The following is a 57523-nucleotide window of genomic DNA, read 5'->3' as shown; positions in this document are numbered from 1 at the left end:
TGGAGATTTAATTCATGAACAGAACCTACATTCTCGACGGCGGCATGAGCCGCGAACTCCTGCGCCTCGGGGCGGAATTGAAGCAGCCGGAATGGTCGGCGCTGGCGCTGATCAATTCGCCCGGCATCGTCAGGCAGGTCCATGACGAGTTCATTGCCGCCGGTTCGGATGTCATTACCACCAACAGCTATGCGCTCGTCCCGTTCCATATCGGCGAGGAGCGGTTCTGGCAGCAAGGCCCTGCCCTTATCGCACGATCTGGGCAACTGGCTCGCGATGCCGCAGATGCCTGCCAGGATCGCAAAATTCTGGTTGCAGGCTCTCTGCCCCCCATCTTTGGCTCGTACGAGCCGCAGAATTTCGACCCGTCTCGGGTGCAGGACTATCTCAAGGTTCTGGTTGAAAACCTCAATCCCTATGTCGACGTGTGGCTGGGAGAGACGCTGAGCTTGCTCGCCGAAGGGCAGGCCGTGCGCACGGCAGTCGCGGAAACGGGCAAGCCATTCTGGATCTCGTTCACGCTAGCCGATGACGCCGCGCAAGGGAACGGCGCTGCTCCAAGATTGCGCTCGGGCGAGACGGTCAAGGATGCGGCGCGATGGGCGGTAACCTCCGGCGCCGAGGCGTTGTTGTTCAACTGCAGCAAACCGGAAGTCATGGGTGCAGCCGTCGAGACGACTGCCGCGATCATCGAGCATGCCGGCTCCGATCTTCAGATCGGCGTCTATGCCAATGCCTTCGAAGGCGAACAAGGCGAGTCCGCGGCCAACGAGGGCCTTCATATGACCCGTGACGATCTGAACGATGACGCCTATTCACGCTTTGCCTGCTCCTGGGTGGATGCTGGTGCAACAATCGTCGGCGGCTGCTGCGGGATTGGCGCAAGTCATATTCATCGGCTGAAACGGACGCTCTTGCGCGGCGTCGATGGGTGACCTGGCACCGCAGTCCAGCCCATTCCGCTATCTCGATCTGCTTTGCATAAATATGAGTTATATTCTCTTGTTTTTGTGCGCCTGACCGGGCTATACGACCGCAGGCGCCTTCGCACGAGAATGCTCATCGCAACCACCGGGATTTTTCCGTGACTATATTGAAATCACTTTTAACCATCTCCGGTCTCTGGGCCGGTTTGGGCCTGGCAACAATAGCGGCGTCTGCCGCCTCCACCACCTATCCCCTGACAATCGATAATTGCGGCGCCAAGGTCACATTCCAAAAAGCTCCCGAGCGCGCCATCGGGCTTGGGCAAAATAGCGCTGAAATCCTTCTTCTGCTTGGCCTTAAGGACAAGATGGTCGGTACCGCATTCTGGCCGAGCAAGGTGCTTCCTGAACTCGCCGAGGCCAACGCCAAGGTCAAGCTCCTGACTGTTGAATTCCCGACCTTTGAATCGCTCCTCTCGCAGAGCCCCGATTTCGTCGCCGCCGCCTTGCCGAGCCTGATGGGGCCGAGCAGCAAGGTCGCAAAGCGCGAGGATTTCGAAAAGGTCGGCGTCCCGACCTATCTATCGCCAAGCACATGCCTCAGCACAGCCGCAGTCAAGGATCAATATGGCAGCCGCGGAGAGCTTTGGAGCATGGATCTGCTCTACAGAGAGATCGATGAACTCTCGCAGATCTTCAATATCTCCGATCGCGGCCAGGCTCTGATTGCCGATTTCAAGGCCCGCGAGGCGGCTCTTCGTTCCTCCGTGTCTAGAGATGGCAAGCCGCTCTCCTTTGTTTTCTGGTTTTCCAGCCAGTCGCCGTCCTCCGACGCCTATCTCGGCGGCAAGAACAGCGCTTCAGGCTTTATCGCCGATCTGCTTGGCGGCCGCAACGCCATTACGGCAGAGGCGGAATGGCCGACGCTCGGCTGGGAGAGCGTCATCGCCACCAATCCTGACGTCATCGTCGTCGCCAACCTCGACCGTAATCGCTGGGAACTCGACAAGCCTGAAGCAAAGATCAGGTTTCTGACCACCGATCCCGCCGTCAGCCAGCTTGCGGCGGTCAAGAACAAGGCCATCGTCGTCATGGACGGCCAGGCCATGAACCCCACCATCCGGACGATTTATGGCGCCGAGCAGATCGCCGGGCAACTCAAGGCGCTTGGCCTGCTGAAGTGACCGGCACATATCGAACTCTCCAGCAGCTGGCCGTCCTGTGCCTGCTGCTTTTTGCCTCTTTTGCGGCCATCGGCCTGATCATTGCTACAAGCGTCGGTATCGGCGATCTGCCGATACCGCTATCGACAACGTTCTATGCCGTCACCAACAAGCTCGGTTGGACGGAGATCGAACTTAACCGCATCCACGAAACGGTGATCTTTGACTATCGCCTGAGCCGGGCATTAGTGGCCGCCTTCTGTGGAGCGGGCCTTGCCCTTTCGGGTGCCATCATGCAGTCGCTTCTTCGAAATCCGCTTGCCGAACCCTACGTGCTCGGCATTTCGGCAGGCGCCTCGACCGGCGCCGTGGCAATTGTCATCTTGGGTGTCGGTGCAGGTACGGTATCGCTCTCGGCAGGAGCCTTTGCCGGCGCATTTTCGGCCTTTCTTTTCGTCGCTCTCTTGTCGAACGGCACGCGAGGCGGTGCTGATCGCACGATCCTTGCCGGCGTTGCCGCCTCTCAGCTGTTCAATGCGGCAACATCCTATATCGTGACGACATCCGGAAATGCGCAGCAGGCACGCGATGTGATGTTCTGGCTGCTTGGCAGTTTCGGCGGCGTCCGCTGGCCGGAATTCGTACTTGTATCGATCGTCGTGGCCTTCGGGCTTACTGCCTGTCTGCTTTGTGCGCGGATCCTCGATGCGTTCGCCTTTGGCGACGAGGCGGCCTCATCCCTTGGCGTCAATGTCGGACGCGCACGATTGGGGTTCTTCGCGCTGACTGCGATGATGACGGCAACGATCGTGAGCATGGTCGGTTCGATCGGATTTGTCGGACTGGTCGTGCCGCATGTAGCACGTTTCATTGTCGGGCCACTCCATGTCCGCCTGCTCCCGGTCTGCGCCATCATCGGAGCGATGTTCATGGTGTTGGCTGACATCGCCTCGCGCATTCTCATTCCCCAACAGGTTCTGCCAATCGGGGTGGTCACAGCCCTGGTGGGCGTTCCATTCTTCTCGGTCATTCTCTACCGGTTTCAGCGCGCATCATGAGCATCAAGGCCGACAACATCACCTGGAAGATCGGCGCGAAGATCGTGCTTGACGGCGTTTCGTTTGAAGCACCCGCCGGCAAGTTGCTGGGCCTACTTGGCCCGAACGGCTCCGGCAAAACATCGCTCCTGCGCCTCCTTGCCGGATTAAAACGACCGAACTCCGGCCGCATCACGCTCGAACAGCAGGATCTGCAGCGAATGTCGCGCCGCTCGATTGCGAGGCGCGTCGCCTTCGTCGAACAGCACGCCACCACCAACGCCAATCTCAAGGTTATCGATGTCGTAAAACTCGGCCGCTTTCCGCATCGGTCGATGTTTTCAGGCTGGACGCCTGCAGATGACGACGCAGTCGAAGACGCACTTGAGCGCACCGGCATGATGGGGAAACGCGCAGACAGTTGGCAAAGCCTGTCGGGCGGGGAAAAGCAGCGTACGCATATCGCGAGGGCCTTGGCGCAGGCGCCGAAAGAACTCATTCTCGACGAGCCGACCAACCATCTCGATGTCCAACATCAGATTGGTCTTATGCGGTTGATTGCCGGATTGCCCGTCACCAGCATCATCGCCCTCCACGATCTCAACCATGCCGCCATGTTCTGTGACCAGCTGATCGTCATGCAGCGCGGCGCGGTTGTCATTTCGGGGCCACCTGAAGACGTGCTAACGGAAGATTTGCTGAGGGATGTCTTTACCATCGAGGCACGAGTGGAACTCTCGCCTTACCATGGCCGACCCCATATCCACTACCTGCGATGACGAAGCCGACTGTTGCGGAACTGTTTGTCCCGCAGGACGCCGGCCGGTACCTGCAACCCGGCGGCGATGCCAGCGTGAAGGGAACGACACCTCGGGGGGGGGGGGGCGCCCACCAAGCAAATGCTGCCCCAAGGGCGCAACGGGACTTTTTCAACGCCATCGGCCAGGAGCGGACCCAATCATTTGCTCAGATAGGACTATTGCTGTCACCCCAGACCTCCGGCAATGCCGAAAAATCACATTGATCTCTCCGTCAATATCATGTATCGCTTTTTGATGTACGTACCTCAGTTCTCATAGTAAGGAGATCAATCGAGATCTGAGATGTTCCGTACCGGCAAGGAGACAAACGGGAGCAATCGGGGGAGACAAATCATGGCAGCGTTAGAACTCAATCCCAATTTCGCAATTGAAGATGAGCAATCACTTCGGGCGCTTTTCGAGCCAACCCACTCTCTGGCTACACTGAAGTGTCAGAATACTCTGGGAGCGCATGCGCGAGAATTCATCCGGCGCTCGCCGTTCCTGTGCATCGGTTCGCAGCATCTGGACGGAAAGGCTGACGTCAGTCCGCGCGGCGATCCTCCAGGTTTCGTGAAGGTCCTTGATGAGCGTACTATTGCGATCCCCGATCGCCCGGGCAACAACCGTCTCGATACGCTGGCCAACATCGTTGCCAACCCGAACGTCGGACTGCTCTTTCTAATTCCCGGCTTTGACGAAACGTTGCGCATAAACGGGTCGGCTGCTCTAGCCCGTGACCCGCAACTTCTGAAAGATATGGCGGTCGCCGGCCGCGCACCGAAACTTGCGATCATCGTAACTGTCAGCGAAATCTTCTTGCACTGCGCCAAGGCTTTCCGACGCTCCAGATTATGGAGCGCAGATCATTTCCAGAATCGCAGCGAGATGCCCTCGCTCATAAACATGATCCTGGACGAGACGACAGGAGCCCCGACGGACCGCGATGAAATGCGAACGATGGACGAAGGGCTCGAGGAAGATTATCGCAGGACAATGTACTAGATTCGGCTGCGAGGTCACGAAACTGAGCGATAACTACCGTCTGTGCGCTCGCCAGGCTCAGGCTCGAAACAGGCCGCAGCTTTTGACCTACTTGCTCTTGGAGGGATGCGAACCGTTGGCCCTCTTAGGAACTATCAAAGCTCCAAGGAAATCAGCAAGTTTCGCGCAGTACCGTTCTGCGCGCCCGGCCTTGATGAGCCTGCACGCCATGAGTGCCGCTGACGAAATTACTCTACCTATGCAGCCTGAAGTAGCTTCATTCGCAATTGGCACGCGAACGCGACCCCCTGATCAAATGTGGCCAATGATTCCTCCGCCATTCGAAGAATTATTCCTTGGCCACGTGATCAGCCGATGCAACTATCCTTGGCTACTTCTGCCAGTTTGATCACTCGATCCTCCAGATTCTGTCACTGGGGTGGAACTCTTCGAAGATGGTTGTCGAAGGGTTCGAGGATGTTGACCTGACGGAAAATCACCAGTCGCTGTTCATCCAGTGCAAGTAATATAGAGGCTTGGACTACAACCACTCAATAATCAAAGATGCCGTCATAGCGATGCTGAAGCATTTCGCAGCAAAGGGCTGCCCGGCCGATGGTTCCCTGGAGTACTGCCTCTATGGCTACTATAGGTCAGGTCAGGACAGGCTGCCAACCGCTTATGACGTCGACTTCCTGAAGAGGCATTTTCTTACATTCACGAAGACGGGCAAGGACGATGTCAAGGCGGGGATGTAAATCTTCGCCAATCTCGCTCTCACAGATGCCCAACTTGAGACCTTCCGATAGCATCTGCAGATCGATCTTTATGCCAAGTCCTACGAGAGCCATCAGGAGGACATCAGGGAAGAGCGCCAAGCAGATTCCGCTATTGATAACACGCAAAGCAGGAGCATCCCGATGAGCGATCTTCTATCTGATGCTGTGATACGAGCGGCACCTGCATTCAACGAAGCAGAAGTCCGGTTTCACATCATTGACCCAATCGTTCGCACGCTCGGATAGCCACATTTGAGCCCAGGGGTATATCTGCAGTTCTCGCCAAGTACGCTCTCCTTCGCAAATCCTTAACAGAACACCTTCAATTTCTTGACATAAGCAAGCCACTATTCTGTTTTGAAATCTCGGCATCCCTCACGTGTCGAACACCCCGGACGGCATAGTATCCGGTGGGCTGGTGCGTCGACGTATCATATTGGAAAGCAAGAAAGATTACATGAACTCGGTAGTTGGTTTGAACTCTAGCGACATCGTCAGAATATTCGATTGCATACCTCATCGTTATCCATTTCTTCTCGTCGACATGATTCTTTCAATGAACGGTGAGGATCAGTGCATTGGTCGCAAAAACGTCTCGATCAATGAGCCCTATTTTCAAGGACATTTCTCTGGAAGTCCGATCTTTCCAGGGACGCTTATCATTGAAGGTATGGCGCAAACAGCTGGGATCGCATGCGCTGCTTCAAAGCGGATACAAGGGTTGGCGCCAAAGGTCATCTACATGCTTTCCGTGGAAAACGCGAAATTTCGGATTCCCGTGCGCCCAAGCGATGTGGTCGAGTATCACCTCACAAAGCTTGCATATCGTCGCAATATTTGGCGTTATCGGGGCGAAGCGCGTGTTCATGACGAACTCGTCGCGGAAGCTGAGATTGCTGTCTATTGTGAGTTCGGATGAGATGCCTCGATTCCGAACGAAGAACCAGGAGTCGTTTTTCGTTTAACCGGCGTCGTCCTCACTTTGTGGGGAGATCGGTCAGTTTGATCGCGAGAATTTCCCCGGATATCAAATTCGGTTTTTCCATCGTGAAGAAAGCCGTCGGATGTTGCGCCTCCAACAGGCGTGTCGGCTTCGCATACGCAAGGTTTTGAGCTGATCTGCGTGGCTTTCTTGAGCCAGCAAGTCGTGCTCTCATTCGCGGAACCGCCACCCCATGATCAACATTTGATGGTATCCGCCGCGGCGTGCCTGCAGTTTCGATACGATGTGCATGAGGAACTGGTAGAAGCCATCATCGCGGGCGACACGCATCGAGCACACCAGGCGGTCATGTTGTAAATCAGCAAGGGGTCTCGACGCCGATATGCACTGTAGCTCTTTGTAATTCCTCATGCTGATAGGGTCATTTGCCGGTGTCGAATGACAATCTGACTCGGCTTGTCCGTTGCTCCAGGAGTTCGATAGCATTTTAAACGGCATCGATATCCCGGCGCAAAATATCTTCAAAACCAATGATTGCGATAAGATTGGTTTCAATGGCATCAGCTGCGACGGATCCTAGGGTGAGACTCCAGTATTCGGCTACTTCGTCGGTTGTTCTATCTTGGCCAAAAGGAGATTGGCGAATTCCATCGGGAAGGGAAACAGGATCGTCGACGTCTTTTCGTTAGCGATAACGTTTAGCGTGCTCAAATAGCGAAGCTGCATTGCCTCCGGTAGCCTGGCCAGGATTTCGGCCGCTTCGACCAGTTTGGCAGCCGCCTGCTGCTCGCCCTCGGCATTGATGACCTTGGCGCGACGCTCGCGTTCGGCTTCAGCCTGGCGCGCGATTGCGCGGATCATGGATTCGTTGATGTCGACATCCTTGATCTCAACATTGGCGACCTTGATGCCCCAGGCGTCTGTTTGGATGTCGAGGATTTTTTGGATATCTTCATTGAGCCTGTCCCGCTCCGCCAACATCTCGTCGAGGTCGTGCTTGCCAAGCACCGAACGCAACGTCGTTTGGGCAAGCTGACTTGTCGCCATCATGAAGTCTGCGACCTGGATCGTCGACTTTTCAGGATCCATGACCCTGAAATAGATGACAGCACTGACACGGACCGAGACGTTGTCATGCGAGATGACATCCTGGCTGGGTACGTCGAGTACCCGCGTGCGCAGGTCGACCCGTATCATCTGCTGGACGTAAGGAATGAGCAGGATCAATCCTGGTCCCTTGATACCAGTGAAGCGGCCAAGCGTGAAAACGACGCCGCGCTCGTATTCTCTCAGGATCTTGATCGCCGCGGCAATGATGATCAACAAAACAATGATGGCCACAAGATATGAGGCTAGATCTGCAAACATACCCATGACTTTTCCTCCTGTTTCCGAAGACCGTTAGGCCGCCTATGAGCGCCGCGTGACTTCCAGCGTCAGCCCGCTTCGCCCGATTACCTTGACATCGTCGCCCGGGCTGAACGTCTCGGTAGACGCCGCCTTCCAGCGCTCGCCGTGCGCGATGACGTAACCCGACGTGTCTGTCCAGCTTTCAACCGTGCCCGAGATACCGATCATCTGCTCCGAGCCGGTGACGACTTGCCGCCAGCGCGAAATGAACGCGACACGGGCAACGAGCAGGCTGAAAAGAAGGCTGGCAACGGCAAGGCTGCCCAATGCGGTCCAGGACACTTGCAGGCCGGGTATTTCAGTATCGAACAGAACGGCCGCACCGAGCACCAGCGCGACCCCGCCGCCAATGCCGAGTGCGCCGAAGGTTGGAGAGTGTGCCTCAGCCACGGTTAGTCCGATGCCGAGGATGAGCAGTCCGATACCGGTGTAGCTCACCGGCAGCAATGCCAGGGCATAGAGACCAAGCAGTAGGCAGATGCCGCCGACGGTCCCGGGAACGAATGTCCCCGGGACGAGAAATTCGAAGATCAGCCCGTAGATGCCGACCATCATGAGGATGAGTGCAATGTTCGGATCGGTGATCACGGAAAGTAGACGCGTCCGCCAGTCCGGCTCGAATTCCTCGACGGCAAGACCCACGGTATCGAGCTGGACATCCGTCTGGCCGACCCGAACCGTGCGCCCCTGCGCCTGTTTGAGAAGATCCTCGATCGTCACTGCCGTGAAATCGACTACGTGCTCGCGCACGGCAGCGCTCGATGAAAGGCTTGCAGCTTCGCGCACGGCCCGTTCTGCCCAGTCAGCGTTGCGATTGCGCAACTCGGCAAGGCCGCGAATATAGGCCACCGCATCGTTGACAACCTTCGCTTCGCCGGGATCGTGGGGAGACTGCCCCCGCGTGCTATCCGGAGCATTCGAGGTGCCTTTGTCGGGTTGCGCGCCGCCACCGAAAGGTCCGCCGTTGATGGCAATCGGAGTTGCCGCGCCGAGATTGGTGCCAGGCGCCATGGCCGCGATGTGGCTGGCGTAAAGAATGTAGGTGCCGGCGCTGGCAGCCCTTGCCCCGCTCGGCGCGACAAATCCGGCCACAGGCACGCGTGAGGCGAGGATTGCCTGGATAATGCCTCGCATCGACGTGTCGAGACCGCCCGGTGTATCGATCTGCAGCACAACCAGGCCCGCGCCGCGTTCGCCGGCCCGTTCAAGGCCGCGTTTCACATAATCGGCCATTGCCGGGCCGATGGCGCCGTTGATCTTCACGACGATGGCCACGCGCTCCGCCGCCGGGGTCGCCAAGGCGGTAAGGCCTAATGCGGATACCAAAGCCAGCATCAAAGCGAGAACGGACGACATGCGACGCCAAGCTCTCAAGTGCGGCGCTATAGATCGCTGAATATCCATGTTCTGTAATATATGGCGTCGTAGCCAAAGAGTAAGGAGAGAAACCCTCCTGCATTCACGCAACATCGAAAATAGTGCCAGCAACGGCGGTTTGACGAAACAAAACGCGCCCTGATTCCCGAACCAATCCAGCAAATCTCGGGTTTCACAACGCTCTGACCCGTAGGGGGTGCGGACGAAAACTTGGACCACCGGGAGGTAGTTCATGTATTCCTACGCAGACAGACTTCGCGCAGTGGAGCTTTATCTCAAGCTCGGCAAGCGGGTTAAGGCGACTATCCGGCACTTGGGTTATCCCACAAAGAACGCCCTGAAGAGTTGGTACCGTGAGTACGAGCCGCATCTCGACGTGCGGGTTCGCAGCGTGGCTCGAGCGCCGAAATATTCTGAGGCTGGGAAGCAGGCGGCGCTTGAGCATTCGCTCGTACTTGGGAGAAATCAGTCCTGCGCCTAAGAACCTGATCACCCGCGACTTCCATGCAAAGGCACCGAACGAGAAATGGCTCACGTACATCACGGAGTTCCAGATCCCAGCCGGCAAGGTGTATCTCTCGCCCATTATAGATTGCTTTGATGGCATGGTGATCAGTTAGTCGATTGGAACGCAACGAAATGCGGGGCTGTTCGCGCGAGCGAATATGGAGGCGTGCGCCTTGTTCATTTCTTTTTCGGAGGATGTGAATCCGACCAAACCCGACCCGAGCACCCTCAAGAGAGGGCGTTGGTGCAGCGATCGCAGTGTAAGCGGATCTCTGTCTTTGATGGCTTTGCTACTCTGTAGCTTGTCCCTAGCGGACAGAATTTGGGCGTGCACATTCCAGCATTCGATTGAGAACGGCGCGGCCGGGGGCGACCTCCGTCTGCTGGGCGCTGAAGGAGCGTACCCGCAGCCGGCGGCCGATGATCGATTTGTACCGACCGATCGCGGCCTCGACCAGCGATCGCTTGCCATATCCGGTAGCGACCTGACACTCCAGCCGGCCATCGGCGCTTATCGCCGCAATGTGGAGGTCTCTTTGACGGGAGGGACCGGCGTCTGGCCGTTCTATCGCATTGGCGCGCGGCGGAATGACGACTGCTGCGTGAGGACTGTGTCCGGCGACGGCCTCGTAGGTCGGGTTTCCGTCATAGGCGCCATCGGCCGTGAATTGATGGATCGGCATGTCGATCTGGTCGAGCAGCGGCTCAGCTTGAGAGGCGTCGCCGGCATCCTGATCGGTCATGACCTGTGCGATAATGTCGCCGCTGTCGGCATCCAGCGCCAGGTGCAGCTTGCGCCAGCCCCGACGAGATTTGGTTGCATACTTTTCTTCCAGCCATTGGCTTGCACCGTAGATCTGCAAGCCTGTGCTGTCGACGACGACGTGGACGGACCCCGTTTCCGGGAGATGAAACACCTGCAGCTTCTTTGGCGCTCTCGGTTTGCTTGCCCTCCGGCTCAGCGTCGTGTGATCGGGAACAGCGAGGTCCAGGCCGATCAGCTTCAGCACCGACGGCACAAAGCCTTCGGTCTGACGCAGACGCAGGCCAAAAACTAATCCCAGCGTCAAAGCAGTCTCGATCGCCAGATCGGAATAGCGTGGCTCGCCACCGCGTGTCGTGCGCTTCGGCGCCTGCCAGCACGACAGGGCCTCCGCCGTGATCCACAGCGTCAGACTACCGCGTCGAAGAAGACCGGGCTGATATTCCGTCCAGTTCGTCAGCGTAAACTTCATCTTGCCGATGCGATGGCGTGGCGGCGGGAGGCGTTGTGTTTGAAAGGCATCGTTGCGAAAGACCGGTTATTGCGATTGCCGACCACCTACCCCAATGCCATTAATGGTCCGCGCACCAACGCCCCAAGAATTCGCTTCTTTTGATGCGCGAGCTTCCAAGACAGCCACAGATTTTCGATGGTCGACAGAGCTGAACTCATGTGGCCCCATCTCTTAGTCGATCAGGTCGGGGCGCGGTTAGTGAAAGTCAAAGAGATCACTGTAAGCTTCATTACAACCACCTGGAAACAACAATACGTCTTGCGCGAACATTTAAATATGGTTTAATTCTATCCGTGATTGGAAAAATTCAATAGAAATACGAGCTGTATTGCGGCGCTTGACCAACGCCTCAGTATTGGTTGGTGTCTGTCTAAATTAACGCATGCCAGAACTACGCAAGGGGCGCGGAACTAACCGTTTCGCGTCGGCGCGAATTTGTGCTGTTTCATTTCCTACCGTCAAGCTGGCAAATCTATTGGGGGAAGTCGGATGTCTGCCATGTGGGAACTTCGGCTCGAAAGACAATCCGTTCAACAACACGACGGTCTCCAAAGAACTTATGGCGACTATCAGGTCTTCATTGACGGAAACGCGATTGCGGGCCTCTCAGGGCATATGTGCGAGTGCATTGGACCAAGCGACAACAAGACGAAGAAAAGCGGCAAACGTATCCAGGCGGGCACATATAATCTGTCGACCCAGTTCGGTAGATATGTGACGATCGGATATTCAACCGATCAAAGCCATCCCGGCGCGCTTCCCATGCCCGCCGTGCTCCTCGAACAAACGGGAAATAGGGACGGGATTCTCATCCATCCGGCACATCCGCCGAATTTGTATCTCTCAAGCATCGGATGTCTCAACCCGACAAAGCAACTGGCAGCTTCCGATGAAATCGACTTCTGGGATTCACGCCAAAGGGTCATAGCGCTTATCGATAGCCTCCATGATTTCTGTCCGGCAGCATTCCAACAAGACACCGATACCGAGATTTCAAATGCAAGGATCGTTATCAGCGGTGAGCCTATGGCCCAGCAGACACACACGCCTCTTGCGATGACGCATGTCCTTGCCACACCGCCAGGCTTGGCGCTGGATTTGCCTATAACGCCTGCGCAGGCGGTGAAATGCGCTCAGTGGATGATGGATAATTTCGCGTCCAAGCTGGCAGCCGCCGTTCAGGGCAAGGCGTATAGGATGAAGCATCTTTGTGCACTCGTATGCCAGGAGTCTGCATGCTACTGGCTGGCCTGGGTCGGCAGCCATTCGGTCGACGAGATCGTGGCACGATGCGTGTTCGATGCAAGCGGCGACGACCCCACTTCCCCCCGCTCGGTTTTTCCACAAAATACTGCACAGTTCCGTCAGCGGTTCGGCGACGGATTCACTGACATGCTTATCGAGGAAGCCAACAAGACCAGGCGCCTGCGAGGCTTCCATGACAAGCAATGGGTCTACAAGGGATATGGGCTTTTTCAATATGACCTTCAAAACTCGATAACCGGCGACGAGGCGTTCTTCCGACAGAAGCAATGGTACGACTTCGATACTTGCCTCTCACGATGCTGCCTTGAACTTGATGCCAAGCTTCAGAGCACGAATGGCGATCTCTGGCAGGCCATTAAAAGCTACAATGGCAGCGGACCACGCGCTCAGAAATACCTGCAAAGGGTCAAGGCATTCACCGACTACTGCGCCCCCGTTACCGGTGATTGACCCCTAGTGCCAACGGCTTACCCTTGAATCGGAGCATACTATCATGGCGGAAGAGGAATTTCAGCAGCAGCAATTGAATGATCGCATCGAAAGCGACATCGCGCAGCGGACGCTTGTCCATCAGGCCAATGTCGCGCGAATAGCGTCAGCGTCCGACGCAGCCAAAACTCTTGCCCGGACGGCGCCACTGGCGCGCCCGCTGATCATGCTTGCCAACGGCGATTCCTGGTACGACTATCCCTTGACCGGCAATGGACTGCCCTTGCAGGACACCGATATCATCGCCCAGCTTCGGCACTATGGAACCGTTCCACCTACCGTCTTGAATCTCGCTCATCGCGGAGATGCCGCCGTCGATGAGATGTCACTGCCAAAACAGGAGCGAATGATCACGGCGCTCAGGGACAAATCGAACTGGATCGGAGGAAAGCCCGATGCCATCTTAATTTCGGCGGGCGGCAACGACATAGCCGGCGACCAGTTCTGCATTTTCCTCGACTTCAATGATGGTAAGGCGACGGGGCTTAACGATGATCGCTTTTCCAAGGCTCTCGGAGCCGTGGAGGGATGCTATCTGGCGCTGTTCGAACTCAGGAACCGTTATGCGCCAGGCGTACCGATCTATGGGCACTGCTATGACTTCCCGATACCAAATGGCGTTCACCCATCATGTGCGGGGCCGTGGCTCAAACCGTCGCTTGATTTCTGCGGCTGGTCTGTCGCTGACGGCACACGCATCGCAAAGCAAGCGCTGACAGAATTCCGGACGATGTTGAAGAGGCTGGAGGCTGACAAGAAAAACAATTTCCACGTGATGGAAACGCAGGGCGTGCTCAAGCCTGAGGATTGGGCAAATGAACTGCACCCGGGCTACCTCGGCTTCCGGAAGATGACGAGGATCTTCTACGACAAGCTGACCGCTGACCTCACGCCAGGCGTAGCCGCGACCAGCTGATCCGATGCCTTTTCAACGATGTTAATCGCCATTAGGGGGACGGTACGATGGCTGCCAAATCGAAGGTACTTTGGGTTGTCAACTACGACAGGCTGGACGACTTTTATGCAAAAGCGATAGACGTCGGAGCCACGGCCGTGGCTATCCGGAGCGACAATAACCTTGCGACTGCAATTGCGAAATTCCATGGAGCCGGCCTAAAGGTTTACGGGTGGCGATGGCCTTCGTCACAAACGGACGCCTGCATGAAAGAGGCAGCAAAGATAGCCGATCTGTTCGGCAATTACGGCTTGGACGGCTATTTCGTGGACCCGGAAGGCGCGCCGGGAAAACCCTATGACTGGGATCGCCCGGGGCTTGCCGGCCTTGCTGCAGACTTTATGAACACGCTTCGGGCCGCCGGTCCCGATCTGCGCCTGGGTGTAACCTCGCATTATCTGGCCAAGTTCTGCTTTCCGAACATCCCCTGGTCCGCCTTCTTCGAGCGGGCCGATGTCTACTTGCCCCAATCGTACTGGCGCTCCACTGAGGGAATTATCGGTCATGGCGACCCGGCCGATAACTACAACGTCGGGATCGATCGATGGAAGAAGACGGGTGCCGCAGTCGCGAAAATCGTTCCCATGGGTGGTGAACTCGGCTCCACGACCGCGAAGGATCTCAACGCGTATGTAGCCGCAGCAAACGCACAAAGTATCGGTGAACTTCACTTTTACGCGAGTGAGTCAGCGGTCAAGCAAACTGTATGGGATGCGGTAAAGTCCGCTTAGGAGAACCCCGAAGGTCCAGGCAAAGAACCAAGTCCGTCATTTGCGACGGAATTTCCGATCGGTTGGCGTTCTGCTGGCCGTGACTGTTTCGATTTTTCGGAAAAGGCTGGCGACATAGCGGTGAAAGCCGCAGAGGTTGACGCCGCTTTTGTGCGTGCATGCTCACACTGCTCATAAATGGCTAAGGGCTCAGCCCCTCGGCACGCTCGTTGATGTACAACCACCGTTCCGGCTCTGTCCTATTTTGGTCTCATCGACTGGGCGCTGGCTTCGGAGCTCTTGCCCTTGTCGCTATCGTCAGCATTGCCGCCAATTTGCGGATTATCACTTGGTGTAAATCGATATGCGAAGTATCGCGATGCCTGACTTTTTTGAAGGTCAACTAAATTCTGACGAATGTCGGCAATTGCTGAAGAAAATTCCGCCTTCGAGATAGGTAACATCTCCGTTCTCGCCAGCAGGTCCTCTGCTGCAATCCTGCCATTTTCTCTCAACTCCCAGGATTCCTGGAAATGAAATTGGCTCATCGTCGTGGCAACAGCGGTAGACAATAGGGGCAAGGACAACGTTAAGATACGCCATTTCTCTGATTTTTTTGACGCCTCTGCCGCGATGAGGAGTGCCGTAAAAAACGATAGAAAAATTATCGACAAGGTCCCACTCGAGTAGAGTATCTGATTGATCTTCGCATTTTGGTAATACCATTGGTTCGCTCTTTTTATCGCACAAATAAGTTGTAGCCGTGCAAGCGCGTCCTCACTTTGAGCGGCAAAGTCTTTCGCTTCTGAGATGACTCTCTCAGCCTGTTTACATTCATGCGGTTCAGGCGTGGTTGGAACCCATGCGCCGTACACAAATAAGCAGAATGAACTCCACAACACGATGAAAACTACAATGGCAGCTACAGCCAGCCCTACTCGGCGTAAAGTTATTTTCATTTTGCTGCCCCTCGGTTACCGGTTGTGCATTGCTGGCTGAAATTTCGGTCGGATACCATCGTGCGAAAGCCCTCGCCCTCACTTACGATCGGCCCAAGGCTCATCAAGTACGCGGCGGCAATGGAAGTACACTTGGGTCGCTCCTAAAGCACAAAATAGAGAAATCATAATTCAGGTTATTTTCAAGTTATAATTGATCAAAACGAAATATTGCACAGTGATGTGTTCGGGTTTCACTGCACCTCTTCTTGCCAGACGGTTATGGGTCTAAATTACCCGATGCATCCAGAAACAACCATCGCCAGCGCTAGCTCCCCATTTGAGGATCTTCGACCAGCGGCATCGAGCGCTCGTCGATAGGTCTCACTTGCGTATTGGCATCCCGCGATCCGTGGGATGAATGCAGCCTGGCGGAAGCTTTCTGTTCTCGACGGCCGAATGCAACGCTGCCAACGCCAACGATGATGGACTTTAGTGTTGCTTTAAAGAAACTGTGTGACTGTGCAGGCTTGTCCCTATACCGGCAATCTGATGACGTTTCGACGAAAACCAAAAATATTGCGCGGCTTCGCGAGTCCTGCAGCAAGCTATATTAGCGCATTTGCACCGGCAATATTTGCGGCAACTATTGCGGTCGTTGTCGTGTATGTCGCAACGAACTGGCGGCTGGAGCAATCACTAGCCGACGAACGCTCCGTAGCGGCCGGTGAGCTCGCCACCATATCGTCTCGGCTTCAGACGAACCTCAACAGCAATGTGAAGTTGCTGCAAGGCCTGTCAGCGGGTATCGCAGTCAACCCGGCGATGGACCAGAATGCATTTTCCAAACTCGCCGCGGAGATTTTGCAGCCGGATTCACAGTTGCAAAGCTTCGCCGCAGCCCCCGGCATGGTGGTCAAGTGGGTTTATCCAGAGAAAGAAAACGAAAAGGCGATCGGACTCGACTATCGAACGAACGAAAAGCAACGGGGTAGTGCAATGCTGGCGCGGAATACCCACAACATCGTCCTGGCAGGCCCCGTGGACCTCGCCCAGGGCGGAACGGCTTTCGTGGCCAGGTGCCCGGTTTATATCAAAGATGGAACGAGCCAGATCTTTTGGGGTCTTGTTTCTGGAGTCATAGACATACCGAGGCTCTACCAGGATAGCGGCCTTGGATCAACCGACCTTGAGATCGCCATCAGCGATGTACCGGAACCGAGGTTGGCCAAACAAGTTTTTTTCGGCGACCTGGAAAGTTTTTCGAAGAATCCGGTCGTGGCATCCGTTGATATGGCTTATGGCCGATGGACCCTTGTTGCAGTGCCTAAGGGCGGATGGGGCCAAAACAGCGACATTGCCACTTTTGAGCTCTATGCTTGCCTATTGTCTTTGTGTGTCGTTGCGCCGATCGTCTGGGTAGGCTTTCTGACCAAATCACGGCAAAAAACCATTGAAAAACTTCGGCTTCACAAGAAAAAGCTCGTTCGAGCACGGCAAAGGCTCGAATACCTGTCATTGCATGACGCATTAACGGGGCTTCCCAATCGCCGATTCATTGACCGGATGATCTCGCTATCGCCGAGGCCCGGTCCAGAAAGCTACCTGATACTGCTTCATATCGACCTGGATCGATTTAAGGAGATCAACGACACGAAAGGGCATGCCGGAGGTGATACGGTTTTGCAGGCGGCGGCTTCACGCCTTGTCAAATTGGCCGGCCCCAACGACGTAGCGGCCCGGATCGGTGGAGACGAGTTCATTTTCGCTAGCTGGAGCGCCCATCCCGTGCCTAAGGCAACCGAATTGGCCCAACAGATTGTCGATACACTCAAGCAGCCTATATTCGTTGATGGCTCAGAATGTGTGGTTGGAGCAAGCGTCGGCGTCGCATGGGAGACTGAACCTGCACAGGACCTCAGTCACCTGCGTCTCAATGCCGACTTGGCTCTATACGAAGCGAAGAAGACGGGCCGCGGCCGGACGGCCATTTTCACCGAGGGGCTTCGCAGCGCCGCAATCCATACGAAGGAATTAGCGGACGAATTCAATCATGCGCTCGACCGCGATGAACTGGTCGCATTCTTTCAGCCACAGTTTCATGCAGACACATTGGATATCGCCGGCGTCGAGACACTTGCCCGTTGGGACCATCCACAAAAAGGTCTGCTTACACCGGATAACTTTCTCACTGTCGCGGAAAATTTGGGACGTTCCGGCGATATGGATAGGCTGATCCTGCAAAAGGCCCTGTTCGAGCTTACAAGATGGGACAGTCTGGGAATGCGCATCCCGCGCGTCTCGGTCAATATTTCAACGCGTCGACTGGCGCACGCAAATCTGCTTGCCGAACTGTCTGAGCTTCATGTGGCCAAGGGTCGCCTGTGTTTTGAGCTGCTTGAAACAATCTCCTTCGACGATCTTCAACCCGTTCTCAATGAGGTAATTCCGGCCGTCAAAGAGCTCGGAATTGAAATCGAGATCGATGATTTCGGCACCGGACATGCCAGTATCGTTAGTTTGCTTAGATTCGAGCCACGAAGGCTTAAAATCGATCGGGAGATTATCAACCCGATCATCACATCTCCATCTCAGCGCCGCTTGGTCTCGTCGATTATCGAAATCGGCCGATCACAGAACATCGACATCGTCGCCGAAGGCGTGGAGACGATGGAGCATGCAAAGATCTTGAAAGAGCTCGGTTGCCATTTGCTGCAGGGCTACGCTCTGGCACGACCAATGTCCTCAAAGCAGTTGATCGAATTTTGCCGCACGAAGCATAAGGACCTTAAAATGGCGGGATAAGAGCTTGACGCGACCTCACCGCCCGGGGCAAGTTTCAACCAGAATGGGCTCCGTAAAGGTCTCGCCGAACATATTCTCGAGCGGATAAAAAACACAACGAGACCGCTATCGTTGAACTGAGACTACTTACGGAAGCTGCAATTGACTGCTCTTGAGCGGAATCGAACCGGCGCTCCGTAAACTATTTTGGCGCAGCGTATAAATTCGCGATGTAAGGCGTACCGGACGCAGATTCGGGATTGTTAACGTTCTAAGCCACCGCCTGTGCTCCGGTGATCTCGACCAGCGATCCACACATGAATGCGGCTTCGTCTGACGCCAGGAATGCGACCAGCGCGGCAACCTCGTCCGGCTTGCCGATACGACCATAGGGCACCAACCTATCGAGATCGGCGATGGTGCGGCCCGATCGCCTGACGCCCGCCTCCAGCATCGGCGTATGAATTTCCCCCGGGCAGACGGCATTTACCCTTACCTTGTCTGGCGCGTAGTCTCGAGCCAGGTTTTGCGTGAAAGCCGCAACCGCCGCCTTCGTGGTGTTGTAGGCGATGTGGTTGGGAGCCGGATAAAGTCCCCATTGGGACGCCGTGTTGACGATCGCCCCGCCGCCGGCTGCAATCATATGCGGCAGGGCCGCGCGGCAGAGATGGAACATGGAATCGAGGTTGACGGTGAAGCTGTCTTCCCAGTCCTCGTCGGAAAGAGACAGAAGGCTTCCGCGCCGATTGATGCCGGCATTGTTGACGAGGACGTCGACGCGGCCACGAAGAGCGAATGCCTGCTCGACAAGCGCGTAGCAGGGGTCTTTCTTCGAAATGTCGGCGGCAATCATGGTCGCGGCACCGCCTTCGGCCTCGATATCCCTAACGACCTGTGCGGCAGCCTCGGCATTCACGTCGGTGACGACGACGAGCGCTCCTTCTGCGGACAGGCGACGGGCGATTGCCGATCCGATACCGCCGCCCGCACCGGTGACGACAGCGACCTTTTCTTCAAAACGCTTCATGAGAGGCTCCCCTTGTTTACCTGATATAGCTGCCGCCGTTGACGTCGAGCGTCGCTCCGTTGAGCGAGGCCTGCGTGGGACGCAGAACGAAGGCGACAAGTTCGGCGACCTCCGACGGCTCCGCCATTTCACCGATCGGTATGTCAGCGACCGCAGCGCTCTTCCCGTGCTTCGCGACGAAGTCTTCGGCCATGTCGGTTCTCACCCAGCCGGGCGCGACCGCCACCGCCGTCACGCCGTTGGCGCCAAAACTTCTGGCGATCGATTTCGTCAGATTGACAAGAGCAGCCTTCGTCGCGCCATAGGGCATGGCATCGGCGGCATAGCCACGCTGGCCGGCACGGCTTGCCATGTTGACGATGCGGCCTCCGCCGTTTGCCTTGAAATGCCGGATGGCCTCCTTGGAAAGATCTGCCGCCGCGAAGAAGTTGACCTGGAACTCTTTCTGCCATGCAGCCCGCCAGTCATCAGCCGTAGCGTCGATCGTTATCTCCGTGCGGATGCCGGCGTTGTTTACCAGCGCATGCACGCGCCCCGCCGCATCTATCGCCCTCGCCCACAGTTCGAATGGGCCTTCGGGCCTCGACAAATCCGCCTGGATGATCCAGCCCCGTCCACCGATGCGATCGAGAAGGTCGCGTGCTTTTTCCCTGTCCCGTCCATAGTGAATGGCCACGCGGGCGCCTTCGGCGGCGAGGCGCTCGACAATGGCAGCGCCGATCCCACCTGATGCACCGGTGACAAGGATCGATTGACCCTCAAGCGGCTTGCTCATGTGCTCCTCCTCATTTCAGCAGATCGACCTGCGGTCCCCAGGTGTCGGATAGGGCGAACCCCGTGGCAAACGGCTCGTCGTCCGCGATGCGAAGTTCGGTACGGCCATAGACATACCCACGGCCCGTGATACGCGGCAGCACTGCTCGCCGCCCGCCGATTTCGGTCTCGCCGATCGCTTGCGCCTGGAACTCGCCACCGATGATGGAGCGCGACGTGCGGCTGTCGCCCACGGATACGGTCCCGCGTGCATGCAAGCTCGCCAGATTGGCGGAGCTGCCCGTTCCGCAGGGCGAGCGGTCCACCCTGCCCGGCTGCAGCGTCGTGCAGGTACGGATGGCACCGTCCGCTTCGCTGTCGCGAAACATGACATAGGCAATTTCGTCGATCCCCGGCAGCGTTGGATGCCTGACCTCGACCTGATCCACAAGAAGCCGCTTGAGCTCGATACCGGCCTCGGCAAGAGCGCGGGCATTGCCGGGTTCGATGGCAAGCCCGATCTGACGGACGTCAACGAGCGCATAATAGACGCCGCCGAAAGCGATATCGAGCTTGATCCGCCCCCATGCCGGCGTATCGATCTCATGATCGAGCAGCTCTGCGAAGCTTGGCACATTGTCGAGACTGACGCTCAGGCAGCGGCCACCCTTACACCTCGCGCGAGCGACGACCAGCCCGGCGGGCGTGTCGAGGCGAACGGTGGTTTCCGGCTCCTGCATCTGCACCCTGCCGCTTTCAAGCAACGCCGTAACGACACAGATGCAGTTGCTCCCCGACATGGGATGTGCCCGATCTGCCTGGAGCACGATGAAGCCAGCATCGGCGTCAGATCGGATCGGCGGCAGCAGGAGATTGACTGACATCGCGACGTTGGCACGCGGTTCGAAAGTGACGAAGCGCCGGAGGCTGTCATCGACCGTGTTGATATGGTTCATCTTGTCCAGCATGGTTGCGCCGGGGATCTCCGGCGCGCCGCCGACAAGCACATGGCCGAGTTCGCCTTGGCAATGGACGAGCAGCAGCTCAAGCGATTTCTCGAAACGCATCGACGCAATCTCCTACTTGATGTACCAGCCCCATGGCTTGTCGGTGACGTATTTGGTGATCTGCTTGGTCTCCAGGTAGTTATCCAGGCCCCAGCGACCGAGTTCGCGACCGATGCCGGATTCCTTGTAGCCTCCCCAGGGTGCCTCGGTGAATGTCGGCTGCGAGCAGTTGATCCAGACGATGCCGGCCCGGAAAGCTGCGGCCACCCGCTCGGCGCGGACGTCATCCTTGGACATGACGGCGGCGGCGAGACCGAAACGGGAGCTGTTGGCAAGTTCGATCGCCTCCTCCTCCGTCTTGAAGGACCGCATGCAGACGACGGGGCCGAAGATCTCCTCGACCCATGCATCGCTGTCGAGCGGAACATCGGTCAGGACGGTCGGCCGGAGAAAGTAGCCCTTGTCGAACCCTTCCGGACGGATACCTCCGCAGGCGACGGTCGCGCCTGCGTTGCGGGCGGCTTCGATTGCGGCAATGACCTGCTCGTATTGGCGCTTGGAGACCAGCGGGCCGAGCAGCACGCCTTCATCGAGGCCATTGCCGATCGTGATCCTGCCCGTTTCCTCTATCAGACGGGCGAGCAGGCGCTGATAGATTGCCTCGTGAACGAGAACGCGCGAGGTCGCGGAGCAGACCTGCCCCTGGTTCCAGAAGATGCCGAACATGATCCATTCGACGGCCTGATCTATGTCGGCATCCTCGAAGACGACGAAGGGCGACTTGCCGCCGAGCTCAAGGCTGACGCGTTTGATGTCGCGGGCGGCTGCGGCCATGATCTTCGAGCCGACGGGGCCGGAGCCGGTAAAGGCCAGCTTGTCGACCCCCTTGTGATCGATGATCGCCTGACCAGCCACCGATCCGGCGCCGGTGACGATATTGAGGACGCCCGGCGGCAATCCGGCCTCGTCGGCAATGGCGGCGAGTTCGAGAGCGGTAAGGGATGTCAGCTCGGCAGGCTTGAGGACGACGGTGCATCCGGCCGCCAGCGCCGGAGCGACCTTCCAAGCCGCCATCAGCAGCGGATAGTTCCAGGGAATGATGGCGCCTGCAACGCCAATAGCCTCCCTGACCGCTTTCGACGTGAAGCGATCGTCGGCCAAGGCGATCGGTTCTTCAGGATTGTTGTCGAGTTGTTCGGCAAGTCCGGCATAAAAATCGAAGCAGCCCGCCGCGTCGGCGACATCCCAGTCCGCTTCGGGGAAAGGCTTGCCATTGTCCAGGACTTCCAGGCGGGCAATTTCGGATTGCCGGGCACGAATGCCCTCTGCGATGGCGCGAAGATATTTCGCGCGCTCGGCACCGGTCAGCTTTGGCCAACCGTCCCGGTCGAAGGCACGGCGAGCCGCCTTCACCGCCGCGTCGACGTCTTCGGCCGTCGCAGCCGCGATCGTCTGGATCGTCTCCTCTGTGGCAGGATTGATCACGAGGCAGGTCCCGCCCCCGACCGGCTTCACCCATTTGCCGTCGATGTACAATTCTGTGCGCATGTCAAATTCCTTGCTTTCGGAATGGCGGCCGGCTCAAAAGCGGTCGACGCGATAGGGTTTCATGTCCACGGGCGGCTGGACGCCCGTGACGAGATCGGCCATCAGCCGGCCTGTTGTCGCCGCGTAAGTCAGCCCGAGATGGCCGTGGCCGGTAGCATACCAAAGGTTTTTTCGCCTCGAGGACGGCCCGATCATGGGCACGGTATCCGGCAAGGCGGGGCGGTGGCCCATCCATTCCGACGCTCGGTGGGCCTGCAGCTCCGGCAACGCCTCCCTCGCCCGTTTCACCAGCACCTTGGCGCGACGATAGTCCGGCGGTGCATCAAGGCCCGCCATCTCCACGGTCCCGCCGACCCGGATCCCGCCGGCTGTGGGTGTTACCATGAAGGCTCTCGCCGGCCAGATGACGGAGTGGCGCATGGCGATCCCCGGCTCCGTGATCTGGGTGTGATAACCGCGCTCGGTTTCAAGCGGTATGGGCTCACCGACCGCCCTCGAAAGACGTCCCGTGAAAGCGCCCGCAGCCAGAACGACCTCATCCGCGACGATCTTTCGTCCATCTCGAAGCACCACGGCGGATATATCGCTTTCGCCATGCTCGAATCCAACCGCTTCACCCTGGTCCACGGAGCCGCCGAGCGCCTGAAACTTATCCGCGATGGCGACCACGAGTTTGTGAGGGTCGGCTATCGAGCGGTTGTCGGGAAAGAGGACGGCCTTTCCGATTTTCGTCGTCAGGGCGGGTTCCAGATCGCGTATCGCGTTGGCGCCAATTACCTCATAGCGGAAACCGAAGCGATCCAGGATCTCGATATGCTCCCGATCGGCGCGGAATTCCGCATCGTCAGTGTAAAGACTGAGGCAGCCTTCCTTGCTCAACATGTGCCTTAACGCGGTCTCCGCAAGCAGAGCGTCCAGATCCTCGTGGACGCGCCTGCAGAGCGCTGCCCCCGCGGCTTCCAGGGCGCGGAGCTTCGATGGCCGGCTTGCCGCCAGAAAACGAACGAACCACGGCATCAGCCTCGGCATATAGGATGGCCGGATGCGCACCGGCCCTTCCGGATCGAGCATCCACTTCGGCATCTGCGCCCAAATGCCCGGCCGCGAGGCCGGCATGAATTCGGTGACGGCGATACTTGCCATGTTGCCGAAGGAAGCACCGGTGCCCGGCGCATTCCTGTCCAGAAGCGTGACGACCCTGCCGCGACGCTGAAGCTCGTATGCGATGGCGACGCCGATGATTCCGGCTCCCACGACCACGGTAGATGTCATGACGACCTCATGCTTGCTTAAGGGGCGGAGCGGTCTTGCCGCCCTCATCCTTTACCAGTTCAGGATCGGCTGCATGGCAGTCTTGAACTCAGCCTTCTCATCGGCCGTCAGTTCGCCGAGCGGCGCACGGCTGTTGCCGACCGGCAGGCCCTGAAGCTCGCAGCCATACTTGACCTTCTGCACGAACTTGCCGCTCTCGAGGATGTTCATCGCGCGATAGAGCACGATCATCTTCTCGCGCGCACTTGCGAGATCGCCCGAGCGGAAGGTTCGATCGAGATCGACGCAGGCCTTTGCCATGCAGTTGGCAGGCCCGCAGATCCAGGCATCGGCGCCCCAGAACATGAAGTCGAGAGCAATGTCGTCAGAGCCGGAGATCAAGTCGATACGCCCATTGTAGCGGGAGTGGATATCGACCGCGCGCTGCAGGGAACCAGAGCTTTCCTTGATACCGAGAACGCGAGGGTCGTCGGCGAGCGCATCGAGGATGTCGAATCCTATCTCGATGCCATCCTTATAGGGATAGCTGTAGAGAACGAGGTTGATATCGGTCGCCTGGAGCACCCGGCGAAAATGCGCGAGCAGTTCGTCCTGTGTTGGGCGCGTGTAGAAAGGCGTCGCCAACAAGACGGTGTCGTAGCCGATCTCCTTGGCCCGAAGCGTATTCTCGATGACTTCGCGGGTTGCCGGCGCATTCGTGCCGGCAATCAGGGCCTCGCCTTCTCTGGCGAAGTCCTTGACGAAGCGCAGCACATCGTCACGTTCCGGGTTCGACATTGCGGAATATTCACCTGTCGACCCCATGGGCACCCATCCGGTCACACCGGCGGCGCGCAGCGCAGTCAGATGCTTTTCGAAGGCCTTGAAATCGACCCTGCCGTTCGCGTCGAAGGGGGTGATGAGCGCGGGCATGACGCCGGACAGTTTCATGGAAGTCTCCTGTATGTGAGGCAATTGCGTTTAGAGGGCGAGTTTCTTCAGTATGCGCGCCTCGGTGAGCGAGACGGCTCGCGTCAGCGGAAATGCGATGACGAAATAGATCAGCGCGACAACGGTCAGCACCTCGACGGGGCGCGCTGTATTGTTCGAGATGTTCTGGCCGACGAACATCAGATCGGCCATGCCGACGGCCGAAACCAGGGCGCTTTCCTTGAACAGGCTGACGCAGTTCGAAAGCAGCGTCGGGATCGCGCGCAGGACGGCCTGTGGAAGCACGACGTTGACGATCTGGATATTCCGCGGGAGTCCGAGCGCAACACAGGCGTCCAGCTGCTCCGATCCAATCGACCTCAGACTTGCGCGAAAAGTCTCGCTGGTGATCGCACCCATATACAGGGTCAGCGCAATCACACCCGATGCGAGGTTCGACAGCTCGACACCGAGCAGCAGAGGCAGGCAGAAGAAGATCCAGAAGAGCTGGATGAGCACCGGCGTCCCGCGAAAGAACTCGACATAGATGCTGGAAACAGCCCGCATCGCGACGTTGCCGGAGGTTCTGGCGAGACCCACCAGAAAGCCGAGGGAGCATCCGAGCACAATGCAGATGAGCGTCAATTTGATCGTCATCCAAAGGCCGAGCAAAAGCGCATGCTCGAAGCGGAGAAGGATCGAGAAATCGAGTGTCATCGTGGCCTCCTAGCTGACGAGAAGTTGCCGGCGGCGTTCAAGGAAGCCGACGATCTGCGTGATCGGGAAGGATACGGCGAAATAGATGAGCGCGACGACCGTGAATGTCTCGATCGGTCGGTACGTTTCCGTCGCAAGCGTCTTTCCCTGGTACATGAGATCCTGGATCGCGACGATCGCGACCAACGCACTCTGCTGGAAGATAACGATGCCGTTCGTCAGCAGGATGGGGATCGAGGCACGGAATGCGGTCGGGAAGACGATGTAGAGCACGCGCTGCAACGGCGACAAACCGAGCGCGATGCCCGCATCGAGCTGTTCGCGCGGAACCGCCTGTATCGCTGCTCGATAGGCTTCGGCGTTGAACGCCATGAGGTTCAATCCGAGCGCCAGAACCCCCATGGTGATCGGATCTAGGAAGACGTCGAAGATCATCGGGACGCAGTAGAAGATCCAGACGATCTGAACGATGGCCGGCGTACAGCGGAAGAATTCGACGAACAGCACGAATGGCAGGCGGACCGGCCTGGGGGGACTCATGATCAGAAGAGCCAATCCAAAGCCAAAAACGATACCGATGACATTGGCCGCGGCCGTCAATTCCAGGGAAACCCAGAGGCCTTGCAGGAGCGGCGCGATCGATACGGCGTTGAAGTCGAAGGCGTAGCTCACGCAACCGCCCCCTGCTGTTTGATATGGAAAACGCGGTCGATGAATTCCTTGGTGCGTTCCTCCCGGGGAGAACCGAGCACCTGCTCGGGAGGACCGTCCTCAACGACAACGCCGCCGGCACAGAAGATCACGCGTGAGGCGATGTTCCTCGCAAACCACATGTCATGGGTCACGATCATCATCGGCATGTTCTGCGATGCCAGCTGAAGGATCACCTGTTCGACCTCGCTGACAAGCTCCGGGTCGAGCGCCGATGTGACCTCGTCGAAGAGCATCAGCTTCGGATCCAGCATCAGGGCGCGGGCGATGGCGACGCGCTGCTTCTGGCCACCGGAGAGCTGGGCTGGATAGGCCGTGGCCTTCGTTCCCAGACCGAACCGTTCAAGGAGAGCCTGAGCCCGGTTCACGGCCTGCGCCTTGGCTTCCCCACGGACCTTGCAGGGTGCAAGAACGAGGTTTTGCATGACGTTCAGATGCGGAAAGAGCGTGTAGTGCTGAAAGACCATGCCGATCGACCGGCGGACTTCGGTGTCTATCAGCGTTTTCCTGCCGAGGCCTTTGGACGAAATATACGCTTTCCCATCAAAGCTGATCGCGCCGCGGTCTATCTGCTCGAGGCCCATCATCACCCGGAGCAGCGTGCTCTTGCCGCCGCCGCTCGGGCCAATGACCACGACGCGTTCGCCAGGCTTCATTTCGATGTCGATGCCTTTCAGCACCTGGACGGCTCCATTGCCGTAGCTCTTGTGGAGCGCCTGCATTTTAACGAGGGGAAGGCTAAAAGACATGGTCATGGCCGATCTCGGTTTGTCTTAAAAGCGAGAGAATGCGTCGGCGACAAAGCGCCGACGCCGGACGGGACTTACTTTGCTCCCTTGAGGACTTCGTCGACGGCCTTGCGGATGAGTTCGTCGACGTGACCGGTGGCAACCTTCTCCTCGAGAAATATGTTTGCAACTTCGACGTCTGAAGCCGACATGTTGTGCGGCAGTCCGAAGGAGACGCCTTGCTTGGCAAGGGCTGGCTTCGGGTTCAGCGCTACGGCCCAATCGGGGTTTGCCTGGGTCAGAAGCTGGTTGGTATCTGAGGCGTCGACCAAGATGTCGGCTCGCTTCGAGGTCAGGGCCAGCCGCGTCTCATCATTGCCCGGAAGGCGCATGATGGTCGCGCTCTTCACCGCCGCAGAGATCGCCTTGTCCTGGGCAGTTCCGGACATGACCGCGATCGTGACGCCAGTGTTGTCGATGTCGGCGACGGAGACTGCCGTCGCCGGGATCTTCGGATTGCTCTTATTGTAGGCGAGCGAGATCTGATACTCCATCGCCGGGATCGAGAACTGGACGGCCATGGCGCGGGTCGCCGTCCGGTTCAGTGCCAGTGAGACGTCCCATTTTCCGGCCTGAAGACCGGCAACGATATTGTCCCAGGTCGTATCGACGAACTGCGGCTTCACCTTGAGAACCTCGGCGAATTCCTTGCAGAGATCGGCAAAGAAACCCGAATATTCGCCTGTTGCCGGGTCGCGCATGACGTAGGGCGGAGCGACCGCCGCGCCGCACCTCAAGACACCGGCCTTCTGCACGCCTTGCCAATAGCCGTCGGCGGTCTGGGCATGGGCACTGGTTGCGGAAACACCTGCCATAAGGGCGAGCGCGGGCAACGCCCGCAAGGCGGACGTGATCAACTTCGAAAGCATCGGCATTCCTCTTTTGCTGTGCGCGAAGCGCGGTTCCACTCGTCGGCTTTAGCCGTTTCTTTTCAATTTTCCTGTCGGCTGCGTGTCGACTGGCAAATTTATGTCAACACCGTGTCGACAAAGTCAAGCGAAAAAATTAAGATTGCCGACACGCTGTTTTTCTGGCCCAATGTCATATATGCGAATGAAAGGGACTTAAGTGTCTGACGAGACTGAAGTGAAACGGGTCCGGGGAACCGGCTGGAAAAGCGTCTATGAAACGCTGCGCAACGAGATCCTCGCCCTCACCCTGCCGCCGGGTCAGCTTCTCGATGAAACAACCCTGGCCGAGCGCTTCGACATGTCTCGATCGCCGGTGCGCGAAGCCTTGATCCGCCTGGGCGCGGACGAACTCGTCGTGACATTATCCAACCGCAGCACGATCGTCGCGCCCATCGAAGTGGGAAGCTTTCCGAAGTATGTGGAGGCGCTCGACATCGCCCAGCGGATGAACACGCGCCTGGCGGCGGCGCTTCGAACCGATACCGACCTCAAGCTGATTGCCAAACGGGAAAAGGCATTTGCGACCGCCGTGAAAGTCGGAAATCATCTGGCGATGTCGGAGGCGAACAAGGAATTCCACATGGCGATTGCCTATGCGGGAAAGAACCACTATCTGGCATCTTTCTATGAGAAGCTCCTGTCGCAGGGTCAGCGCATGCTGCACCTGCATTTCGAATATCTGGAACGCACCCACGAGGGGTATCTCCTCACGGACGAGCATAGCCTGATGCTGGAGGCAATTCGGGATAGGAACGTCGACCTGGCAGATGAACTCGCCCATGCTCATACGCGCCAATTCCAGGATAACTTCATCAATTTCATGCGCGAGAACTATACCACCGATGTCCCGCTCGGACCCGCGCGGGCTGCGGAGTAGATGGCAGATATGAAAACGATAGGCTTTGTCGGAACCGGTGCGATCGCCGAAGCTATGGTGCACGGCCTCCTGGCCGAGCCGGCACATGTCTCTAAGGTCTATGTCTCGCCCCGCAACGCGGACATTGCAGCAAGGCTTGCCGCCAAATTCGACGACGTCACCGTGGCAGCAGACAACCAGACAGTGGTCGATCACTGCGACATTGTGGTCCTCGCCATACGTCCGCAGATCGCCGAAGAGGTGATACGCGCGCTCCGTTTCAGGAATGAACAACGCATCGTCAGCGTCATCGCCACGATGGAGCGGCAAAACCTGCTCGACTGGATCAGGGCGGAGATAGATCTAGTACAGGCGATCCCCTTGCCTTTCGTCGCAGATCGCCGGGGCGTGACAGCCATTTGCCCTCCCAATCCTGAAATAGCTGCCCTGTTCGACACGCTTGGCACGGCTGTTCAATGCGAATCCCGAAAGGAATATGATCTTCTTGCTGCTGCCAGCGCCATGATGTCGACCTTCTTCGGGGTCATGGAGTGGACGACCGACTGGCTGGAAAACAACGGGCTCGATCGATCAAAGGGGCAAGCTTATATTGCGCCGCTGTTTGAGAGCCTCGCACTGCGGGCCAATGAAGGACACGTCCATTCGTTTCATACGCTCAGCGAAGAATTCGCAACGAAAGGCGGGCTGAATGAGCAGGTCCTGTCGGATTTTGAGACGAAGGGTGGGCACGCCACACTGGTGTCGGCGTTGGATCGGGTCTTAGCTCGCATCGAAGGACGCAGTACCGACATCTGAGAGCATGGCTCGTTATAAACGAACTTAGCTTCGGATCCCATCACGTTGTTACCTTGACCACATTTACGATGTGGCTGCCAATATTGCTCCTGATGGGAATCGAACTGGCGACCCATTGGCCCAGACACGAGTTGGAAGCCTAGCTGGTTGGAATAGTGTCTGGCCATTCCTGCGCGCCATGAAGTATGCGGAGAATACGAACAGCCGATTGCGTTACAGCATAAGCTGCGACGTATGGAGTACCGTTGAACACCAGTTCGCGCGTCCGGCAATTCTGCCAACACGACCACTCGCGGGAAAATCCATTAAGCGACGAGCGGCCGCGACGATCCGTTCGTCGATCATGACCGCAGCTAAGGGATTATCCGCCTCGATAAAGGTGAAGATGGCGTCTCGATCTGATAACGCAAACGCTGATCAGGTAAGCCTCACGACTTGTGGGCCGCCGCTTTAAGGCGCGCTGCCGCTCGCCGTTTCTCGAAATGAGCCTCGACTTCATCATCCGGAACATCCGGTCGCGTGTCGTTCAGCGCTTCAAGGACCTTACTGCGAAACCAAGCATCGTGAGCTTCGCTGCCTGACACAAGTTCGAGCGGTAATGCTCCCTCGTTCGCCGTCCGGGTGAGTAGGATACGAACTGCGTCCGACACCGTAAGACCCATCCTTTCAAGCACCGCAGAGGCGCGATCTCGAACCTCAGCATCAATGCGAGTTTGAACGAGTGCGTTCGAAGCCATAGTTATCTCCAGCTGAAAAACCGATTGTAATGCATACGAATTACAAAGTCTAAAGAAGATTTCCGTGCGCACCACGCCGCTGCGTTCTTAAGCTCTTGATGGGATTTTGAACCACAGCCCCGCCTTGATCACATCCTATACGATTGAAAGTATTAGAAGATCGCCGTGGAACACCGTTGCCGCATATCCAGCGTTGATGCCTCAGTTGCGCCTTGGAGAAAGCGGCAAAGCGAGTGCCGAACTTCTACCTGTTGTATCAAGGGTACACGAGCTGGAGAGACTAGTCCCTAGAGGGTCGACGACACACGTGGCTTCGCAGTATCATTTGGACGGTGCCGCTGCGACCCCCGCCCAAGAAACGCGAGGTTACCAATCCTCGCCCGGGCGAGCAGGTCACGCGCGGGTGGCTGAAGGCGCCCAGCTGCGTCATAGTGCGCACTACGGCCGCATGGCCTTGATCGGGTGAGAGTCCCATCAGAGCAATGTCTCCTTCGTCCGTGCTAAATCATCGAGCGACACGGTTGCTTGCGGGAAGGGGCTCACCGGCCGCTACTCCTCCCTCCGGGCCGACCGACTGCAGTTTGCCGGTCATTGACTTACGCTTACACAAGGGAAGGTTGGCGCAAGAATAAAGTGGCACACGAGGGTTGCAACCGTGGGGGATTTGCTATGACGACGATCGCGTCCACATCCTATTCTACTTCAGCCAGTTATTTTTCGGCTAAGGACAAGGCCGGGTCGGCCAATGCTGATGGCGAGTTTACCGGCCAATCCGCGCAAAACATCAGAGCCGACAGGCGCAACCTGGCGATCTCCGATGGTTCTACATCAGCAACCGACAGTCGGCCGTCAAAGGTCATCGTGATTGTCGACGGAAAAGTGCTGACAGGGAACGTCATCGACGTCTCTAAGCTTGAGGTCGACACGACGAAGCTGTCAGATGCTGAATACAAAAGCCTTATCGAAGGCCGGCGTCAGTCAATCGAAGCTGACAAGCAATATCTTGAGCGACAGTATACAAAATATGCCGATATTTCGAATGAGCCGAAGCTGAAACCCTATGCCACAATCACGGCTGGCGGAAGAACCGTCGCGACGATCGACAACCAAGGCGTTGTGACCACCTACGGTGGGATATCCGACGGCCTTCTGGATCAATTGCCAGACAGCATCAACGGTACAAATGGCCCGGACCTGGCGCAGGCCAGAGCTGAGGCGATCGCCTCGATGATCGGCGGGCGGGTGCAAAAGTCATCATCAGCTATCTCACAGCGACAGTTCAACCTGCTTCCGCCCATCGAAGAAGCGGTAGGCACTGTTGACTACGCGGCGATGAAGAACGATCCCTTGTATCAAATAATTCATAATGCCCAATCCTTCATCGATACGACCGAGCAAAAGAGGGCAGCGAGCCTCGGGCAGCACTAGGTGACTTAGCTCGTCTCGCCAGAAGCGGAGAATTTCCCGAGCCAGCGGAAAGGAGCCACTTTCCAATTCTCGCAGATAGGAGACGGAGCAATCTGCCCCGACTCCCGAGATTTCCGGCTTGGCCTATGCGTAGGCCCGAGCGAATGCCGAAATATCCAGCAACCTGTCCGTGGTTTGCAGGAATTCCACCATATAGTGGCCTCCAGCGTAGTAGTTCTCGATCAGCACGCCATTGTCAGCCACGCCGTCGGCCAGGTCACTGGCAGAGGTAATCAAAAGATTGTTGTTGTCGACAAAGTTGACGAACACCACGTCGCTTGAGGGCTTTGTCACGTTGTTCTGGAAATGATTGAATGGCGGGCGTCGTAACTGTCGGCCCCGTGCGCCGGTGACGGCCTTCCAGTGCGCCATGGCACGGAGACGGTGAATGTGGGTAGCCAGGGCTGAGCGTTTCTGATGTGGTGCGACGAAGAGATTTCGAACTGCCGAAAAGATCGATATGAAGCGTTGCAAGGCGCCGGCCGATCGAAATCCCTGTCTCATCCGTTCTCGTTTTCGAAGGGGTAGGTGAGAATTCTCCGCCCGATTATTCAGACCTTTGTGCGATCGATGGTCGACACTGGGCATGACATCTCGTTTCGCGGCGCCGTATGAGCGCAATTTGTCGGTGATGATGCGCTTCTGTGTCAGGCCTTGTTTCTTAAGCAGTCCGACCAGCAATCGCTTGGCAACCCTGGTGTCGCGGCGGGTCTGAACGATTTCGTCGAGAACATAACTATCCTGATCGACGGCACGCCATGGCCAGTGTTTTCGGCCACCAATGGAAATCACAACCTCGTCGAGGTACCAGATATCGTTTCGCGACGGCTTCTTTCTGCGCAATTGCTTTACGTAGGCTGCGCCGAACTTGCGGCCCCATCGCCGGATTGTTTCATAAGAGACGACGATACCGCGCTCCAGTAGCATTTCTTCGACCAGCCGCAGGCTCTAAGGGAACCGAAAATACAGCCAGACAGCATGGGCGACGATCGGCGGCGGAAAGCGGGGTTCTTGTAGCTGATCGCGGATGTGCTCATCTGACCGCTACTATCTGCCAACCGTTAAGCCAACGACAACGTGACAACGCCTTTGGAAATGCAGCGAAACCAAAAATTAGAAAGGTGACCCCAGGCCAGTCTTAACCCCGCGTTTGAGCCGATTTGCATAAGCAGATCGACACGTTGGGCTTCCTAGGCAAAGAGTTAGGTTTCGGATCCGATTCACAGTCAGGATCCACTGGAAATTTGCCAACAACGCAATCGCCGCATGACGAGCGGTGCCGCGACCCCAGCCGCCAATTCAATACATCAGAATGATTTTCGTGCATTTTGATCGGCTATGAGCTATCTAGGTGTCAACATCCTGTCTAGGTAGAAAGGCACCTACCATGGCCCTGAGCATCAAAGACGCTGAAACGGAACGCCTTGCACGGGCGCTCTCCGCCAAAACCGGCGAGAGTATTACCGTTGCCACTCGCACGGCACTCATCGAGCGGCTGAACCGACTGAGTTCTGAAGTTCAGAAAGCTGCACTGCTTGAAGATCTGGCAGCAAGCCGCCGTCGTTGGAAATCGCTTCCCATTCTGGATACGCGCAGCGCCGACGAAATCCTCGGCTATGACGAAAATGGGTTGCCGACCTGATGGTCATCGATACGTCCGCCATCATTGCAATAGCCTTCGACGAGGCTGAGGCAACTTCATTCGAGTCGCTCATAGCCGACGCTTCTGTCCGTCTGATTTCGGCAGCAACCATCTTCGAGGCATCGATGGTGCTCGAAAGCCGTTTGGGTGAGGCAGGGGGAAGTGAACTGGATCTCTGGCTGCATCGCATCAACGCCGAGATTGTGCCGGTTACTGCTGACCATTCGGATCAAGCACGCCGTGCTTGGAGGCGCTATGGCAAGGGACGCCATCCGGCGGGATTGAACTTTAGCGATTGTTTTGCATATGCTTTGGCGAAGTTGACCGGCGAGCCGTTGCTATTCAAGAGTAACGACTTTTCGGAAACAGACATCCAGGCCGTAACAGATGGGAAACTGAAGTAGAGGGTTGGCAACGACCCATTGCGGCTCATCCCGAGATTATTAACGGTGGCCGTGGCACGACTAGTCCGGTAGGTGCTAAGCGACAGGTCCCCTCACCTCTTCAGCTTTCTTTCCCTCGCTCATAAGATCGCGCGCGAATAGCTCCAAACGACTCTTCGCAGGTCCATACCCATCCGACCAGTGATCCGCGGTAGATGATGGGCGAACGGGGCGTGGCCGTGGATCATTCCATAATCTACCGCTGGGTCCAGAAATATGCGCCTGAGATTGAAAAACGGCTCCGTTGGCATTGGCGCCGACCGCAATCGACGAGCTGGCGCGTCGATGAAACCTATGTGAAGGTCCGCGGCAAATGGACATATCTGTACCGGGCTGTCGACAAGTTCGGCAACACGATCGATTTCTATCTGTCGCCGACACGCAATGACAAAGCGGCGAAGCGATTTCTCGGCAAGGCCCTGAAGAGCCTGAAGGATTGGGAAAAGCCAACCGTCATCAACACCGACAAGGCACCGACCTATGGCATCGCGATCTCGAAACTGAAGGCCGAAGGCAAATGCCCAAAAGAGCTCATGCACCGGCAGGTCAAATATCTGAACAATGTGGTCGAGGCGGATCATGGCAAGCTCAAACAGCTGATCAAGCCGGTTCGAGGGTTCAAGACCTTGAAAACCGCCTATGCGACGATCAAGGGATTTGAGGTCATGCGTGCTCTACGCAAGGGCCAAGCCGCGATCTTCAACTTGACCGGCGACATTCGCGGAGAGGCCCGCATCGTGGAACGTGCTTTCGGTATTGGGCCAAGCGCGCTCACCGAGATTGTGGCAATCCTCCAGCAGATTCTCGACGCCAAACCCGCGTGACTGAAGCGTAGAAAAGCCTCTTCACAGACATCCGGAATATTTGCAACAGAGCCCCGGAACGTATGGCAGTCCGGGCAGATCCGGCGAAAAAGGGAATAGGTCTCGGCCTCGTAGTTCACGACCACGTTCTGCAGCGCTTCCATGATTTTCTTGCCGTCATCGATCGACAGGCCGAGGTCACCATCAAACAAACGCTCCCAGCTCTTGTCGATTCAAACCTCCTTTCGGCAAATATCACCGAAATCATTCTTTCCCTCGATCGTGATCGTCCATTCAACTACCATCGTTGCCTCCTTCGTCGAGGCAACCAAGATGACCCAGCCGACACTAACAGTTCGTGCGCACCCCAGAAAAGTTACCAGTCTCAGTGATTGCCGGACGGCGCGATGGACGGACATCTCAGCGCTCGATAACCCTGTTTGATAGCGTCGGATTTGCCATAGAGGACTTCTCAGCGCTGAGATACGTAGGTAGCAAGCTCGAGGAAACTGAGTTCTATGCCGAGCTGGATCTATTGGCAGACCCTGACGAGCCGCGCGATCTCTATGGAATGCTTGTGAGACGCAAAGCGCAACTCGGCGCGTAGATGCTACTGCAGGGGTCAACGGTCGTTACCTTCCTGAAGTCTCCAAGCGCCCTATCCGAATGCCGCGGTCTTTGGCATTATCCCCGCGCTTGGCGAAGGAAGATAGGGGTCTGCTCGCAGCGTTCCCGTGAAACCACACGATGGGTCGTATTACGCTAACCAAGCGCACCAGCTACGAGATCGTATAACTAAAACGAATGGCCTCTGGCGAGGCCGGCACCACGGTTCATTTTCGTGAAAAATGCCGTTAGTGAGGCTCCTCCCCGGAGCAAAAAGCACAACCCACCACCGCCTCGTAAGCCAATACTCGCGGTTCAAGCATCAACATGGACACCCGCCTACTAAACACCACATATAAGATCAGCTTTTGGACGCAGCGGCGACTTGGTCATCATTCATGACGGTGTGCTGATTTGCCCTGCTCCACACGGCAAGCACTTCTTCGCCGCGCTGGAGCTGTAGTGGATTCCCAGCAGTGATCAGAGACAAACCCGTCTCGCCACCGGAGAACGCCAATCCCACTTTGAGGTGAGCACCCGCGAAGGAGATCTCTGTAATTCTTGCGGCTTTTGAAAGCTCGTTTTCGCCAAGCTTGCTGGTCGGCATCTTCAGGTGAATGTGCTCGGGGCGAACAATAACATTCGTTCCCCGGCTTGATCCCTCCATAATGTTGGATTCTCCGAGGAATTTCGCGACGAACAACGAATTCGGACTGCGATACAATTCCGTCGGCGTGCCGACCTGCATTATTTTTCCGTTGTTGAAAACCGCGATGCGGTCGGAGAGCGTAAGCGCTTCCTCCTGATCGTGCGTCACAAACACGAATGTCATCCCAAGCTCACGGTGCATACGAGCGATCTCAAGCTGCAAGCGATCGCGCAGGCGCTTATCAAGCGCGCCCAACGGCTCGTCAAGCAACAGCGCTCTCGGCTCGTAGACAACGGCGCGCGCCAGTGCAACGCGCTGTTGCTGGCCGCCCGAAAGCTGCCGCGGCAGTCGATGCGCGAAGTCGCCAAGCTGCACGAGGTCGAGCACGCGCTTCACCCTGGTTTCGATTTCCGCCCTCGAAACTCCCCTTTGACGAAGCGGATAGGCGATGTTCTGAAACACTGTCATATGCGGGAAAAGCGCATACTGCTGAAAGACAACCCCGAGGTCGCGCTTGTGCGGCTTAAGGTTGGTGATGTCCTGGCCATCGATTTCGACCGAGCCGGCATTCAGGCCAACGAAACCGGCGATAATGGACAGCAGCGTTGTCTTGCCGGAACCGCTGGGACCCAGAAACGTCATGAACTCGCCCGGCGCAATGTCGAGCGAAATATCGTCGATGGCGGGCTTTGCAGCACCCGGATAGTAACGGGTTGCGTTCGAGATTTTGATCGAGTGCTTTTTCATCATTGTTACGGAATCGCGTTTCTACAACTTGTTGCCGGCTCTGAGCGAGACGAACAGGAAGATAAGCGTCGTTGCGACGACAATCACACTGGAGGCGGCAGATATGGTTGGATCCATGTCAAGGGCGATCGAGTTGTACATCTGGACCGGCAGCGTTCTGAGTTTTGGAGTCTGCAGGAAGAGCGCAACGACAAACTCGTCGAAGGAGCTGACGAATGCGAAGAGGAAACCTGAAATCACGCCGGGCGCAAGCAGCGGAATCTTGATCCGCAAAAGCGTCGTGACACTTCCGGCCCCCAGACTGGATGACGCAAGATCGAGTGTGTTGTCATAACCAGTGAGGCTGGCGGCAACCGTCGTGATGACGAATGGGATGGCAAGCGCGGTATGCGCAAGAACGAGGCCCGACAGGGTGCCGGCAAGATGCCACTTGAGGAACACGGCATATATGGCGATCCCGATCACCACACTCGGGACAGTCAACGGGAGCGAAAAGAAAACTCTTAAGGCCGCACCCGTCCTGCGGCGAATGCGCGTCAACCCGATCGCCGCGGCGACACCGAGAACGGTGGCCAAAATCGCCGTAAGTGAGGCGATCTGCAGCGACTGCAGCAGAGACGAAAGCCAAACGCGCGATGTGAAGAAGTTTTCATACCACCGCAGTGACCATTCCCGCGGTGGGAATTGTAATGTCTCGCCAGCGGTGAAGCTCGCCGGAATAACCACGAATGTCGGCAGGACAATCAGGATCGCCGTCAGCAGCGTCATGAGCCGCAGGAAGAGGCCGGGGCCGCCTTCGCGACGCGTCGAGAAAGGAGACATCGTCCTCACCTCACTTTCCAGCCGTATTGGGTTGCAGATCGAGACGGGCATTCAGCCGGCCGATCAGCGCCATCAGTGCTGCGGCGACAAGCAGAACGATAACGGCAAGTGCGCCGGCGCCCCCAAAGTCGAGCAATGTATCGACACGCGTCGCGATGAGCTGCGAAACAAGCGCCTCCTGTGGTGACCCGATGATCGCAGGGGTAACGTAGAAGCCAAGAGCGATAACAAAAACGAGCGACAGGCCGGCAAGTATACCGGGCAATGACAAAGGCAGATAGATTTCCAGAAATGCGTGCCATCTCGGCGAGCCCATGGAGGCTGCAGCGTCCAATAAGCGCCGGTCGATCCCGCGCATGTTGCTATAGAGCGGCAGGATCATGTAAGGCAGCAGCACCTGCGCCATCGCGATCGTCACGCCGGCCGATGTGCGGACCAGCACCATGCCGGGCAAGCCGACCCAGGAGAAGGCCGTTTCAATCAGGCCGCCCCGCTGCATCAACAATGTCCACGCGAAGCTCCGAGCGATAGCCGAGGTCCAGAATGGCAGCAGCGCAACCGTCATCAGAACGGCGCGCATTCGGGGTGTGACCAGCGTCAACATGTAAGCATAAGGAAAACCTATGAGCAGCGTTACGACCGCAACGATGGCAGCGATACGCAGGGTTCTCAAAATGATGATGATGGAGATGTCGTCGGTCAGGAGCGATGTGTAGTTCTGTAACCCCAACTCAGGGTCGGTAAAGCTCCTAACCGCGATGGAAAACAACGGATAGAGGAAGGTCGCGAGCAAGAGAACGGTCGATGGAAGCAGCAGCCAGACAGCAATATTGATTGGCGCCACCGTGATTTTCCGTCCTTCAGAGGCGCGGTTGTCGATAACTGCTTCCATCATTTGACCTATCGGGACATCCAAGGAGTGACCTTGGCGATGACTGAGTTGAGATTTGCCGACCACCATTTCACATTGGAAAGCAGTACCTTGTCTCCGGTTTCGTCATGCAGACGTGGATTGAACGTCTTGTTGAGGTCGGAGTAGTCCGGCGTCGCCTTGCTTGTTGCAGCGATGACGCCTGCCAGTTCCGCAAAGCGCTTATTCTGTTCGGGATGCGAGACGAACTGGACGAAATCCATCGCCGTCGCAAGATTTGCAGTGCCCTTCGGGACGATCAGTGCATCCCAGCCGAGGATCGTCTTGTCCCAAACGGGAGCGATCGGCGCGCCGGCCTTGGCTGATGCCATGACGCGGCCGGTCACGGCAAACCCCATATCGGCCTGACCGTCGACGAGGGCTTGCTGAAGCGCGCCATTCGTTTTGGTGAAGATAATCGACGATTTGATCGTATCGAGCTTTTTGAGCGCGCGATCCACATCGATCGGATAAAGGTTCTTGGAATCGACGCCGTCCGCCATGAGGGCATATTCGAGCGTGCCGAGGCTGATGTCGGGCGGCAATACGCGCGTTCCGGGGAAGTTCTTCAAGTCGAAGAAATCGGCAAGTTTCGTGGGCGGATGATCTTTGTATTTCTCGGTATTGTAGACGAATGTCAGGGCAAAGAAATAGACAGGCAAACCGCAATCACTCACGGAACCCTCGGGAAACTGCGAGGTATCGATCTTAGAAAAATCGAGCTTTTCCAGAAGCTTACCGCAGTTCTGCTCGGCGAAGGCAGCGCCCTGATCCATGACATCCCATGAAACCGCGCCGGCTTCGACCATCGCCTTCAGCTTCGCGCCGTCGGGTGGTGAATCGTATTCGAACTGAACGTTCTTGCTCGCAGTATATGGTTGCTGCCAAGCCTTGATCTGCGAATCCTGCAGGGTGCCCTGATAGGAAACGAAGGTCAGAGACTTGTCCTCTGCGCGCACCTGTTCGAGCGCGACGACCGCGCTCGTGGCGCCAATGAGCGCGGCAAACAACGAGTTTCTTATCTTCAACATGAGTTCCTCCTCCTTCTTTGTATATGTTTTCCGGACCACGTCGCGCGCACCTTACGCACGAAACCTCCATCGCTCGCCGGGCCGCCTCCGGCTAATTGCTCGCTGCAATCATGCAATCGACCGCATCGCGATTGCTTTGCAATTGCTCCAGTAGAGGCTGCACGTTCGGCGGCCTTTGCCCTGCCGCGGCGAAGGGTATCGTCTGCCGCGCAAAGGCAAACAACTGCCCTGTGACATTTCCAAGCGGCGTCCGTCCACGCAACTCGGCGGCCTGTGCGGCGACGATAAGCTCCATGGCAACGATAGAGGTGCCCAACTGTGCCAGTTCCAATCCACGCCGGCCGCCCAGCGCAGCGAGGGACGCCCGATCCATCACGCCGTTCGAATGGCTTGAGCTTGCCAGCTCGCCTGCCAAGGGGGCCGTCAAGAGCCTCGCTTCCGATGTAATCGACTTATGGAAAAGCGCGACCCCATTGAAGCCGGGGGCACCGATGCCGTCTTCCTCGATGAGGCCGATCGCAAGGCCGGACCATGTCGTGTCGACGAGCTTTGCAAGCCTCTCGGTCGAGCTGGTGAAAACCGGGGCGAAGGCAAGCCGCATTACGTCGAGCGCCATGCAAAGCGTAATCATATCGAAGTTTGCTACCGCAGCGAGACTGCCATGTTCCAGCGATATCACCGGGTTGCCCTGGCTCGCGTTCAACTCACGCCCTATCTGCTGCCTCGAAAAGGCAAGACTATCCTCGGCGGCGCCGTGGATCAGCGCCATCGAGCGGAAACACAAGGGATCCTGCAGATTTCGAGGACCGCCGGCCGAAAGGATATAACTGCCCTCGATATATTTTCTGATCGCCGAGCCGTGCCGGACAAGACCGTCGAATGGGCGAGACCGCAGCGCGATCTCGGAAACGGTCGAAGGATTGGCAGCATACCCTTCCATGCTAAGCGCGCCAACGAGGGTCGAAAGCTGCAGCAGGCGATGAAGATCGACGAAGGAAAGCACGGCAACTGCCGTCGACATGGCGCTCGAATTGAGGAGCGCGAGAGCCTCCCCGGCCTCCAGATCGATATCGTCGAAGACAGCCAGGGCGACGTCGGCCATCGATGACATATCGCTCTGCCCCATGGATCCCCAAAGATGCATGGCGATCGGCCGATCGGCGTTCAGCGCATCCACCAGGCGTTCCGCCAGAACCGGCCTTGCGCCCGTGGTGCCGCTTGCCAACGAATTGAGAAGATTGAGTACGGTGGCGCGCGTAACATCCTTGGCTGCCAGCGGTCCATGCCCTGCATTATGGGTACGAAGCAAGCGCCGGCTGAATTCGGCGGTGTTTGCCTGACTGATGCTGGCTGTTGTCTTCGGCCCGACGCTGGTGGTCGCGCCATATATTCTTTCGCCGCGCGCGATCGCCTCTTCCAATATGCTGCGGCCGCGCACCATGCGCTCGATCGCGTCGGGACTCAGAGTGACCTTGGAACCGCTTCGGGATACGGAAACGACCTGTTCCATCGCCAGGTGCTGGCCGGTAATCTCGACGATATCTTGGCGCAATGATTGCATATGGAACGGCCGCCTGCCTTACCGTGGAATGATCTGTGCGGGACTTTCACCCTCTTGCGGCGCCGAGATTCACCTCATGCGCTATCGTGGTCGATGGGTAGGCCATTCAACGATTGCGGACAACTGCATAATCGAAGCGTTTCAAACAATGAAACGAACACCGATCCATTCACATCGCCCTTGCGCGGCATTGGGGTAAAGATCTAATCGAGATCGGAAGGCCGATTTGAGCGTATGACTTGTCAGTTCGTACGACCTCATCGGCGATGGGAGGTTTAGATGACGTTCGCGCCTGTTCAAGCGGTGACGAAAGCTCTTGCAGTTCTTGCAACCGTAAACCAAGGCGGTCTCGTGAGCGTAAAGGAAATACATTCCCGAACCGGCATTCCGAAGCCGACGGTCGTACGGCTTCTGCAAACGCTGATCGCGGCTGGATATGTCAATCAGGACGAGAAAACGCGCGGATATCACGTAACGTCGGCAATCGCGAATTTGAGCTCCGGGTTTCACGGCGCTCCCAAAGTCATCGAGGTGGCGCGCTCTTTCGCCGACAGGTTGACCAAAGAGATCTTGTGGCCCTGCGCCATCTGCACCTTGGATATCGATGCGGTCGTGATCAACTACAGCACCATTCCGGATAGCCCGATTTCGCCCTTCCACGCCTCGCTCGGGCGACGGCTGAGTTTAGGCGGTCGCGCGCTCGGCCGAGCCTATCTCTGTTTCTGTCCGCCGGAGGAGCAGCGAATTCTGCGCGATGTCATGCGAGCTTCCAAGGATCCGGAAAACAGCCAGATAAGTGACAGCACTTTCGAAAGGATGATCTCGCGCACGCGGGCGAAAGGCTTTGCGGAACGAAACCCCGAGCTCGAACCGAGGAGCTCGGGCACGATCGCTTTTCCAATCCGGTCCGGAGAACGCGTGCTCGCGACATTCGGCGTCACCTATTTCAGGTCTGCCTTGCGCGGAAACCAAAATCGGAAAACCATCATCGAAGCCCTCCGCGAAACAGTCGCCGCAATTGAGGCACAGCTGCAAACGCCGTAGGGTCAACGTTGAGCCAAAGAAGCTTCAAATCCGTATCGTTCCACGGGATTGCGCAACAGGATGCGCTTCTTCAACTCGCTATCGGTAACCCAAGCTTCGAACAGAGCCAGCAATTGAGCGCTCGTCGGCGGCGTCCCGGCGAACCGTACGAACGGGAAGTCCGTAGCCCATAGAAGACGCTCGCTATTTGCTTCCACCAGCGCATCATGAAACGGCCGGATTGCATCATAGCCAATGCCGGCCGCACGCCGGCATACGGCCAGCTTGACCCAAACGGCTCCATCCCTCAGCAAGCCGAGAAGGCGCTGGAAATGAGGATGCCCAAGACCAAGTTGAGGATCGAATCCGCCCATGTGATCGAGTACAATCGGAACTTTCGCCTTCTCCACGGCCCGCCACTGCTCGAGCATCACCGAGAGCGGCGCCCACACCTCCGCATGCATACGAACCTCCGCCAAAGCCGGTGCAAGCTTCTGAAGGAAAGTATCGAGGGGCACGGTTCCAGGCATGCGGCTGCCGTCGGGCATCAGGTTCTCGACAAACCGCAACCCGGAGACCCCCTCCTCCTTGAGAGCGGCGAGACCTTCTACGGCACACGATGCATCGGCCACGCCGACACCCCTGGCCCTGGAACCCAGCACCTTCAACGTCGCCCTTATCAGATCAAGATTTCGCCCATAAGGCGTCGGCTGGACGAGGACGACGTGCGACACGCCTGCCTGATCGGCGTTCGTTATGAGGGCGCTTGCCGGCGAGAAAGGTGGCGCATAGGCCGGGGTAGTCTCGAACGGAAACGCCCGCGGATCGTCAAAGACGTGAACGTGGCAATCACAAACGCCATGTTCGAGGACGGGCTGATTTATCCGCGTTTCGGCCGCCATTGGGGCGTCTCCATCTGAACGAAGGTCGTTTGGTGATCCGGGATGTGGGTTCCCCGGCAAACGAAAGACTCGATTGCCTGATCAAGCCTGGTAATCGCCCGCATTGAATACCCAGCCCTTTGTGATGAAGTCCGCCCGTGGCGGGGCGAATACGTCAATCAAGATATGACGCCCTGGTCCAACGCCCTCGGTCGTGTGGATAAGTTCGGGAGGAATAATCGCCATACTGCCAGCCGAGGCCTCGATGTGCTGATCCTCGCGCCATTCCTCTGCATTGGACACCCATGGGGTACGGATATGGTGTACGAAATCACCTGCAATCGCGAGAGATCCCTGCTCGAAATCCTCATGCGCGTGCGGCGACAACTTCGTCCGGTCCCGCTGTCCTTCATATTCGACCCAGTTGATACTCATCGTAGAACTCTGAAGGAACTTCAGCCTGGGATTTCCTTCGGGAAAGGGGATCTCATCCACCCGATAGACGCAAATGCGATCGGCATCCTTCTCCAATCGCATCATTGGTTTTGCCACCGGGATCACACGTCCATCGAGCACCTTATAGTCGTCGGCATTGACGACGCTGCGAGGGTCCATATCTCGGCGGGCCGTCGTCAGGGCAAACGCCCTTGCACCGCGCGGTAGGTGAAGTTGGAACGCACCGGCCGGCACGACAGCGATGGACCGACTTGCGATTTCCATCGTTTCGGAATCCATCGTCAGCGTCGCGTCGCTTTCAGGAATGAGGAGAATGGTTTCATGATCGCTATGAATGATATTGTCCGCGCCATCGGCACCCGTGATACATTCGACCGTGAAATTCTGACCTCGAATGATTGAACTCGCGGCGTGAGCCGGCGCGAAATACGAAAGCGAAACGGGGCGTAAAATCATTGTTCGGACCTCAATAGGTGGCCTCGTCGGCGCGGGTAAACTGTCGCTGCAGCTCGAAGCTTGGTTGGGAAATGGCATATTCGGCACCGCCCAAACGCGTTACGGGCTGTGCGAGAGCCGTATTGAAATACCCACCCTCCTCAAGAAAGCCGGGCTGAATGTGCATACCGACCACCTTGCCGAAGGTGACGTTGACGTTGGCGTTGCCCGTTTCGTCGGTCAGCCTGACAATCTCGATGACCTTGCACTCCAGGGCGGCAGGCGATCGGGCCACGCGCGGTGCCTTCACATAGATGCAGTTCGCTTTTTCGAGCCCGGCATACTCGAACTCGTCCATTCCGGCCGGGATTGGCGCGGACGTCATATTCATCTCTTTGACAAGGTCGTAGCTCACCAGGTTGAATACGAACTCACCGGTCTCACGGACGTTTTTTAGCGTGTCTTTCGCGGTACGATCCTCCGGCGTGTTGCAGGAGAATGCGAGGATCGGCGGCTCGTTGGACATGATGTTGAAGTAGGAATAGGGGGCCAGGTTGGCATTCCCTTCACTATCCACCGTACTCATCCAGCCTATCGGTCGCGGGGCAATAATCGCATTCAAAATGCCTCGCTTGTAGGCTTTCAGCGCGATGTCGACAAAGACGGGCTCGGTATTGGGCATGAACAACTCTCCAGCTGAGGCGATGCCCGGCTTGCGCGGTGATCTCATCGTCCGAGACCATTTTGCAACCGCTCCATGGGGCTTGGCATCGTTTTGGCGGACGCTATGCAAGTCGATATTTGAGGACAAGTTGAGAATATCGTCGTTTCAGCTGCTGAAATGCTGCCAGAAATCGGACACGCTCCCGGCCACGAGGTGTATTCCCGACTTTCAGAGTTCAGCGGTATCCTGGAGTACGAGAATGGATGAACCAAATCCTCATCTTACCTTAAGAGCACGTATTGCAGACCATCAAAGGCTGCTGGGCACCTTCGTCAAGATTTCCGGTCCATCTTCGATCGAGATATTGGCGGGAGCGGGTTTCGATTTTGTCGTCATAGATCAAGAGCACGGGGTGTTCGACCGCGCAGCGACAGATTTGGCTCTCCTCGCCTGCAAGGCATCTGGGGTATCGGGGATCGTCAGAGTGCCCGCCCTGGCACCAGACGGCATACTTTCGGCCCTGGATTGCGGCGCTGCCGGCATTCTCGCCCCGCACATCGATAGCGCTGGTCGGGCAAAGGAGCTGGTCGCTGCATGTCGCTACCGAGGCGGCCGTCGTGGTTTCTCTGCCGTGACACGTGCGGGCGGTTATGGCGCCAAACCCATGTGGAAACATGTCGGAGAAGCGGACGCCGGCGTGGCGGCAATTGCCATGATCGAAGATCCCGCCGGTGTTGACAACATCGATGACATCCTCTCCGTCGAGGGGCTGGACGCCGTGTTCATCGGCCGTGGAGATCTGACTGTTGCCTATGGCGCGGGCTCAAGAGACCATCCCACGATCGTGTCGGCGGTCGACAGGATCATTGATGCTGTCCGTCGCGCCGGCAAGTCCGTATGGATGATGGTCGAGACCGGCCCGGATATTGAACCTTTGGCGACCAAGGGCGTGTCTTCCTTCATCGTGTCCTCTGATCAGGGCATGCTTCGAAATGCCGCCCGAGATATGATGGGCGGATTATCATGGTTTGCCAGGGACAAACGTGGCTCTCTCTGAAGAGCCCCGTATCAATTCTGCATACTTTGCTATGGCGATGCGGTGCCCACCATGCTTGGAACCAATAAATCGGACACATCTGATGCTGGTTCAGCGCATTACCGCGACAAAGACCGACGTAATTCATAGGGAGTGGAGTTTCGGGTTGCTATCTCCTGCTGCAAGCCATGCAATGGGGTCGTTCGTCGATAGTGCAGAAAGTGAAACTATCCGATCCAGTTCGATAATCATGACACGAGTTATGATCGGCATTGCTGATGCCGCATCTCAATTGATGGCGGCAGGTTGGAACACCCAGTCTAAAACATGATTTTGCCCGCATCGTCACACGATTAGCATCGCCCCATCAGCCGACGACGCTTTCGGTTCGTTCCGGTGATAGAACGAGGAGCAAGGATGTACCAAGAGTCCATTGTCAGCTTTGCTGCATCAGCCGAACACAAGGCGCTCATCTGCGTGAGCAACTGCTTGCTTTCCTGGTAGGAACAGCGATGGCCGGCGCCTATATCGGCGCTGGCGACATACTCATGTTTGCCGCTGGGGCGCACGCTGATCCAGCTTAGGCTCATCTTTTGATAGGCGCCGTCGTTTCGTCGGCGTTGACCATCGCCGTCTTCGCGGGTTCCGAACTATTTACTGGAACCGCAATGTATATGCCGCTCGCCGTGCTGACGCGACGCGCCAGGATCGCGGAAATAGTCCTCGTTTGGGCCGCTTCGTGGGCTTGCAGAATCCTCGACGCAATGGTGCTTTCTCGGCTTTTTCATCTTGCAGGCGGCGGCGTGTTGCTCAGCGACGGCAGTCAGTCATCCTTCGCTGCTGTCGCGGCCAAAATGTCGCCAGGGTCGCCTGCGCTCTTTGCCCGCGGAATCTTGTGCAATTGGCTCGTCTGTCTAGCTATCCGAATGGATGGGCGAACCGAAAGTGCCGCCGTCAGGGCCTTACTGATCTTTTGGCGGATCACCATATTCGCGCCCTTTGCCGAGCTATATGAGGCAAGCAAGCAGTCGCGGGTACATATCTTTGCGGAAAATTCGCCCTTTGATCAAAAGGACCGCCTGAAGGCAAGAGGTTATCGCTGGTCCGACGGCAGCGACGGCCGCCCGAAATCATGGTGGATCGAAGTCGCCGAAGAAGCGATGGAGGATGAGCTACGGTTCCTGCGAAGTGATATCTATCGCTGGGACGAGGCTGATCCGCCGGTCCAGCGACTGACGGCTTTCGATCGTTTCAGGAGCCGAAGCTAGCCGACAGGGGACACCTCTTGTGAGGTACTGAGGCCGGAGATTCCTCGGTCGCATGCCGCCTGACCGCAAATTTTGCGGTCAGAGTATGGTGCCACTCGCGACTGGCGAGTGTCGGTTCAAGCAGGGCCGCAGCTTGCGCGGCTCATATACCTACGTTTTCGCCACCCATGAATTCTCAGGGGGAGAGTTGCGGCAACCCATCGGAGCACGGTCATTGTGAGGATGATCGGAGCCCGCGGATGTACCCTGCCCTGCTTCGAGTTCGATGCCTTTGCGACGCTCCGCTTAGGGAAATACGTCTTGGCCACTCCAGTTGCGATGGTAGTGACCTTGGCACAAACTGCGTCATCGGTCTCAAGAGACGACAACCAATTGCCTAGACAGAGGCAATGGGCAGGCGTTAAGCTTCAGCTTTAATAACAGCGATGTCAAAACCATGAACATGATCGAATCCCCACGCGGATCGGGAGAAGACGGCGAAAAGATACTGAGCAACCCGGTGCGGCTCGGGGGCCGCCTTAAGCTTGCCCGGCAAACACGAGGATTGACACTCAAGGCGCTCGCTTTGGCTGCAGATTGCTCGGAAAGTTTGCTGTCCAAGATCGAGAACGGCAAGGCATCTCCCTCTTTGCCGATGCTTCATCGGCTTGTCGGCGTTCTCGGCACTAATATCGGCTGGATGTTCGAGGAAACCGATGGCGAAGAGGGTATCGTGTTCCGATCTGGAACGAGGCCGCTAATCGGCCTGGATCCTCTACGCAGGGGGGAAGGCATCTCTCTGGAACGAATTATACCCTATTCCCAAGGCCACCTGCTGCAATGCAACATCCATCATATTGAGGCCGGCGGTCAGAGTGCCGGACCGATCCAGCATATCGGCGAAGAGGTCGGTTACGTCCTTGCAGGTGAAGTTGAGCTTATGGTCGGCGAGCGTACCTTCCGGCTTTCTCATGGCGACAGTTTTGTTTTCAACTCCGAACTACCCCACTGGTATCGTAACGTTGGCTCGGAACGAGCCAGCATCTTCTGGGTGAATACACCAGCGACTTTTTAGTTCGAGCTAATCTCATCAGAGCGGGCGCGCGACCATCTCCAGAATCTTAAATTCAAGTCGCTTGACAAGAATTCAAGTTACTTGAATACTCCCCATGCAATCCAAAAACATGGGGAACGATTATGCATCTCAAGAAATATTTGTTTGGTTGCGCACTCGGCGCAACCATTGCCCTCGGCCTCAATGCCAGTTCGGCTATGGCCAATACGCTGGCGCTCGTGACCATCAACCAGCAGGCCCTGTTCTTCAACCAGATCAATGACGGTGCCAAGGAGGCGGCAAAGAAGGCCGGCGTCGATCTTGTTATCTTCAATGCCAACAACGTTCCGAGCGCGCAAAATGATGCGATCGAGAACTACATTACCCAGAAAGTCGATGGCATTATTCTGGTTGCCATCGACGTCAATGGTGTAAAACCGGCAATCACCGCTGCCAAGAAGGCCGGTATCCCGGTCATCGCGATCGACGCGCAAATTCCGAATGGCGACAATATCGCCTTTGTCGGTGTCGACAACACCAAGGCCGGCGGAGAGATCGGCAAGTTTTATTCCGATTACGTCAAGGGCAAGCTGAACGGCAGCGCAAAGCTCGGCGTCGTCGGCGCGCTCAACTCCTTCATCCAGAACCAGCGTCTCGATGGCTTCAAGGCAGCCGTCAAGGCAGGTGAGCAGAAGGTCACGTTCCTCGATACGGTCGATGGCCAGAATGTCCAGGACGTGGCACTCAGCGCTGCCGAAAACCTCATTACCGCCAATCCGGATATGACGACGCTCTATGCAACCGGCGAGCCCGCATTGCTCGGCGCCGTTGCCGCCGTGACCAGCCAGGGAAAGACCGGCAGCGTCAAGGTATTCGGCTGGGATCTGACCAAGCAGGCGGTCGAAGGCATCGATCAGGGTTGGGTCACCGCGGTAATCCAGCAAGATCCGGCCGGCGAAGGCAAGGCGGCGGTCGAGGCTTTGGTCAAAGTCAAGAAGGGTGAGAAGATCGACCCGATCATCAACGTGCCGGTGACCATCGTCACCAAGGAAAATGTCGACAAGTTTCGGGGCATGTTCAAGTAACCCCGACCTCTCGTCACGTCATGGCCGATCGTCTCGGCCGTGACGTTATGGCATTATGGCTTAAGCCATTTCCGCAAGGCAGCAGTGAGATGACAAATGCTGATACCTACCGCGTCAGGATGACCGGTATTTCCAAACGCTATGGCACGATGCAGTCGCTGGACAATGTATCGTTGACCTTGAAACCAGGCGAGGTTCTCGGCCTCGTCGGCGACAACGGCGCCGGTAAGTCCACCTTGAGCAAGGTGCTGTCCGGCGCGGTCATCCCGGATTCGGGAACAATCGAAATTGATGGCCGGCCAGTTTCCTTTACCTCGCCGGCAGATGCCCGGGCGGCTCATGTCGAGATGGTCTATCAGGATCTGTCGCTGTGTGACTCGGTCGATGTGGCAGGCAACCTCTTTCTTGGGCGGGAGCCCAAATGGAGGCTTGCGGGCATCCCGATGCTCGACAAGAAGACGATGCATGAACGCGCCCGCCACATGCTTGAAGGGCTCGGTATCGTCATTCCCGATACGCGGCTGAAAGTCGAAAATCTGTCGGGTGGTCAACGCCAGTCGATCGCGATCGGGCGCGCCGCTTCGTTCAATCCATCGGTGCTGATCATGGATGAACCGACGGCGGCGCTGGCGGTCGCCGAAGTTGAAGCCGTCCTCGAGCTCATTCGCACCGTCAGCGCCCGTGGCGTCAGTGTCATCCTGATCACCCATCGTCTGCAAGATTTGTTTCTGGTCTGCGACCGGATCCAGGTGATGTATGAGGGCCAGAATGTCGCCGAGCGCCAGATCGAAGACACGAATATCGAAGAGGTCGTCAACCTGATCGTCGGCCGCAAGTTCGCCGCGCGCTCCGCCGGCCCATCTCCAGATCGAGGCGTTTCCACATGACCATGACCTCTTCTCATACCCAAACCGGGCAGTCGACCCGCATGCGCAAGGCGCGCCTTTACGACAAGGCCATGGCCAATGGCGGCATTGTGTCGATTGCGCTATTCTTCATTGCCGTCTGCATCTTCTTTTCGCTTTTCACCAACGTCTTTCTGACCGCACCGAATTTGTTGAACGTCGTCAGGCAATCGGCGCCGCTCCTGATCGTCGCTGCGGCGATGACCTTTGTGATCACCACGGGTGGAATCGATCTCTCTGTAGGCTCGGTGTTGGCTCTGGCCGCGACGCTCTCGGCCGCATGCCTGCAGGTTGGCATTCCCTGGCCGCTGACCGTGCTGCTGATGCTGCTTCTCGGTGTGGTAACCGGTCTGATCCAGGGCTATTTCATTGCCTATGAGCGTATTCCTGCCTTCATCGTGACGCTTGCCGGGCTTTCCGTCATCCGCGGTCTGGCGCTTCTCATTACCGGCGGTTATTCCATCCCCGTCAATCCGGAAAGCCCGTTCACTGCCATAGGTCAAGCATGGTTCTTTGGCATTCCTGCGCCGGCGCTGATTGCGGTCGTCATTCTGGCAGCAGCCTATGTCACCTTCAATGAGACGCCCTTCGGCCGCTACGTGACCGGCATCGGCGCCAATGCTGAAGCGGTGCGGCGTGCCGGCGTCAATACGCGGCAAGTGACACTGTTCGTCTATGTGATCTCGGGGGTTGCAGCCTCAATCGCCGGCGTCATTCTCGCGGCGCGATTGGGATCGGGCTCGTCCAACTCCGGCCAGGGGTTCGAACTCGATGTCATAGCGGCCGTGGTGCTGGGCGGCACCAGCCTGTTTGGCGGGCGTGGATCGGTCGTCGGCACTGTGCTTGGTGCGCTCACCGTGGCCGTTATCGCCAATGGTCTCATCCTGTCGCACATGTCGCCCTTCTTCACGCCGATCGTGACCGGGGTGATCATCCTGGTGGCGATCTGGCTCAACTTTCGCCTGTTCAAGGGCGCGGTCAGGAGCCGTTGAGCGATGCTGGACCATCTTTTTGCCGAGACAGCAAAGACACGTCACGCCATCGGCGCGCAGACGGGATGCGCTATGACGGTGCTGGGGCCAATCCCGGTCTCCGAAATGGGCGTGACCTTGATGCACGAGCATATCTTCCTCGACGGCGCCCGTTCCTGGAAGTGCCCTTGCCATCCCGATGAGCGCGCCATCGCGGAACAGCCGCTCGGCATAGAGATCATCGGCGATCTGCGAATGAACCCTTACATGAACCGCGACAACGTCTCGCTTGATGATGCCGACCTAGCGCTTGCAGAGCTCGGCCGCTTCCAGAAACTTGGCGGCAATACTGTGGTGGAAACCACCAATTTCGGCATAGGGCGCGACGCTGAACAACTGCGCCGTATTGCAAGACTATCAGGCTTGAAAATCATCATGGGAACGGGATTCTATCTTGAGCACACTCATCCCGAGTGGCTGAAGGATATGGATATCGATGAGGTCACGGCCTTCATCATCAATGATGTCGGCGGCGGCGAAACGCAGCCGGAGATCATGGCCGGCATCATCGGGGAAGTTGGCGTCAGCAAGGATTTTACAGCCGAGGAGCAGAAGTCGCTGCGGGCGTCAGCAAGGGCATCGCGGCTGACAGGCCTGCCGTTGTCGATCCATCTGCCGGGTTGGGAGCGCCTAGCCCATCGGGTACTCGATATGGTGGAAGAAGAGGGTGCGGATCTGCGCCACACCGTCCTCTGCCATATGAATCCCAGCCACAATGACCTCCGGTACCAGATGAACCTTGCCGAGCGCGGGGCCTTTTTGGAATACGACATGATCGGCATGGATTACTACTATGCCGATCAGGACGCCCAATCGCCTTCCGACGAGGAAAATGCCAGGGCGATAGGAACGCTCGTCGACATGGGTTTTGCCGATCGGCTGCTGCTGTCGCAGGACGTATTCCTCAAGATGATGCTGACCCGCTACGGCGGCTTTGGCTACGGTTACATTCTCAAACATTTCCTGCCGCGGCTGAAACGCCTCGGCGTCGATCAGCAGTCAATCGATAAAATGCTGATCTCCAACCCCCAATCGGTATTTTCGGCCTCGGCTTGATCGCCGCAGGCGCAGACAAGGAGCAGATATGAGCAAGAAAAAAGTTCTCCTCGCGGGTGAGTCATGGATTTCTACCGCGACCCACATCAAGGGTTTCGACCAGTTTCCGACGGTCACCTATCATACCGGTGCCGATGAGCTGCTGAAGGCGCTGAAGGACAGTGCCTTTGACGTCACCTTCATGCCGGCGCATGAGGCCCAGCGGGACTTTCCGCTGACGGCGGAGGCGCTTGACGAATATTCGGCGATCGTTCTGTCGGATATCGGCGCCAACACGCTGCTTTTGCATCCCGATACCTGGATCCATTCCAAGCGCACGCCGAACCGGCTGAAACTCCTGCGCGATTATGTGGCGAAGGGCGGAGCGCTGCTGATGTTCGGCGGCTATTACAGCTTCCAGGGCATCAATGGCGGCGCCCGTTATCGCAAGACACCGGTCGAGGATGTGCTGCCGGTTACCTGCATGGCGGTGGACGACCGCGTCGAAGTTCCGGAGGGCTTTACGCCTGTTGTGACCGGCGATACGGCGCATCCGATCCTCAAGGGCCTGGGCGGCGACTGGCCTTATCTGCTCGGCTTCAATGAAGTCACCGTCAAGCAGGGCGCCGAAGTGCTGGCATCCGTGTCGGGCGAGTATGGTTCGCTGCCGCTGCTGGTGACCGGCACCTATGGCGCCGGAAAGTCGCTTGTCTGGACGTCGGATGTCGGTCCGCACTGGCTGCCGCCGGAGTTCATCGCCTGGAACGGCTACAAGACTCTATTCGAGCAGATGCTGGCTTGGGCGACGACGAAGGATTGATGCCATGCGCCTCCATGTCGTCGGCAACGTCTGCCTGGACACAAGCTTTCGCCTGCCGCGCCTGCCGCGGCCGGGCGAAACGCTTAACGCGCTGACGGCGATCGAGGGACTCGGGGGCAAGGGCGCCAACCAAGCGGTTGCGGCAGCGCGATGCGGCGCGGATGTCTATCTATGGTCCGCCCTCGGGAATGACGCGCTGGCGGATCGGCTGATCCAAATGTTGCAGGTCGATCTCGGTACCGACCGGCTAATCCGTCTTCCCCATCGGACCGATCAATCGACGATCCTGATCGACGGCGCCGGCGAGAATGCCATTGTTAGTGCAGTCGAGTGTGCACGTGCATTCGATCCGCTCTCGAATACGGATATTCAGGCGAGATGGCAGGAGGGCGAAATTCTTCTGCTGCAGGGCAATCTCTCCTGGGACACAACAACTGCCTGCCTACATCGCGCCAAGCGATCGGGACTTATGACGGTGTTCAATCCGAGCCCTTTGCCGGAACGGCGGGTTAGCGACCTCACCGATGTCGATCTCGTCATCGTCAATCAAGGGGAGGCTTCGACACTGACAGGGGTCGTCGAACCCGAACACGCGGCATGCAGGCTCGTGGAGATGGGCGTTGCAGATGTGATCATCACCCTCGCGGGCGATGGGAGCCTGGTCCTCGATTCAAAGGGCGCTGGCCCGATCCGGCTGCCGGCGCAGAGGACAGTGGTTGTCGATACCAGCGGCGCCGGTGACTGTTTTGCCGGCACAGTCGCCGGATTGCTGGGGCAGGGAAAAAAACTGATTCATGCCGCAACAGTAGCATCGAAGGCTGCGGCCATGGCGGTGGGTCGGCTTGGAACACTGGCCGCCTATCCCACTAGGGCGGAATTTTCGGAACTCTTGAAAATATCGGAACTGGAAAACACATGACAGGAACGGCAAAGCCAATCGGCCAAACTTCGGGTAACGCGCTCATCGAGCTTTTCGGTCGCGAGAAGACGATCATCGGCGTCGTCCATTTGGCGCCCTTGCCGGGTGCACCACGTTATTCGGGCGATGATATTGAGCTGGTTTACCAGCGCGGGCTCGATGATGCGCGTAGCTACCTTGCGGGCGGCTGCGATGCCGTCATCATTGAAAACCATGGTGATATCCCCTTTTCGAAACCGGACGATATCGGTCCAGAAACCTCCGCCTACATGGCTGTTGTTTCCGACCGCATCAGGCGCGAACTTGGGCGGCCGATCGGTATCAATGTCCTCGCCAACGCCGCTATACCCGCTTTGGCAATCGCCAGTGCTGCCGGCGCCGGTTTCGTGCGTGTCAATCAATGGGCCAATGCCTATGTCGCCAATGAGGGCTTTATCGAAGGCGAGGCGGCGCGGGCTATGCGCTATCGTTCACAGCTCAGAGCCGGCGGCATCCGAATTTTTGCGGATGCACATGTCAAGCACGGCGCACATGCGATCGTTGCAGATCGCCCGGTTGAAGAACAAGTCAGAGATATTGTCTTCTTCGACGCAGATGTTGTCATAGCGACCGGTCAGCGCACGGGGCACGTGGCCGATCTTGGCTATATCGGCATGATCAAGCGGGCATCCGGCCTGCCGACGCTCGTCGGCAGTGGCGTTGCACCCGACAATGTCAACGACATCCTCTCAGTTGCCGATGGCGTAATCGTCGCAAGCTCTCTGAAGTATGATGGAGTTTGGTGGAATGCGGTCGATCCGCAACGAGTGACAAAGTTCGTGGCAGGGATCCGTCGATGAATGCATGCCCCAACATTAGTGCGCCTCGACTGCTGCAGCGCATTGCCGAGTTTGCCACAATCGGCGCGACCCCAGCAGGCGGAGTGAACCGCCAGGCGCTGAGCACGGAAGATCGCGCAGCGCGTAAGCGGCTGGCGGAGTTGGCAGCGGGGCGCGGATTTTCCATCCATCAAGACGCAGTTGCCAATCTTTTCATCCGGCGCGACGGATCCAATCCTTCGCTTCCGCCCGTTCTGATCGGCAGCCACCTCGATAGTCAGCCTACTGGGGGCAGGTTCGACGGCGCACTTGGTACACTGTCTGCCTTCGAAGTGCTGGAGGCTCTGGAGGATGCCGGCGTTATCACCGAGCGGGCTGTGGAAGTCGTGTCCTGGACCAACGAGGAAGGCAGCCGCTTCTCTCCAGGCTGCATGGGTTCGATGGCCTTTGTCGATGTTGGCGACATAGCCGGGTGGCAGGACATACGTGGCGTCGAGGGAGCAAGATTCGGTGATGAACTTGCGGCAACATTAAATGCCCTGCCGGAGGCCAGAGTACAGCCAATTGGTCATTCCATCTCGGCCTTCGTTGAAGTCCATATCGAGCAGGGTCCTGTACTAGAACGCGCAGGCGTGCCGATCGGCATCGTTACCGGCGTACAGGGGACCAAATGGCTGGAGATTACCTTTACCGGCGAGGCGGCCCACGCCGGCACAACGCCACTGGAATTCCGCAAGGACCCCCTGGCGGCGGCGATCACCGCTATTGCGCGCCTCCAGCAGGCCGTCATGCCGGCTGATCCGCTGGCGCGACTAACGGTCGGCCGCATGACCGTCGAACCCAGTTCAGTCAATGTCATCCCGAGCAAGGTCACCTTCACGATCGACATTCGCCATCCGGAAGAAGACGTGCTTGCTTCCATTGAAGCGCGGGTCATCGCAGAATGCCGAGCGTCGGCCGAGGACCACGCACTCGATGCACACATCGAAAAGCGCTTCGATATGGCACCGGGTACGTTTGACGCTGCCATTGTTGATGTAATTGAAAACGCGTGTGAAAGTCTCGACATTCCCCGCATGAAGCTGGTCTCAGGAGCATTCCACGATGCACTCTTTGTCAGCCGCGTGGCGCCGGCTGCGATGATCTTCGTTCCGTGCCGCGATGGCATCAGCCATAACGAGTCTGAGTTCGTTAGCTCGGAAAATATTGAAACTGGCGCGAAAGTTCTGCTTCAGACGGCCCTTTCTCTGGCCCAGGGAGCAGCGGTGAAATCCGCTTAGAACTGGCCGAAGATAGCTGCGATACTGGAACAACGACTGAGAAATGTGAGCCTACGCCCCCTTTGCCACCAAGGTGTGAATCGGCAGGGGATCCCAAGGCCGATACGCACTATAACTCTTTGTAATTGCTCATGCTGATAGGGTTATGCTCCGGTGCTGAATGACACCGTGAATCGCTCGCTGTCCGAAATGGAGGCGCAAAGTGATCGTCCCGCAATTGGCTGCAGCCCCACTTTTAAAGATCACGACCCCGATCAACAAAATCGGATCCATTGATGTGATGGGATACGAACTGGCGACCTGCACGCTTCTCACGCGTAAGTACACCTGATGTCGTGCAACAGCACTATGGTCGCTTTCTTCCGCAGGACAAGGCAGCATTGGCCGCCAAGATTTTGAAGCAGGTCTTCGAAGCGGCACAGAGAGCTGTGTCAGACAAGGCTTAGGCTCAGCGCAACCTGATGCGAATGAGCGTTGTCATAGAGCCCACCTTTATCGCTTGAGAGTGCCAACCATTCGATTGATAGCGTCCCAATACTCCTTGTGCATGGTTTCGGCCGCTTCCGAGATCGCCAGCTTCCAAGCAGGCCCGCGATCCCATGCCTCCTCCAGAGCGTCAGCCAGTGAAGGCCCATGGCCCGTGACCGGCAGGGCGTCGAATAGTATTCCTGCCTGTCTAAGGTCTTTATCCCGTTTGGCTTGGCCGCCGGCGTCGTTTTGGCGGCGACCGGCAATGATGAGCTTGTGCACCGCGTACCTGCAAGGATCAGGGATGACAACTGAGATACCGGCACCATGTAGCAGGATCGAACGAACGGGATCGCGGATCAAGAAATCCATGAATCTTAGCGGTTCGGCTGACGCGCCACCGAGAGCGGGCATGTTGGCGGGTTTGTCGGAATATTCTTCGGCTCCCCTGTTTGTCGTCATGAACTCGACCCTGTAACCGGTTTGATTCCGAAAGGCATGAGATCGAGAGCTACCGCTGATATGCGGCACTGCGCGGAACGTCGGATCAAGCCCTTTTAGGAGATCGAGGATCGGCGGCAGCGAATCCGCCACCTCGGCGGAAATCGCGAAATCCTGGGCTAGGTCTGCATCACCTGTTAGGATCGCCGAAGGCAGACGGATGCCAAGATATGCCGAGTAGCATTGAAAAGCGACCGTGCCGATCAGAACACCGCGCAACCGGAAGAGACCGGCCTTGGCAAGCGCCTGTACAATATCCCCGGTAAAGCGATCAGCGGCAATCAAACCGGCCTCGCGTGTTAGCGTGGAAACGAACTTGCGGCGAGCCTTAAAGTCTGACTTCTCACCCTTGAAGGTTTCGACCCGTTCCGAAATCAAGGGATCGTCGGCAGGCCCGACGTACCGGCGCTTCTGCCCACCCTCACCATCGGGTTGGTCGAAATACCAATAACGCCGACCATCGACTGCCACCGGCACGAATCTACCCGATGGGGGGAAGTCTTCCGCCCAATCATCATCAAATGCCCGTTGCTGGAGCTCCGCGACCATGGTGCGGAACATGAGATCAATCTGCTTAATCACGGTGGCCTCTATATCGTTTTCACAAATCTAGTATAGCTACAACCTGTAAGCAAGCTTGGCTGCTTTTACCCAGTGGGCACTGCCGCGCCTCCACTCCTCCAATACCAGTCACCACCGACCCTGATCCTCGTTATACTATTTTCGCTAATATAGTATAGCGTCGCTGTCGAGATGCCCGCTCTTGAACATGGGGTAATCGCGGACG

51 protein-coding genes and 9 pseudogenes are annotated in these 57523 nt (G+C 57.3%); 34 read left to right on the top strand and 26 right to left on the bottom strand.

Features of this window, described 5'->3' with window-relative positions; translation table 11 throughout:
• The first annotated feature begins 14 nt into the window (after positions 1-14).
• From GGD46_RS24650 to fabZ, 7 genes are all read left to right on the top strand, one after another.
• On the top strand, positions 15-935 hold the full coding sequence (locus tag GGD46_RS24650) for a homocysteine S-methyltransferase family protein (protein ID WP_184708931.1): 921 nt from the start codon (positions 15-17) through the stop codon (positions 933-935).
• A 149-nt stretch (positions 936-1084) separates the two neighbouring features.
• Complete coding sequence (locus tag GGD46_RS24645; RefSeq protein ID WP_184708929.1) at positions 1085-2110, top strand: ABC transporter substrate-binding protein; 1026 nt, start codon at positions 1085-1087, stop codon at positions 2108-2110.
• Complete coding sequence (locus GGD46_RS24640; protein WP_184708927.1) at positions 2107-3147, top strand: iron ABC transporter permease; 1041 nt, start codon at positions 2107-2109, stop codon at positions 3145-3147. The genes GGD46_RS24645 and GGD46_RS24640 overlap by 4 nt, the downstream gene beginning before the upstream one ends.
• On the top strand, positions 3144-3905 hold the full coding sequence (locus tag GGD46_RS24635; protein WP_184708925.1) for an ABC transporter ATP-binding protein: 762 nt from the start codon (positions 3144-3146) through the stop codon (positions 3903-3905). The genes GGD46_RS24640 and GGD46_RS24635 overlap by 4 nt, the downstream gene beginning before the upstream one ends.
• A gap of 375 nt (positions 3906-4280) precedes the next feature.
• Positions 4281-4931: a pyridoxamine 5'-phosphate oxidase family protein gene (locus tag GGD46_RS24630; protein ID WP_184709053.1), complete on the top strand. Its 651-nt coding sequence runs from the start codon at positions 4281-4283 to the stop codon at positions 4929-4931.
• A gap of 557 nt (positions 4932-5488) precedes the next feature.
• On the top strand, positions 5489-5668 hold the full coding sequence (locus GGD46_RS24625) for a hypothetical protein (RefSeq protein ID WP_184708923.1): 180 nt from the start codon (positions 5489-5491) through the stop codon (positions 5666-5668).
• A 478-nt stretch (positions 5669-6146) separates the two neighbouring features.
• Positions 6147-6608, top strand: a complete 462-nt coding sequence (gene fabZ, locus GGD46_RS24620; RefSeq protein WP_184708921.1) for a 3-hydroxyacyl-ACP dehydratase FabZ — start codon at positions 6147-6149, stop codon at positions 6606-6608.
• A 624-nt stretch (positions 6609-7232) separates the two neighbouring features.
• Here fabZ and GGD46_RS24615 read toward each other — a convergent pair.
• On the bottom strand, positions 7233-8006 hold the full coding sequence (locus GGD46_RS24615) for a slipin family protein (RefSeq protein ID WP_184708919.1): 774 nt from the start codon (positions 8004-8006) through the stop codon (positions 7233-7235).
• A gap of 36 nt (positions 8007-8042) precedes the next feature.
• Positions 8043-9398, bottom strand: a complete 1356-nt coding sequence (locus GGD46_RS24610) for an NfeD family protein (protein ID WP_184708917.1) — start codon at positions 9396-9398, stop codon at positions 8043-8045.
• A 253-nt stretch (positions 9399-9651) separates the two neighbouring features.
• On the opposite strand from GGD46_RS24610, the pseudogene GGD46_RS33960 reads away from it, so the two are divergent.
• Positions 9652-9864: pseudogene (locus GGD46_RS33960) on the top strand (IS3 family transposase); the annotation flags it as partial.
• Positions 9863-10036 (top strand): annotated as a pseudogene (locus tag GGD46_RS33955) (IS3 family transposase); the annotation flags it as partial. The pseudogenes GGD46_RS33960 and GGD46_RS33955, both read left to right, overlap by 2 nt.
• Before the next feature lie 198 nt (positions 10037-10234).
• Here the strand turns inward: GGD46_RS33955 and GGD46_RS24600 are convergent.
• A pseudogene (locus GGD46_RS24600) lies at positions 10235-11211 on the bottom strand (IS5 family transposase).
• Between the two features lie 490 nt (positions 11212-11701).
• On the opposite strand from GGD46_RS24600, the gene GGD46_RS24595 reads away from it, so the two are divergent.
• The 3 genes from GGD46_RS24595 to GGD46_RS24585 are packed head-to-tail and all read left to right on the top strand — an operon-like array spanning position 11702 to position 14644.
• The gene (locus GGD46_RS24595) at positions 11702-12919 is read left to right on the top strand and encodes a peptidase S8/S53 subtilisin kexin sedolisin (protein WP_246806461.1); all 1218 of its coding nucleotides are present in this window, start codon (positions 11702-11704) and stop codon (positions 12917-12919) included.
• Between the two features lie 43 nt (positions 12920-12962).
• Positions 12963-13874, top strand: a complete 912-nt coding sequence (locus GGD46_RS24590; RefSeq protein WP_184708911.1) for an SGNH/GDSL hydrolase family protein — start codon at positions 12963-12965, stop codon at positions 13872-13874.
• A gap of 47 nt (positions 13875-13921) precedes the next feature.
• The gene (locus tag GGD46_RS24585; protein WP_184708909.1) at positions 13922-14644 is read left to right on the top strand and encodes a hypothetical protein; all 723 of its coding nucleotides are present in this window, start codon (positions 13922-13924) and stop codon (positions 14642-14644) included.
• 239 nt (positions 14645-14883) lie between these two features.
• Here the strand turns inward: GGD46_RS24585 and GGD46_RS24580 are convergent, their stop codons facing one another.
• Complete coding sequence (locus tag GGD46_RS24580) at positions 14884-15582, bottom strand: DUF4231 domain-containing protein (protein ID WP_184708907.1); 699 nt, start codon at positions 15580-15582, stop codon at positions 14884-14886.
• A gap of 531 nt (positions 15583-16113) precedes the next feature.
• Here GGD46_RS24580 and GGD46_RS24575 point away from each other — a divergent pair.
• The gene (locus GGD46_RS24575) at positions 16114-18366 is read left to right on the top strand and encodes a bifunctional diguanylate cyclase/phosphodiesterase (protein WP_184709051.1); all 2253 of its coding nucleotides are present in this window, start codon (positions 16114-16116) and stop codon (positions 18364-18366) included.
• A gap of 250 nt (positions 18367-18616) precedes the next feature.
• Here the strand turns inward: GGD46_RS24575 and GGD46_RS24570 are convergent, their stop codons facing one another.
• The 10 genes from GGD46_RS24570 to GGD46_RS24525 all read right to left on the bottom strand — a co-directional run bounded on the left by GGD46_RS24570 (position 18617) and on the right by GGD46_RS24525 (position 27946).
• Positions 18617-19372 carry an SDR family NAD(P)-dependent oxidoreductase gene (locus GGD46_RS24570; RefSeq protein WP_184708905.1) on the bottom strand — a complete coding sequence of 252 codons (756 nt, stop codon included), beginning with the start codon at positions 19370-19372 and terminating at the stop codon, positions 18617-18619.
• A 16-nt stretch (positions 19373-19388) separates the two neighbouring features.
• Positions 19389-20147 carry an SDR family NAD(P)-dependent oxidoreductase gene (locus tag GGD46_RS24565; RefSeq protein ID WP_184708903.1) on the bottom strand — a complete coding sequence of 253 codons (759 nt, stop codon included), beginning with the start codon at positions 20145-20147 and terminating at the stop codon, positions 19389-19391.
• Positions 20148-20157: 10 nt separating this feature from the next.
• Positions 20158-21192, bottom strand: a complete 1035-nt coding sequence (locus GGD46_RS24560; RefSeq protein WP_184708901.1) for a proline racemase family protein — start codon at positions 21190-21192, stop codon at positions 20158-20160.
• Positions 21193-21204: 12 nt separating this feature from the next.
• The gene (locus tag GGD46_RS24555; protein ID WP_184708899.1) at positions 21205-22680 is read right to left on the bottom strand and encodes an aldehyde dehydrogenase family protein; all 1476 of its coding nucleotides are present in this window, start codon (positions 22678-22680) and stop codon (positions 21205-21207) included.
• Positions 22681-22713: 33 nt separating this feature from the next.
• Positions 22714-23952: an FAD-binding oxidoreductase gene (locus tag GGD46_RS24550; RefSeq protein ID WP_184708897.1), complete on the bottom strand. Its 1239-nt coding sequence runs from the start codon at positions 23950-23952 to the stop codon at positions 22714-22716.
• Between the two features lie 51 nt (positions 23953-24003).
• Positions 24004-24882, bottom strand: a complete 879-nt coding sequence (locus GGD46_RS24545) for a dihydrodipicolinate synthase family protein (protein ID WP_184708895.1) — start codon at positions 24880-24882, stop codon at positions 24004-24006.
• A 30-nt stretch (positions 24883-24912) separates the two neighbouring features.
• The gene (locus tag GGD46_RS24540) at positions 24913-25578 is read right to left on the bottom strand and encodes an amino acid ABC transporter permease (protein WP_184708893.1); all 666 of its coding nucleotides are present in this window, start codon (positions 25576-25578) and stop codon (positions 24913-24915) included.
• Positions 25579-25587: 9 nt separating this feature from the next.
• Positions 25588-26250: an amino acid ABC transporter permease gene (locus tag GGD46_RS24535; RefSeq protein WP_184708891.1), complete on the bottom strand. Its 663-nt coding sequence runs from the start codon at positions 26248-26250 to the stop codon at positions 25588-25590.
• Positions 26247-27044 (bottom strand): amino acid ABC transporter ATP-binding protein, encoded by a 798-nt coding sequence (locus GGD46_RS24530; protein WP_184708889.1) that lies wholly within the window; start codon positions 27042-27044, stop codon positions 26247-26249. Before GGD46_RS24530 ends, GGD46_RS24535 begins: the two co-directional genes overlap by 4 nt.
• Positions 27045-27112: 68 nt before the next feature.
• Positions 27113-27946 carry a substrate-binding periplasmic protein gene (locus tag GGD46_RS24525; RefSeq protein ID WP_184708887.1) on the bottom strand — a complete coding sequence of 278 codons (834 nt, stop codon included), beginning with the start codon at positions 27944-27946 and terminating at the stop codon, positions 27113-27115.
• A 199-nt stretch (positions 27947-28145) separates the two neighbouring features.
• On the opposite strand from GGD46_RS24525, the gene GGD46_RS24520 reads away from it, so the two are divergent.
• Positions 28146-28865: a GntR family transcriptional regulator gene (locus tag GGD46_RS24520; protein ID WP_184708885.1), complete on the top strand. Its 720-nt coding sequence runs from the start codon at positions 28146-28148 to the stop codon at positions 28863-28865.
• Positions 28866-29660 carry a pyrroline-5-carboxylate reductase gene (locus GGD46_RS24515; RefSeq protein ID WP_409527711.1) on the top strand — a complete coding sequence of 265 codons (795 nt, stop codon included), beginning with the start codon at positions 28866-28868 and terminating at the stop codon, positions 29658-29660.
• Positions 29661-29799: 139 nt separating this feature from the next.
• Here GGD46_RS24515 and GGD46_RS24510 read toward each other — a convergent pair.
• A pseudogene (locus GGD46_RS24510) lies at positions 29800-30047 on the bottom strand (type II toxin-antitoxin system RelE/ParE family toxin).
• A gap of 41 nt (positions 30048-30088) precedes the next feature.
• The gene (locus GGD46_RS24505) at positions 30089-30397 is read right to left on the bottom strand and encodes a type II toxin-antitoxin system RelB/DinJ family antitoxin (protein WP_184708884.1); all 309 of its coding nucleotides are present in this window, start codon (positions 30395-30397) and stop codon (positions 30089-30091) included.
• A gap of 669 nt (positions 30398-31066) precedes the next feature.
• Here GGD46_RS24505 and GGD46_RS24500 point away from each other — a divergent pair.
• Complete coding sequence (locus GGD46_RS24500) at positions 31067-31825, top strand: hypothetical protein (protein WP_184708883.1); 759 nt, start codon at positions 31067-31069, stop codon at positions 31823-31825.
• A gap of 381 nt (positions 31826-32206) precedes the next feature.
• Here GGD46_RS24500 and GGD46_RS24495 read toward each other — a convergent pair.
• A pseudogene (locus GGD46_RS24495) lies at positions 32207-32948 on the bottom strand (IS6 family transposase); the annotation flags it as partial.
• Between the two features lie 303 nt (positions 32949-33251).
• Between GGD46_RS24495 and GGD46_RS24490 the strand changes: the two are divergent.
• From GGD46_RS24490 to GGD46_RS24475, 4 genes and pseudogenes are all read left to right on the top strand, one after another.
• Positions 33252-33506 carry a type II toxin-antitoxin system VapB family antitoxin gene (locus GGD46_RS24490; protein WP_184708882.1) on the top strand — a complete coding sequence of 85 codons (255 nt, stop codon included), beginning with the start codon at positions 33252-33254 and terminating at the stop codon, positions 33504-33506.
• Positions 33506-33910, top strand: a complete 405-nt coding sequence (locus GGD46_RS24485; RefSeq protein ID WP_184708881.1) for a type II toxin-antitoxin system VapC family toxin — start codon at positions 33506-33508, stop codon at positions 33908-33910. Before GGD46_RS24490 ends, GGD46_RS24485 begins: the two co-directional genes overlap by 1 nt.
• A gap of 194 nt (positions 33911-34104) precedes the next feature.
• Positions 34105-34773 (top strand): annotated as a pseudogene (locus GGD46_RS24480) (IS6 family transposase); the annotation flags it as partial.
• 346 nt (positions 34774-35119) lie between these two features.
• Positions 35120-35359, top strand: a pseudogene (locus tag GGD46_RS24475) (ornithine cyclodeaminase); the annotation flags it as partial.
• 360 nt (positions 35360-35719) lie between these two features.
• On the opposite strand, the gene GGD46_RS24470 reads toward GGD46_RS24475, so the two are convergent.
• The 5 genes from GGD46_RS24470 to GGD46_RS24450 all read right to left on the bottom strand — a co-directional run bounded on the left by GGD46_RS24470 (position 35720) and on the right by GGD46_RS24450 (position 41078).
• Positions 35720-36754, bottom strand: a complete 1035-nt coding sequence (locus GGD46_RS24470) for an ABC transporter ATP-binding protein (protein WP_210325716.1) — start codon at positions 36752-36754, stop codon at positions 35720-35722.
• Between the two features lie 21 nt (positions 36755-36775).
• Positions 36776-37576: an ABC transporter permease gene (locus GGD46_RS24465; protein WP_184708879.1), complete on the bottom strand. Its 801-nt coding sequence runs from the start codon at positions 37574-37576 to the stop codon at positions 36776-36778.
• 10 nt (positions 37577-37586) lie between these two features.
• Positions 37587-38471, bottom strand: coding sequence for an ABC transporter permease (locus tag GGD46_RS24460; RefSeq protein WP_210325707.1), 885 nt, complete (start codon positions 38469-38471; stop codon positions 37587-37589).
• A gap of 5 nt (positions 38472-38476) precedes the next feature.
• Positions 38477-39517, bottom strand: a complete 1041-nt coding sequence (locus GGD46_RS24455) for an ABC transporter substrate-binding protein (RefSeq protein WP_184708878.1) — start codon at positions 39515-39517, stop codon at positions 38477-38479.
• Positions 39518-39608: 91 nt separating this feature from the next.
• Entirely contained in the window at positions 39609-41078 is a 1470-nt protein-coding gene (locus GGD46_RS24450; protein ID WP_184708876.1) for an aromatic amino acid lyase, read from the bottom strand.
• A gap of 279 nt (positions 41079-41357) precedes the next feature.
• Here GGD46_RS24450 and GGD46_RS24445 point away from each other — a divergent pair, with 279 nt between their 5' ends.
• On the top strand, positions 41358-42122 hold the full coding sequence (locus GGD46_RS24445; RefSeq protein WP_184708874.1) for a DNA-binding transcriptional regulator: 765 nt from the start codon (positions 41358-41360) through the stop codon (positions 42120-42122).
• A gap of 2 nt (positions 42123-42124) precedes the next feature.
• Here GGD46_RS24445 and GGD46_RS24440 read toward each other — a convergent pair whose 3' ends face one another.
• The 3 genes from GGD46_RS24440 to GGD46_RS24430 form a co-directional block, all read right to left on the bottom strand.
• Positions 42125-43003 carry an amidohydrolase family protein gene (locus GGD46_RS24440; RefSeq protein WP_184708872.1) on the bottom strand — a complete coding sequence of 293 codons (879 nt, stop codon included), beginning with the start codon at positions 43001-43003 and terminating at the stop codon, positions 42125-42127.
• Between the two features lie 81 nt (positions 43004-43084).
• Positions 43085-43894, bottom strand: coding sequence for a hypothetical protein (locus GGD46_RS24435; protein ID WP_184708870.1), 810 nt, complete (start codon positions 43892-43894; stop codon positions 43085-43087).
• 10 nt (positions 43895-43904) lie between these two features.
• Positions 43905-44555, bottom strand: a complete 651-nt coding sequence (locus tag GGD46_RS24430; protein WP_184708868.1) for a flavin reductase family protein — start codon at positions 44553-44555, stop codon at positions 43905-43907.
• On the opposite strand from GGD46_RS24430, the gene GGD46_RS24425 reads away from it, so the two are divergent.
• The 13 genes and pseudogenes from GGD46_RS24425 (at position 44524) to GGD46_RS24370 (ending at position 55767) form a co-directional block, all read left to right on the top strand.
• Positions 44524-45594, top strand: a complete 1071-nt coding sequence (locus tag GGD46_RS24425; protein ID WP_210325706.1) for an HpcH/HpaI aldolase/citrate lyase family protein — start codon at positions 44524-44526, stop codon at positions 45592-45594. The genes GGD46_RS24430 and GGD46_RS24425 overlap by 32 nt on opposite strands.
• A gap of 82 nt (positions 45595-45676) precedes the next feature.
• Positions 45677-45904, top strand: a complete 228-nt coding sequence (locus GGD46_RS24420) for a hypothetical protein (RefSeq protein ID WP_184708866.1) — start codon at positions 45677-45679, stop codon at positions 45902-45904.
• Positions 45905-46166: 262 nt separating this feature from the next.
• Positions 46167-46508: pseudogene (locus GGD46_RS33950) on the top strand (formate/nitrite transporter family protein); the annotation flags it as partial.
• 60 nt (positions 46509-46568) lie between these two features.
• Positions 46569-46841, top strand: a pseudogene (locus GGD46_RS33945) (3'-5' exonuclease); the annotation flags it as partial.
• Between the two features lie 442 nt (positions 46842-47283).
• The gene (locus GGD46_RS24410) at positions 47284-47895 is read left to right on the top strand and encodes a cupin domain-containing protein (protein WP_184709044.1); all 612 of its coding nucleotides are present in this window, start codon (positions 47284-47286) and stop codon (positions 47893-47895) included.
• A gap of 122 nt (positions 47896-48017) precedes the next feature.
• Positions 48018-48959 carry a substrate-binding domain-containing protein gene (locus tag GGD46_RS24405; RefSeq protein ID WP_184708864.1) on the top strand — a complete coding sequence of 314 codons (942 nt, stop codon included), beginning with the start codon at positions 48018-48020 and terminating at the stop codon, positions 48957-48959.
• An 89-nt stretch (positions 48960-49048) separates the two neighbouring features.
• Positions 49049-49846 carry an ATP-binding cassette domain-containing protein gene (locus GGD46_RS24400; RefSeq protein ID WP_184708862.1) on the top strand — a complete coding sequence of 266 codons (798 nt, stop codon included), beginning with the start codon at positions 49049-49051 and terminating at the stop codon, positions 49844-49846.
• 2 nt (positions 49847-49848) lie between these two features.
• Complete coding sequence (locus tag GGD46_RS24395; RefSeq protein ID WP_246806467.1) at positions 49849-50856, top strand: ABC transporter permease; 1008 nt, start codon at positions 49849-49851, stop codon at positions 50854-50856.
• A 3-nt stretch (positions 50857-50859) separates the two neighbouring features.
• Positions 50860-51951 carry a phosphotriesterase gene (locus tag GGD46_RS24390; RefSeq protein ID WP_184708858.1) on the top strand — a complete coding sequence of 364 codons (1092 nt, stop codon included), beginning with the start codon at positions 50860-50862 and terminating at the stop codon, positions 51949-51951.
• Between the two features lie 28 nt (positions 51952-51979).
• The gene (locus GGD46_RS24385; protein ID WP_184708856.1) at positions 51980-52750 is read left to right on the top strand and encodes a glutamine amidotransferase; all 771 of its coding nucleotides are present in this window, start codon (positions 51980-51982) and stop codon (positions 52748-52750) included.
• Positions 52751-52754: 4 nt separating this feature from the next.
• Positions 52755-53669, top strand: a complete 915-nt coding sequence (locus GGD46_RS24380; RefSeq protein WP_184708854.1) for a ribokinase — start codon at positions 52755-52757, stop codon at positions 53667-53669.
• Complete coding sequence (locus GGD46_RS24375) at positions 53666-54508, top strand: BtpA/SgcQ family protein (RefSeq protein ID WP_184708852.1); 843 nt, start codon at positions 53666-53668, stop codon at positions 54506-54508. Before GGD46_RS24380 ends, GGD46_RS24375 begins: the two co-directional genes overlap by 4 nt.
• Complete coding sequence (locus GGD46_RS24370) at positions 54505-55767, top strand: Zn-dependent hydrolase (protein ID WP_184709042.1); 1263 nt, start codon at positions 54505-54507, stop codon at positions 55765-55767. The genes GGD46_RS24375 and GGD46_RS24370 overlap by 4 nt, the downstream gene beginning before the upstream one ends.
• A gap of 492 nt (positions 55768-56259) precedes the next feature.
• Here the strand turns inward: GGD46_RS24370 and GGD46_RS24365 are convergent, their stop codons facing one another.
• On the bottom strand, positions 56260-57315 hold the full coding sequence (locus GGD46_RS24365) for a GSU2403 family nucleotidyltransferase fold protein (RefSeq protein ID WP_313206333.1): 1056 nt from the start codon (positions 57313-57315) through the stop codon (positions 56260-56262).
• Positions 57316-57523 lie beyond the last annotated feature (208 nt).

The organism is Martinezella lusitana (genome assembly GCF_014207095.1).
GTDB lineage: Bacteria > Pseudomonadota > Alphaproteobacteria > Rhizobiales > Rhizobiaceae > Rhizobium > Rhizobium lusitanum_B.
The sequence above is the reverse complement of the archived record's forward strand: the minus strand, read 5'-3'. Positions and strand labels throughout refer to the sequence as shown.

Coding starts and splice junctions, on each gene's coding strand:
- GGD46_RS24380 (WP_184708854.1), top strand. CDS start 52,755: ATGCGCCTCCATGTCGTCGGCAACGTCTGCCTGGACACAAGCTTTCGC.
- GGD46_RS24435 (WP_184708870.1), bottom strand. CDS start 43,894: ATGATTTTACGCCCCGTTTCGCTTTCGTATTTCGCGCCGGCTCACGCC.
- GGD46_RS24425 (WP_210325706.1), top strand. CDS start 44,524: ATGTCGACAAAGACGGGCTCGGTATTGGGCATGAACAACTCTCCAGCT.
- GGD46_RS24405 (WP_184708864.1), top strand. CDS start 48,018: ATGCATCTCAAGAAATATTTGTTTGGTTGCGCACTCGGCGCAACCATT.
- GGD46_RS24430 (WP_184708868.1), bottom strand. CDS start 44,555: ATGCCCAATACCGAGCCCGTCTTTGTCGACATCGCGCTGAAAGCCTAC.
- GGD46_RS24515 (WP_409527711.1), top strand. CDS start 28,866: ATGGCAGATATGAAAACGATAGGCTTTGTCGGAACCGGTGCGATCGCC.
- fabZ (WP_184708921.1), top strand. CDS start 6,147: ATGAACTCGGTAGTTGGTTTGAACTCTAGCGACATCGTCAGAATATTC.
- GGD46_RS24390 (WP_184708858.1), top strand. CDS start 50,860: ATGCTGGACCATCTTTTTGCCGAGACAGCAAAGACACGTCACGCCATC.
- GGD46_RS24635 (WP_184708925.1), top strand. CDS start 3,144: ATGAGCATCAAGGCCGACAACATCACCTGGAAGATCGGCGCGAAGATC.
- GGD46_RS24445 (WP_184708874.1), top strand. CDS start 41,358: ATGACGTTCGCGCCTGTTCAAGCGGTGACGAAAGCTCTTGCAGTTCTT.
- GGD46_RS24650 (WP_184708931.1), top strand. CDS start 15: ATGAACAGAACCTACATTCTCGACGGCGGCATGAGCCGCGAACTCCTG.
- GGD46_RS24410 (WP_184709044.1), top strand. CDS start 47,284: ATGATCGAATCCCCACGCGGATCGGGAGAAGACGGCGAAAAGATACTG.
- GGD46_RS24550 (WP_184708897.1), bottom strand. CDS start 23,952: ATGACATCTACCGTGGTCGTGGGAGCCGGAATCATCGGCGTCGCCATC.
- GGD46_RS24465 (WP_184708879.1), bottom strand. CDS start 37,576: ATGTCTCCTTTCTCGACGCGTCGCGAAGGCGGCCCCGGCCTCTTCCTG.
- GGD46_RS24395 (WP_246806467.1), top strand. CDS start 49,849: ATGACCTCTTCTCATACCCAAACCGGGCAGTCGACCCGCATGCGCAAG.
- GGD46_RS24590 (WP_184708911.1), top strand. CDS start 12,963: ATGGCGGAAGAGGAATTTCAGCAGCAGCAATTGAATGATCGCATCGAA.
- GGD46_RS24575 (WP_184709051.1), top strand. CDS start 16,114: ATGACGTTTCGACGAAAACCAAAAATATTGCGCGGCTTCGCGAGTCCT.
- GGD46_RS24530 (WP_184708889.1), bottom strand. CDS start 27,044: ATGACCATGTCTTTTAGCCTTCCCCTCGTTAAAATGCAGGCGCTCCAC.
- GGD46_RS24525 (WP_184708887.1), bottom strand. CDS start 27,946: ATGCTTTCGAAGTTGATCACGTCCGCCTTGCGGGCGTTGCCCGCGCTC.
- GGD46_RS24610 (WP_184708917.1), bottom strand. CDS start 9,398: ATGTCGTCCGTTCTCGCTTTGATGCTGGCTTTGGTATCCGCATTAGGC.
- GGD46_RS24455 (WP_184708878.1), bottom strand. CDS start 39,517: ATGTTGAAGATAAGAAACTCGTTGTTTGCCGCGCTCATTGGCGCCACG.
- GGD46_RS24440 (WP_184708872.1), bottom strand. CDS start 43,003: ATGGCGGCCGAAACGCGGATAAATCAGCCCGTCCTCGAACATGGCGTT.
- GGD46_RS24615 (WP_184708919.1), bottom strand. CDS start 8,006: ATGGGTATGTTTGCAGATCTAGCCTCATATCTTGTGGCCATCATTGTT.
- GGD46_RS24370 (WP_184709042.1), top strand. CDS start 54,505: ATGAATGCATGCCCCAACATTAGTGCGCCTCGACTGCTGCAGCGCATT.
- GGD46_RS24565 (WP_184708903.1), bottom strand. CDS start 20,147: ATGAGCAAGCCGCTTGAGGGTCAATCGATCCTTGTCACCGGTGCATCA.
- GGD46_RS24400 (WP_184708862.1), top strand. CDS start 49,049: ATGACAAATGCTGATACCTACCGCGTCAGGATGACCGGTATTTCCAAA.
- GGD46_RS24630 (WP_184709053.1), top strand. CDS start 4,281: ATGGCAGCGTTAGAACTCAATCCCAATTTCGCAATTGAAGATGAGCAA.
- GGD46_RS24580 (WP_184708907.1), bottom strand. CDS start 15,582: ATGAAAATAACTTTACGCCGAGTAGGGCTGGCTGTAGCTGCCATTGTA.
- GGD46_RS24570 (WP_184708905.1), bottom strand. CDS start 19,372: ATGAAGCGTTTTGAAGAAAAGGTCGCTGTCGTCACCGGTGCGGGCGGC.
- GGD46_RS24500 (WP_184708883.1), top strand. CDS start 31,067: ATGACGACGATCGCGTCCACATCCTATTCTACTTCAGCCAGTTATTTT.
- GGD46_RS24450 (WP_184708876.1), bottom strand. CDS start 41,078: ATGCAATCATTGCGCCAAGATATCGTCGAGATTACCGGCCAGCACCTG.
- GGD46_RS24420 (WP_184708866.1), top strand. CDS start 45,677: ATGCTGGTTCAGCGCATTACCGCGACAAAGACCGACGTAATTCATAGG.
- GGD46_RS24385 (WP_184708856.1), top strand. CDS start 51,980: ATGAGCAAGAAAAAAGTTCTCCTCGCGGGTGAGTCATGGATTTCTACC.
- GGD46_RS24540 (WP_184708893.1), bottom strand. CDS start 25,578: ATGACACTCGATTTCTCGATCCTTCTCCGCTTCGAGCATGCGCTTTTG.
- GGD46_RS24470 (WP_210325716.1), bottom strand. CDS start 36,754: ATGAAAAAGCACTCGATCAAAATCTCGAACGCAACCCGTTACTATCCG.
- GGD46_RS24375 (WP_184708852.1), top strand. CDS start 53,666: ATGACAGGAACGGCAAAGCCAATCGGCCAAACTTCGGGTAACGCGCTC.
- GGD46_RS24545 (WP_184708895.1), bottom strand. CDS start 24,882: ATGAAACTGTCCGGCGTCATGCCCGCGCTCATCACCCCCTTCGACGCG.
- GGD46_RS24585 (WP_184708909.1), top strand. CDS start 13,922: ATGGCTGCCAAATCGAAGGTACTTTGGGTTGTCAACTACGACAGGCTG.
- GGD46_RS24560 (WP_184708901.1), bottom strand. CDS start 21,192: ATGCGTTTCGAGAAATCGCTTGAGCTGCTGCTCGTCCATTGCCAAGGC.
- GGD46_RS24485 (WP_184708881.1), top strand. CDS start 33,506: ATGGTCATCGATACGTCCGCCATCATTGCAATAGCCTTCGACGAGGCT.
- GGD46_RS24625 (WP_184708923.1), top strand. CDS start 5,489: ATGCTGAAGCATTTCGCAGCAAAGGGCTGCCCGGCCGATGGTTCCCTG.
- GGD46_RS24490 (WP_184708882.1), top strand. CDS start 33,252: ATGGCCCTGAGCATCAAAGACGCTGAAACGGAACGCCTTGCACGGGCG.
- GGD46_RS24505 (WP_184708884.1), bottom strand. CDS start 30,397: ATGGCTTCGAACGCACTCGTTCAAACTCGCATTGATGCTGAGGTTCGA.
- GGD46_RS24460 (WP_210325707.1), bottom strand. CDS start 38,471: ATGATGGAAGCAGTTATCGACAACCGCGCCTCTGAAGGACGGAAAATC.
- GGD46_RS24595 (WP_246806461.1), top strand. CDS start 11,702: ATGTGGGAACTTCGGCTCGAAAGACAATCCGTTCAACAACACGACGGT.
- GGD46_RS24555 (WP_184708899.1), bottom strand. CDS start 22,680: ATGCGCACAGAATTGTACATCGACGGCAAATGGGTGAAGCCGGTCGGG.